The organism is Vibrio penaeicida, assembly GCF_002933855.1.
Classification (GTDB): Bacteria; Pseudomonadota; Gammaproteobacteria; order Enterobacterales; family Vibrionaceae; genus Vibrio; species Vibrio penaeicida_A.
In genome coordinates, this window is the sequence record NZ_BFAQ01000015.1 from 115,343 (window position 1) to 173,013 (window position 57,671).

General features: G+C 44.4%; 56 protein-coding genes and 1 pseudogene (2 of these 57 running past the window's edge). 27 read left to right on the plus strand and 30 right to left on the minus strand.

Going from position 1 to position 57,671, the window contains the following annotated elements:
- Together leuD and VPNCDNU1_RS08750 are read left to right on the plus strand one after the other, a co-directional pair.
- Positions 1-352, plus strand: the 3' portion of a protein-coding gene (gene leuD / locus VPNCDNU1_RS08745) for a 3-isopropylmalate dehydratase small subunit (RefSeq protein WP_104399994.1). Its footprint begins 251 nt before the window's first position; 352 of the gene's 603 nt are visible here — the last part of the coding sequence; its start codon lies off the left edge, out of view; the stop codon is at positions 350-352.
- 114 nt (positions 353-466) lie between these two features.
- Positions 467-1,252, plus strand: a complete 786-nt coding sequence (locus tag VPNCDNU1_RS08750; protein WP_104399995.1) for a DUF547 domain-containing protein — start codon at positions 467-469, stop codon at positions 1,250-1,252.
- 50 nt (positions 1,253-1,302) lie between these two features.
- On the opposite strand, the gene VPNCDNU1_RS08755 is transcribed toward VPNCDNU1_RS08750, so the two are convergent.
- Both VPNCDNU1_RS08755 and djlA read right to left on the minus strand, forming a co-directional pair.
- Positions 1,303-1,839: a DUF924 family protein gene (locus VPNCDNU1_RS08755; protein ID WP_104399996.1), complete on the minus strand. Its 537-nt coding sequence runs from the start codon at positions 1,837-1,839 to the stop codon at positions 1,303-1,305.
- Positions 1,840-2,015: 176 nt separating this feature from the next.
- A complete protein-coding gene (gene djlA, locus VPNCDNU1_RS08760; RefSeq protein WP_104399997.1) occupies positions 2,016-2,882 on the minus strand; it encodes a co-chaperone DjlA in 867 nt (288 codons plus the stop codon).
- 150 nt (positions 2,883-3,032) lie between these two features.
- On the opposite strand from djlA, the gene lptD reads away from it, so the two are divergent.
- The 6 genes from lptD (at position 3,033) to VPNCDNU1_RS08790 (ending at position 9,755) form a co-directional block, all read left to right on the plus strand.
- On the plus strand, positions 3,033-5,324 hold the full coding sequence (gene lptD, locus VPNCDNU1_RS08765; protein WP_104399998.1) for an LPS assembly protein LptD: 2,292 nt from the start codon (positions 3,033-3,035) through the stop codon (positions 5,322-5,324).
- 46 nt (positions 5,325-5,370) lie between these two features.
- A complete protein-coding gene (surA, locus tag VPNCDNU1_RS08770; RefSeq protein WP_104399999.1) occupies positions 5,371-6,681 on the plus strand; it encodes a peptidylprolyl isomerase SurA in 1,311 nt (436 codons plus the stop codon).
- Positions 6,671-7,660, plus strand: a complete 990-nt coding sequence (gene pdxA / locus VPNCDNU1_RS08775; RefSeq protein WP_104400000.1) for a 4-hydroxythreonine-4-phosphate dehydrogenase PdxA — start codon at positions 6,671-6,673, stop codon at positions 7,658-7,660. The genes surA and pdxA overlap by 11 nt, the downstream gene beginning before the upstream one ends.
- A complete protein-coding gene (gene rsmA, locus VPNCDNU1_RS08780) occupies positions 7,657-8,466 on the plus strand; it encodes a 16S rRNA (adenine(1518)-N(6)/adenine(1519)-N(6))-dimethyltransferase RsmA (RefSeq protein ID WP_104400001.1) in 810 nt (269 codons plus the stop codon). Before pdxA ends, rsmA begins: the two co-directional genes overlap by 4 nt.
- A 94-nt stretch (positions 8,467-8,560) precedes the next feature.
- Positions 8,561-8,941 carry a Co2+/Mg2+ efflux protein ApaG gene (apaG, locus tag VPNCDNU1_RS08785; protein ID WP_104400002.1) on the plus strand — a complete coding sequence of 127 codons (381 nt, stop codon included), beginning with the start codon at positions 8,561-8,563 and terminating at the stop codon, positions 8,939-8,941.
- Positions 8,942-8,951: 10 nt separating this feature from the next.
- The gene (locus VPNCDNU1_RS08790; protein WP_104400003.1) at positions 8,952-9,755 is read left to right on the plus strand and encodes a symmetrical bis(5'-nucleosyl)-tetraphosphatase; all 804 of its coding nucleotides are present in this window, start codon (positions 8,952-8,954) and stop codon (positions 9,753-9,755) included.
- Between the two features lie 99 nt (positions 9,756-9,854).
- Here the strand turns inward: VPNCDNU1_RS08790 and folA are convergent.
- The 6 genes and pseudogenes from folA to rplU all read right to left on the minus strand — a co-directional run.
- Positions 9,855-10,343: pseudogene (gene folA, locus VPNCDNU1_RS08795) on the minus strand (type 3 dihydrofolate reductase); the annotation flags it as partial.
- A gap of 15 nt (positions 10,344-10,358) precedes the next feature.
- Positions 10,359-10,823, minus strand: a complete 465-nt coding sequence (locus VPNCDNU1_RS08800; RefSeq protein ID WP_104400005.1) for a threonine/serine exporter family protein — start codon at positions 10,821-10,823, stop codon at positions 10,359-10,361.
- Positions 10,820-11,587 carry a threonine/serine exporter family protein gene (locus tag VPNCDNU1_RS08805; RefSeq protein WP_104400073.1) on the minus strand — a complete coding sequence of 256 codons (768 nt, stop codon included), beginning with the start codon at positions 11,585-11,587 and terminating at the stop codon, positions 10,820-10,822. The genes VPNCDNU1_RS08800 and VPNCDNU1_RS08805 overlap by 4 nt, the downstream gene beginning before the upstream one ends.
- A gap of 103 nt (positions 11,588-11,690) precedes the next feature.
- On the minus strand, positions 11,691-12,857 hold the full coding sequence (gene cgtA, locus VPNCDNU1_RS08810) for an Obg family GTPase CgtA (RefSeq protein ID WP_104400006.1): 1,167 nt from the start codon (positions 12,855-12,857) through the stop codon (positions 11,691-11,693).
- A 250-nt stretch (positions 12,858-13,107) separates the two neighbouring features.
- A complete protein-coding gene (gene rpmA, locus VPNCDNU1_RS08815) occupies positions 13,108-13,365 on the minus strand; it encodes a 50S ribosomal protein L27 (RefSeq protein ID WP_101113344.1) in 258 nt (85 codons plus the stop codon).
- A 22-nt stretch (positions 13,366-13,387) separates the two neighbouring features.
- On the minus strand, positions 13,388-13,699 hold the full coding sequence (gene rplU / locus VPNCDNU1_RS08820) for a 50S ribosomal protein L21 (RefSeq protein WP_101113345.1): 312 nt from the start codon (positions 13,697-13,699) through the stop codon (positions 13,388-13,390).
- 267 nt (positions 13,700-13,966) lie between these two features.
- Here rplU and ispB point away from each other — a divergent pair, with 267 nt between their 5' ends.
- Positions 13,967-14,938, plus strand: a complete 972-nt coding sequence (gene ispB, locus VPNCDNU1_RS08825; RefSeq protein ID WP_104400007.1) for an octaprenyl diphosphate synthase — start codon at positions 13,967-13,969, stop codon at positions 14,936-14,938.
- Positions 14,939-15,149: 211 nt separating this feature from the next.
- Here the strand turns inward: ispB and mdh are convergent, their stop codons facing one another.
- Positions 15,150-16,085: a malate dehydrogenase gene (gene mdh, locus VPNCDNU1_RS08830; protein ID WP_101113347.1), complete on the minus strand. Its 936-nt coding sequence runs from the start codon at positions 16,083-16,085 to the stop codon at positions 15,150-15,152.
- A 397-nt stretch (positions 16,086-16,482) separates the two neighbouring features.
- On the opposite strand from mdh, the gene argR reads away from it, so the two are divergent.
- The 4 genes from argR to VPNCDNU1_RS08850 all read left to right on the plus strand — a co-directional run bounded on the left by argR (position 16,483) and on the right by VPNCDNU1_RS08850 (position 21,574).
- Positions 16,483-16,953, plus strand: a complete 471-nt coding sequence (argR, locus tag VPNCDNU1_RS08835; protein WP_104400074.1) for a transcriptional regulator ArgR — start codon at positions 16,483-16,485, stop codon at positions 16,951-16,953.
- A gap of 316 nt (positions 16,954-17,269) precedes the next feature.
- Entirely contained in the window at positions 17,270-18,238 is a 969-nt protein-coding gene (locus VPNCDNU1_RS08840; RefSeq protein ID WP_104400008.1) for a TAXI family TRAP transporter solute-binding subunit, read from the plus strand.
- Between the two features lie 261 nt (positions 18,239-18,499).
- On the plus strand, positions 18,500-21,079 hold the full coding sequence (locus VPNCDNU1_RS08845) for a TRAP transporter permease (RefSeq protein ID WP_104400009.1): 2,580 nt from the start codon (positions 18,500-18,502) through the stop codon (positions 21,077-21,079).
- A gap of 54 nt (positions 21,080-21,133) precedes the next feature.
- On the plus strand, positions 21,134-21,574 hold the full coding sequence (locus VPNCDNU1_RS08850) for a universal stress protein (RefSeq protein ID WP_104400010.1): 441 nt from the start codon (positions 21,134-21,136) through the stop codon (positions 21,572-21,574).
- 72 nt (positions 21,575-21,646) lie between these two features.
- On the opposite strand, the gene VPNCDNU1_RS08855 is transcribed toward VPNCDNU1_RS08850, so the two are convergent.
- The 3 genes from VPNCDNU1_RS08855 to rapA all read right to left on the minus strand — a co-directional run bounded on the left by VPNCDNU1_RS08855 (position 21,647) and on the right by rapA (position 26,363).
- The gene (locus VPNCDNU1_RS08855) at positions 21,647-22,600 is read right to left on the minus strand and encodes a D-2-hydroxyacid dehydrogenase (protein WP_104400011.1); all 954 of its coding nucleotides are present in this window, start codon (positions 22,598-22,600) and stop codon (positions 21,647-21,649) included.
- A gap of 24 nt (positions 22,601-22,624) precedes the next feature.
- Entirely contained in the window at positions 22,625-23,362 is a 738-nt protein-coding gene (rluA, locus tag VPNCDNU1_RS08860) for a bifunctional tRNA pseudouridine(32) synthase/23S rRNA pseudouridine(746) synthase RluA (protein ID WP_104400012.1), read from the minus strand.
- Between the two features lie 91 nt (positions 23,363-23,453).
- A complete protein-coding gene (gene rapA / locus VPNCDNU1_RS08865; protein WP_104400013.1) occupies positions 23,454-26,363 on the minus strand; it encodes an RNA polymerase-associated protein RapA in 2,910 nt (969 codons plus the stop codon).
- A 401-nt stretch (positions 26,364-26,764) separates the two neighbouring features.
- Between rapA and VPNCDNU1_RS08870 the strand changes: the two genes are divergently transcribed.
- From VPNCDNU1_RS08870 to VPNCDNU1_RS08885, 4 genes are all read left to right on the plus strand, one after another.
- Positions 26,765-28,138 (plus strand): PhoH family protein, encoded by a 1,374-nt coding sequence (locus VPNCDNU1_RS08870; protein ID WP_104400014.1) that lies wholly within the window; start codon positions 26,765-26,767, stop codon positions 28,136-28,138.
- Between the two features lie 219 nt (positions 28,139-28,357).
- Positions 28,358-28,540 (plus strand): hypothetical protein, encoded by a 183-nt coding sequence (locus VPNCDNU1_RS08875; protein ID WP_104400015.1) that lies wholly within the window; start codon positions 28,358-28,360, stop codon positions 28,538-28,540.
- Between the two features lie 182 nt (positions 28,541-28,722).
- Complete coding sequence (locus VPNCDNU1_RS08880; protein ID WP_104400016.1) at positions 28,723-29,529, plus strand: response regulator transcription factor; 807 nt, start codon at positions 28,723-28,725, stop codon at positions 29,527-29,529.
- Positions 29,526-30,971 carry a sensor histidine kinase gene (locus VPNCDNU1_RS08885; protein ID WP_104400017.1) on the plus strand — a complete coding sequence of 482 codons (1,446 nt, stop codon included), beginning with the start codon at positions 29,526-29,528 and terminating at the stop codon, positions 30,969-30,971. Before VPNCDNU1_RS08880 ends, VPNCDNU1_RS08885 begins: the two co-directional genes overlap by 4 nt.
- 72 nt (positions 30,972-31,043) lie before the next feature.
- Here the strand turns inward: VPNCDNU1_RS08885 and VPNCDNU1_RS08890 are convergent, their stop codons facing one another.
- The 15 genes from VPNCDNU1_RS08890 to VPNCDNU1_RS08960 all read right to left on the minus strand — a co-directional run bounded on the left by VPNCDNU1_RS08890 (position 31,044) and on the right by VPNCDNU1_RS08960 (position 44,601).
- Entirely contained in the window at positions 31,044-31,808 is a 765-nt protein-coding gene (locus VPNCDNU1_RS08890; protein WP_104400018.1) for an enoyl-CoA hydratase, read from the minus strand.
- A 13-nt stretch (positions 31,809-31,821) separates the two neighbouring features.
- Positions 31,822-33,162, minus strand: coding sequence for a hypothetical protein (locus VPNCDNU1_RS08895; protein WP_104400019.1), 1,341 nt, complete (start codon positions 33,160-33,162; stop codon positions 31,822-31,824).
- Positions 33,159-34,814, minus strand: coding sequence for an AMP-binding protein (locus tag VPNCDNU1_RS08900; RefSeq protein ID WP_104400020.1), 1,656 nt, complete (start codon positions 34,812-34,814; stop codon positions 33,159-33,161). Before VPNCDNU1_RS08900 ends, VPNCDNU1_RS08895 begins: the two co-directional genes overlap by 4 nt.
- 516 nt (positions 34,815-35,330) lie before the next feature.
- Positions 35,331-36,689, minus strand: coding sequence for a magnesium transporter (mgtE, locus tag VPNCDNU1_RS08905; RefSeq protein ID WP_104400021.1), 1,359 nt, complete (start codon positions 36,687-36,689; stop codon positions 35,331-35,333).
- Between the two features lie 134 nt (positions 36,690-36,823).
- On the minus strand, positions 36,824-37,096 hold the full coding sequence (locus VPNCDNU1_RS08910) for an HPr family phosphocarrier protein (protein WP_101113361.1): 273 nt from the start codon (positions 37,094-37,096) through the stop codon (positions 36,824-36,826).
- A 29-nt stretch (positions 37,097-37,125) separates the two neighbouring features.
- Positions 37,126-38,019, minus strand: coding sequence for an RNase adapter RapZ (gene rapZ / locus VPNCDNU1_RS08915; protein WP_104400022.1), 894 nt, complete (start codon positions 38,017-38,019; stop codon positions 37,126-37,128).
- A 2-nt stretch (positions 38,020-38,021) separates the two neighbouring features.
- Complete coding sequence (ptsN, locus tag VPNCDNU1_RS08920; RefSeq protein WP_101113363.1) at positions 38,022-38,465, minus strand: PTS IIA-like nitrogen regulatory protein PtsN; 444 nt, start codon at positions 38,463-38,465, stop codon at positions 38,022-38,024.
- Position 38,466: 1 nt separating this feature from the next.
- Complete coding sequence (gene hpf / locus VPNCDNU1_RS08925; RefSeq protein ID WP_101113364.1) at positions 38,467-38,754, minus strand: ribosome hibernation promoting factor; 288 nt, start codon at positions 38,752-38,754, stop codon at positions 38,467-38,469.
- A gap of 23 nt (positions 38,755-38,777) precedes the next feature.
- Positions 38,778-40,250, minus strand: a complete 1,473-nt coding sequence (locus VPNCDNU1_RS08930) for an RNA polymerase factor sigma-54 (RefSeq protein ID WP_104400023.1) — start codon at positions 40,248-40,250, stop codon at positions 38,778-38,780.
- A gap of 61 nt (positions 40,251-40,311) precedes the next feature.
- Complete coding sequence (lptB, locus tag VPNCDNU1_RS08935) at positions 40,312-41,037, minus strand: LPS export ABC transporter ATP-binding protein (protein ID WP_101113366.1); 726 nt, start codon at positions 41,035-41,037, stop codon at positions 40,312-40,314.
- A gap of 5 nt (positions 41,038-41,042) precedes the next feature.
- A complete protein-coding gene (lptA, locus tag VPNCDNU1_RS08940) occupies positions 41,043-41,540 on the minus strand; it encodes a lipopolysaccharide transport periplasmic protein LptA (RefSeq protein ID WP_104400024.1) in 498 nt (165 codons plus the stop codon).
- Positions 41,521-42,084: an LPS export ABC transporter periplasmic protein LptC gene (lptC, locus tag VPNCDNU1_RS08945; protein ID WP_104400025.1), complete on the minus strand. Its 564-nt coding sequence runs from the start codon at positions 42,082-42,084 to the stop codon at positions 41,521-41,523. Before lptC ends, lptA begins: the two co-directional genes overlap by 20 nt.
- Positions 42,081-42,629, minus strand: a complete 549-nt coding sequence (gene kdsC / locus VPNCDNU1_RS08950) for a 3-deoxy-manno-octulosonate-8-phosphatase KdsC (RefSeq protein ID WP_104400026.1) — start codon at positions 42,627-42,629, stop codon at positions 42,081-42,083. The genes lptC and kdsC overlap by 4 nt, the downstream gene beginning before the upstream one ends.
- Before the next feature lie 8 nt (positions 42,630-42,637).
- A complete protein-coding gene (gene kdsD / locus VPNCDNU1_RS08955; RefSeq protein ID WP_104400027.1) occupies positions 42,638-43,609 on the minus strand; it encodes an arabinose-5-phosphate isomerase KdsD in 972 nt (323 codons plus the stop codon).
- A gap of 26 nt (positions 43,610-43,635) precedes the next feature.
- Positions 43,636-44,601, minus strand: coding sequence for a calcium/sodium antiporter (locus VPNCDNU1_RS08960; RefSeq protein ID WP_104400028.1), 966 nt, complete (start codon positions 44,599-44,601; stop codon positions 43,636-43,638).
- A gap of 256 nt (positions 44,602-44,857) precedes the next feature.
- Here VPNCDNU1_RS08960 and mlaF point away from each other — a divergent pair, with 256 nt between their 5' ends.
- The 8 genes from mlaF to VPNCDNU1_RS09000 all read left to right on the plus strand — a co-directional run bounded on the left by mlaF (position 44,858) and on the right by VPNCDNU1_RS09000 (position 50,376).
- A complete protein-coding gene (gene mlaF, locus VPNCDNU1_RS08965; protein ID WP_104400029.1) occupies positions 44,858-45,673 on the plus strand; it encodes a phospholipid ABC transporter ATP-binding protein MlaF in 816 nt (271 codons plus the stop codon).
- A complete protein-coding gene (gene mlaE, locus VPNCDNU1_RS08970) occupies positions 45,670-46,458 on the plus strand; it encodes a lipid asymmetry maintenance ABC transporter permease subunit MlaE (protein ID WP_104400030.1) in 789 nt (262 codons plus the stop codon). The genes mlaF and mlaE overlap by 4 nt, the downstream gene beginning before the upstream one ends.
- A 2-nt stretch (positions 46,459-46,460) precedes the next feature.
- The gene (gene mlaD, locus VPNCDNU1_RS08975) at positions 46,461-46,952 is read left to right on the plus strand and encodes an outer membrane lipid asymmetry maintenance protein MlaD (protein ID WP_104400031.1); all 492 of its coding nucleotides are present in this window, start codon (positions 46,461-46,463) and stop codon (positions 46,950-46,952) included.
- Positions 46,952-47,611 carry a phospholipid-binding protein MlaC gene (gene mlaC, locus VPNCDNU1_RS08980; RefSeq protein WP_104400032.1) on the plus strand — a complete coding sequence of 220 codons (660 nt, stop codon included), beginning with the start codon at positions 46,952-46,954 and terminating at the stop codon, positions 47,609-47,611. Before mlaD ends, mlaC begins: the two co-directional genes overlap by 1 nt.
- A complete protein-coding gene (locus VPNCDNU1_RS08985; RefSeq protein WP_104400033.1) occupies positions 47,611-47,970 on the plus strand; it encodes an STAS domain-containing protein in 360 nt (119 codons plus the stop codon). Before mlaC ends, VPNCDNU1_RS08985 begins: the two co-directional genes overlap by 1 nt.
- Before the next feature lie 12 nt (positions 47,971-47,982).
- Entirely contained in the window at positions 47,983-48,237 is a 255-nt protein-coding gene (ibaG, locus tag VPNCDNU1_RS08990; RefSeq protein WP_101113377.1) for a BolA family iron metabolism protein IbaG, read from the plus strand.
- Between the two features lie 9 nt (positions 48,238-48,246).
- Complete coding sequence (murA, locus tag VPNCDNU1_RS08995) at positions 48,247-49,509, plus strand: UDP-N-acetylglucosamine 1-carboxyvinyltransferase (RefSeq protein ID WP_104400034.1); 1,263 nt, start codon at positions 48,247-48,249, stop codon at positions 49,507-49,509.
- Between the two features lie 135 nt (positions 49,510-49,644).
- Positions 49,645-50,376, plus strand: coding sequence for a 1-acylglycerol-3-phosphate O-acyltransferase (locus VPNCDNU1_RS09000; protein ID WP_104400035.1), 732 nt, complete (start codon positions 49,645-49,647; stop codon positions 50,374-50,376).
- A gap of 134 nt (positions 50,377-50,510) precedes the next feature.
- On the opposite strand, the gene VPNCDNU1_RS09005 is transcribed toward VPNCDNU1_RS09000, so the two are convergent.
- From VPNCDNU1_RS09005 to pepA, 3 genes are all read right to left on the minus strand, one after another.
- On the minus strand, positions 50,511-53,384 hold the full coding sequence (locus VPNCDNU1_RS09005; protein ID WP_104400036.1) for a valine--tRNA ligase: 2,874 nt from the start codon (positions 53,382-53,384) through the stop codon (positions 50,511-50,513).
- Positions 53,385-53,490: 106 nt separating this feature from the next.
- On the minus strand, positions 53,491-53,940 hold the full coding sequence (locus VPNCDNU1_RS09010; protein ID WP_104400037.1) for a DNA polymerase III subunit chi: 450 nt from the start codon (positions 53,938-53,940) through the stop codon (positions 53,491-53,493).
- A gap of 132 nt (positions 53,941-54,072) precedes the next feature.
- On the minus strand, positions 54,073-55,584 hold the full coding sequence (pepA, locus tag VPNCDNU1_RS09015) for a leucyl aminopeptidase (RefSeq protein ID WP_101113382.1): 1,512 nt from the start codon (positions 55,582-55,584) through the stop codon (positions 54,073-54,075).
- Positions 55,585-55,775: 191 nt separating this feature from the next.
- Here pepA and lptF point away from each other — a divergent pair, with 191 nt between their 5' ends.
- Both lptF and lptG read left to right on the plus strand, forming a co-directional pair.
- A complete protein-coding gene (gene lptF, locus VPNCDNU1_RS09020; RefSeq protein WP_104400038.1) occupies positions 55,776-56,873 on the plus strand; it encodes an LPS export ABC transporter permease LptF in 1,098 nt (365 codons plus the stop codon).
- A 3-nt stretch (positions 56,874-56,876) separates the two neighbouring features.
- Positions 56,877-57,671, plus strand: partial view of an LPS export ABC transporter permease LptG gene (gene lptG / locus VPNCDNU1_RS09025; RefSeq protein WP_104400039.1) — the 5' portion only. 276 nt of this gene lie beyond the right edge of the window; only the first 795 of its 1,071 coding nucleotides appear in the window; it begins with the start codon at positions 56,877-56,879; its stop codon lies beyond the right edge, outside the window.

Below are 57,671 nucleotides of genomic sequence, written 5' to 3' on the forward strand. Positions count from 1 at the left end.
TCGTGAGCACGCGCCTTGGGCGTTGGCAGACTACGGAATTAGAGCAATGATTGCGCCGAGCTTTGCCGATATCTTTTACGGCAACTCAATCAACAACCAGATGGTTCCAGTTCGCCTCACAGAACAAGAAGTGGATGAAATCTTCCAGTTTGTGGACAACAACGAAGGTGCGCAAGTGGAAGTGGATCTTGAAGCTATGAAGGTTCGAGCTAATGGTAATGAATACGGCTTTGAGATTGATGAATTTCGCCGTCATTGCCTTCTGAATGGTTTAGATAACATTGGATTAACGCTTCAACACGAAGAAAAAATCTCTGAGTTTGAGTCAAAAATACCAAACTTTTTAGCTTAAGTAAGCTCATCAATGAAAGCCCCTAATGGGGCTTTTTTTATTTACACGAAAGAATTTCTGATTGCCCTTGGTCTTCTATACTAACTAAATTAACTTAAGAAACCTGAAGCCATCATGAGAACTCTATTTACTGTATTTATTCTTCTTTTTTCGAGCCTAACGTTTGCGGCACCAAAATCTGACCTTTGGGCATACTGGAATCAAAGTAATGAAACCAATAATGCGACCATTTCACATCAAGCTTGGGATTCTATACTTAACAAGTACTTAGCGGTTTCTGGTCAGCATCATTTATTTGATTACGCTAATATTTCTTCTTCTGATAAGAAAGCGTTGAAAGGTTATATAAAAAATCTAGCGAATCTTGACCCGCGTGATTACTCAAAAGCCCAGCAATACGCTTACTGGGTAAATTTGTATAACGCGATCACGGTAGATTTGATCGTCGATAACTATCCAATTAAATCGATCACCAAATTAGGGGGTCTATTCACTTTTGGTCCGTGGGGAGACAACGTCGTTAATATTGCAGGAAAAGATCTGACACTGAACGACGTTGAGCACCGAATTCTAAGACCTATATGGAATGATCCGCGTACCCACTATGCTGTGAATTGCGCAAGCCTTGGCTGCCCTAACCTTCAACTGTCGGCGTTTACAGCTGAAAATACAGAAACGCTACTAGAGCAAGCTGCTTCAAGTTTTGTGAACAATAACAAAGGTGTGGTGATAAACGGAAATGATGCCCAACTGTCTTCCATCTACGAGTGGTTTGTTGCTGACTTTGGCGGAAATGAAGCTGGCGTTATTGCTCACTTGAAACAATATCGCCCTGACTTGGAATTAACGACAGACAGCAATATCAAGTACGACTACGATTGGGATCTTAACAAGCAATAACTTGAGACTATGGAAATGCGAACCCAGCTTCGTACTCAGAAAGAGGGCATTCAGAAACTCGACCCCGGTTGAGTTAGAAATTCAATCTCTTCCTCCGTTGATACCCGATTCAATATCTCATTACGATGAGGGTATCGACCGAATCGCTCAATAATCACTTTGTGCTTGTATTCATATTCCAATGTATTTTCAACACCATTTTCCTTGAATAGCTCGACAGCTTTCTCGTGAATTTTTAACGATTCACTGTGCATGAAAGGCATATACAAGAAAGTTCTCTCCGTTTGAGAAAGTAACTTGTCTAGATCTTGTTGAATGGTCTCTTGAGCGAGCGCCAAAGCAAGTGAATCACAAGCAAAAGCGTTGGGTGTACCTCTGTGAATATTACGAGAAAACTGATCAAGTACAATGACTTCTGCTAGCCTTCCTTGAGCACTACTTCGCCATTCACTTAACTCACTCTGAGCTGCCATTGCATGCACTGACCCAAAGCGTTCACAGATCAAAGAATCCAGTTCTTCTCCACCCGTAAACCAATCTTTAGGGCTAAGTTCTTCAAACCAAAAATCGAGTACATCCTGATACATATCTTCTCCTTAATATCACTTAAAGCAAACGCTCACATCGCCATTTTGTGAGTGAGCTGAATAGAAGAGCTAGCTATTGTTAACTATCAAACCTTGGCTATCAAAATCTTAGCCCTTGACGCTCCCTCTGCTTTTAAACCTTGGTTATCTAAACACCCAACTATTTAGATAGTTAGCTATTTAAACCCTTTCTCTTTCTTTATAAGATCGTAAGCCGACTGGATTTCCTGAGCCTTCTCTTTTGCCACCTGCATCATTTCCGGTGGCAAACCTTTCGCAACCAATTTGTCTGGATGATGTTCATTCATTAATTTTCGATAAGCTCGTTTCACCGCTTTCGAATCCGCACTTTCTGCTATTCCAAGTACTTTGTATGCATCGGGTAACTGGCTTGCCGACGATGCTTGCCATTGACCGGATGAACCATTGTGCTGGTGACCAGAGTGTCCTCCGCCAAAGCCGCCTTGCTGAAATCGAAAAGCCGCTTCTTGCATTTGTAGCCTTTGCTCAAGTTGTTCAGATGAGAAGCCAAGCCCTTTAGCAATGATGTGTAATACACTGCGTTCACTTGGGTGCAAATCTCCGTCAGCAAAAGCAGCAGAAATTTGCAGTTCCAAAAAGAACTGTAGCAGATCAAAGCGTCCACCTGTTGCGACTCGAACACTGGCAAGTGTTTCTTCTAATGGAAAATCTGATGATTTACCGGAGCGAAAGGCTTCTTGTGCAGCTGTTCGCTGTTCACCGTGTAAGCTCATACGTTCCATCATGGCAGAAGCCAGTTGGATTTCTTCTTTGGTCACTTGTCCTTTTGCTTTCGCAACATGTCCCATAACGGCAAAAGCACTTTTGAAGAACTCTGCCTGTTTCTCTGCCTGAGAAGGTCCCCCAAAGCCTTTAGGTCCGCCCGATGCTCGAAAACCATTTGATTGGCGGTTTCTGGCTTTATCAAACTGATGCCCCAAAAAAAGCCCAAGAAGCGCCCCCGGAATATTGCCAAACAGGAATCCGAAGAAAAAACCTAGGATTTTGCCGAAAATCTGCATTATTGTGCTCTCAATCTATGAATTTTTACTAAGTAAAGCGGTCTTATAGTGTCGGTTAATATAAATTCCTTTATGATAAAGGACGATATTTGTATTCGGTATCCGACAATATTACCGAATGGATTAGGTTTCACAGGATAGCTCAACTCGATGTCTTTTTCTTCCCGCACATTTTTGGCAGCATCAATAACAGCTGCACTTTCAGTGCCTTCGACTCAAGCCGATACTCTCAAAGATAACAGTGTGCAGGAAATGCCCACTATTGACCAATGTTACGTTCCTGAAGTGGGCGCAACCGACGTCAGCGAGCAACCCGTTTTCGTTGAAGCCGATAGTGTGACTGCACAAGCCGAAAAAAGTGCTGTCTATGAAGGTGATGTAGTGATTACACAGGGTCATCGCCAGATGCAGGCCGATTCTGTCACCCACAACCCAACAGAAAATACATTAAAAGCTGAAGGCAACGTCCGTTTTAGTGATGGTCAAATTAAATCTCAGTCTGATTTAGTCACGTCTAACATTGATGACGAATTGGTCACAATGGAGAACACGCAATACAATTTCTTGTGTGAAGCGGGGAGAGGAGAAGCGACAAGAGTGTTAAAAACAGGGCAAGCTATATACGAAATGGAAGACGGCACTTTGACTGCCTGCCCTGAAGGAGATAGCTCATGGCGTGTGAAAGCTTCCTCTATAGAGTTAGATCAAGACGAAGAACAAGCATACTTTTACAACACACGTTTTGAAATATTAGATGTCCCTGTTTTCTACATGCCTTATATGAGCATGCCTGTGGGGGATAAGAGAAAATCAGGTTTGTTGTTTCCGCGAGTATCTCTGGATACCAATGATGGTTTAAGTGTAAACATACCTGTTTATTGGAACATTGCACCAAATTATGATCTTCTGACCCGATTTAACTACATGGAAAGACGGGGGCTTCAACTTGATGCTAACTTTCGTTATCTAACAACTTATGGTTCCGGTAACTTGAGAACTGAGTATATAGCTAGCGATAAGAAAAACGAAGAATTAGGTTCTCGTTGGGGGTTAAATTACTCTCATAGTGGAATTGTTCTATACAATTGGAAACTAGACATCGACTATTCACTGGTTAGTGACGTAAATTATTTTAGAGACTTCAAATCAGGTATTGGTAATCGCGAAGATGGTCAGTTGATTCAAACTGGTAGTGCGGCATACCGTACTAAAGATTGGGATTTGACTTTAGCAGTCAAAGATTTTCAAATTTTGGATGAGAATGCCACTCAACCTTACCAAATGCTTCCCCAGCTAAAATTTAATTACTATTCACCTGACTTTTATAGTGGAGTCAACTTTGATCTTACAAGTCACCTAAGCCGCTTTGTTACTGAAGATAGTGCAAAACCGTCGGCAACTAGAGTTCATGTAGAGCCTGGAGTCGTTATCCCATTCTCCAGACCTTGGGGTTCTCTTACGGGTGAAGCTCGGATGCTGGCCACTTACTACCAACAGGAAATTGACAGTTCAAGTGATCCTGTATTAAAGGAACAGATATCAAGAACGTTACCTGAATTTAGGCTCCACGGCATTCTAAACCTTGAAAGAGACGCGGGCAACTATATACAAACGCTAGAGCCTCAGGTTCAGTATTTGTACATACCAGAAGTCGAACAAGACGGTATAGGTCTCTATGATACCACTCTCCTTCAAACTGATTACTACGGATTATTCCGAAGCAGAAAGCACAGTGGTGTAGACCGTATACAAAAAGCGAACCAGTTCAGTTATGGAGCAACAACACGCTTTTATGACAGCGATTATAAAGAACGATTGAATGTTTCATTCGGACAGATCTACTTTTTAGAACCGATATCATCTGGTGAAAATGCATCTAATTATTCCGCTTGGGCGGTTGAAACAGATTTTAATTTTAACGACTACTTGTTCTACCACGGTGGCGTTCAATATGACATCGAATCCAGTGCGATTCAGTTAGCTAATAGTGCTCTTGAATATCGCTTTAACGGTGGGTATGTTCAATCAAACTATCGCTATGTGACGAAAGAGTATATTGAAAGTGCTGTAGATGGATTAGATGTATCCAATATCACAAAAACAGGTATATCTCAGGCTGGCTTACTGGCAGCTTATCAAATAACCCCCAAATGGCACTTAAACGCGCAGTATTTCTACGACGCAACGGTGAAACAAAACCTTGAGTGGCTTGCAAACCTCAGCTATCGCTCGGATTGCTGGTACATCAGCTTTTCCTACAGCAATCAGTTGAGAGGATGGAATGGTAATTTTGTAACAGATCCCAATGCTACCCCAGTATATGACGACAACTTTGCGGTAAACTTTGGCATATTCGGCTTCGGTACTTCTGTGGGAGCTCCATCATTAAGCTCCACTGGCAACGCGCTAGGCTATGGACGCCCATTTTACCTAAACAACTAATTGAATTATTTCAGGAACACCCTTCCTGATGTACATGGAAACATAAATGAAAATCTGGAATAAAACGCTACTAAGCCTCACTGTTTCTTTTGGTTCACTAGGAGCGCTTGGTTCATTTGAAGCTTTCGCCCAACCGGTAGAGCTTGATAAAGTCGAAGTGATCGTTAACGAAGGTGTCATATTAAAAAGTGACATTGACTCGGCAATGAAAACAATCCGAGCTAATGCACGATCTGCCAATCAATCATTACCAGCAGAAGACATACTAAAAGAACAAGTCTTAGAAAAATTGATTTTAGACACCATACAAACGCAGCAAGCGGAAAAATTGGGTGTCCGAATCGATGATAATCGCCTTGAAAGTGCGATTAAAGAAATTGCATCGAACCAAGGAAAAACCATTCCTCAATTACGTAAGGTATTGGCGAGTGAAGGTTTGAGCTACGCTGAGTTTCGTGAACAGGTACGTAATGAAATTGCGGCATCTGAAGCACGAAATGCTCAGGTGCGTCGCCGAATTAATATTCTTCCTGCCGAAGTTGAAGGTTTGGCTGAAATTTTAGCCAAAGAGAGCAATGCAACGGTTCAATACAAAGTGAACCATATTCAACTGCGATTTAATGATTCTCAAACAAAACAAGAAGTCGAAGATCAAGCCAACTTACTTGTTTCGAAAATCAATGATGGTGAAAACTTCAAAACCATGGCGTATACCTTCTCAAAAGGTCCAAAAGCTCTTCAAGGTGGTGACTGGGGATGGCTAAGAAAAGAAGAAATGCCAACCATCTTTGCAGACCAAATAACCACACAGGGTAACGGTGCGGTTATTGGTCCTTTCCGAAGTGGTGTAGGTTTCCACATTATTAAGCTTGAAGATGTAAAAGGCTTGGAAACCGTTGCAGTGACGGAGGTCAATGCTCGTCACATTCTGATCAAAACATCCGTCATATTGAGTGATGATGGCGCAAAACGCGAACTGAATGAATTCAGACGCCAGATTGAAGCTGGAGAAAGAACCTTTGGCGATCTTGCCCAGCAATACAGTGCTGACCCTGGTTCAGCGGTGAGCAATGGTGAGCTAGGGTTTCAAACACCCGATCTCTACGTTCCAGAATTCAAGCACCAAATTGAATCACTTCCTGTCGGTCAATTGAGTCAGCCATTTGAAACTGTGCATGGCTGGCACATTGTTGAAGTATTAGAAAGACGCCAAGTGGATAGAACAGATTCAGCAATGACAAATAAAGCGTACCGAATTCTATTCAACCGCAAGTTCAATGAAGAAGTGGGAGCATGGATGCAGGAAATTCGTGCCGGTGCTTATGTAGAAATTCTGGGAGATGAAAATGACAGTTAGACGAATTGCTGTCACTGCTGGTGAACCCGCGGGAATTGGTCCTGATCTCGTACTTGCGCTTTCCGCACACAATTGGGATCACCAAATCATTGTCGTTGCCGATAAAGAAATGTTAAACCAGCGTGCTAAGCAGCTCAATATTGATGTTGAGCTCATTGGTTACAATGCCAATAGCGTAGCAAGCCCCCAAAAAAGCGGGACGCTCATTGTTGATCATTTGCCTACCGCTAAAGAAGTTGTGGCTGGTGAGCTCAACGAAGCCAATGGTAACTATGTACTCAAAACATTAGAAAGAGCCGCTCAAGGCTGTATGAATGATGAGTTTGATGCTATTGTCACCGGCCCTGTACACAAGGGCGTCATTAATCGTTCCGGCGTCCCGTTTAGCGGGCATACAGAGTTCTTTGCAGAAAAATCGAATACGCCACTGGTTGTAATGATGCTGGCAACGGAAGGTCTGCGAGTTGCTCTGGTAACAACGCATATTCCTTTGGCTTATGTATCTCAGGCTGTCACTGAAGATCGTCTAGAAAAAATTATTGAGATTTTACACAAGGATCTGGTCGAGAAGTTCGCCATCAAGGAACCTAAAATTTACGTATGTGGGTTGAATCCACATGCTGGTGAAGATGGCTGTTTGGGTATGGAAGAGATTGAAACGATCACTCCTACCCTTACCAAGATCCGTCAGGAAAAAGGGGTCGACTTAGTTGGCCCCCTGCCTGCTGACACGATCTTCAATCAAAAGTATTTGCAAGAAGCTGACGCTGTACTCGGGATGTATCACGACCAAGTATTACCTGTATTAAAGTACAAAGGATTCGGTCGTTCTGTTAATATCACGCTCGGTTTACCGTTCATTAGAACATCAGTAGATCATGGTACAGCACTTGATTTGGCAGGGACTGGTCAGGCGGATACAGGAAGTTTCCAAACAGCGCTCACGCACGCCATCGAATTAGTAGAGAAAAAACAATGAGAAACGATGTCCATTTAGGACACAAAGCGCGTAAACGTTTTGGTCAAAACTTTTTAAACGATCCTTATATCATTGATGGAATCGTTTCGTCGATCAACCCAAGACCCGGTCAGAACTTAGTTGAAATTGGTCCCGGACTTGGTGCCATCACTGAACCTGTGGGTAAAGAAGTCGACAAATTTACGGTTATTGAGCTAGACCGAGATTTGGCCGAGCGCCTGCGCAATCACCCAGAACTAGGCGAGAAACTGACAATTCACGAAGGCGATGCCATGCGTTTCGATTTTACGCAGCTGGTTAAGCCTAATAACAAACTGCGTATTTTTGGTAACCTGCCTTACAATATTTCTACGCCGTTAATGTTCCACTTATTTGAGTTTCATAAAGACGTCCAAGACATGCACTTTATGCTGCAAAAAGAAGTGGTTAATCGCTTAGCAGCTGCACCAGGTAGCAAAGCTTACGGTCGGCTGACTGTGATGGCTCAATACTATTGCAAAGTGGTTCCGGTACTGGAAGTTCCACCTACTGCATTTGTTCCGCCACCTAAAGTGGATTCTGCCGTCGTACGTTTAGTGCCTTACGAAGAAATCCCATACCCTGCCACCAGCCTGAAGTGGCTAGATAGAGTGTGTCGCGAAGGCTTTAACCAACGCCGTAAGACCATTCGAAACTGTTATAAAGGCCTATTAACGGCTGAGCAGTTAGAAAGTCTGGGCATAAACCCGAGTATGCGCCCCGAAAATATCACATTAGAGCAGTTTGTCGACATGGCAAACTGGCTAGATTCTAACCACTCTAACTAGAATCTATACTTCGAAAGCTGATAAATGCCTTAAGTCTGTTATAGTTAAGTCATATACCGGATTTAAGGCTTTTTTGCATCCAAGGAGCGCTTATATGGAAGTATCCCATCCTTGTGTCAAATGTCAGGTACACACGAAATACGTGCCTGAACAATCCCAACCCGATCAAAATCGATACGTTTTTGCCTATATCATTACCATCAAAAACCTCAGCCAGCAGTCTGTACAGCTTATGAGTAGAAAGTGGCTTATTACGGACGGCAACCAGAAGCAATTGGTGGTAGAAGGTGATGGTGTCGTCGGAGAGCAGCCCGTTATTGATGCTGGCGACGAATACACTTATACAAGTGGTACCGCAATTGAGACGCCAATAGGTGTCATGCAAGGTCACTACCTGATGCACGACCAATCTGGCGGTGAGTTCAAAGCCGATATCGACCCATTCCGTCTCGCAGTACCCAATATCCTCAATTAAGGAAAATTCATTGGCAAATTATATTGTTGGTGACATCCAAGGGTGTTTTGAAGAACTGATCCTATTATTGGAATCGGCTCAATTTAACCGAAAAAAAGACATATTATGGTTTGCAGGTGATCTTGTGGCTCGAGGTCCTAGCTCTCTTGAAACACTCAGGTTTGCCAAAGATCTAGGTAAAGCTACAAGAGTGGTTCTGGGTAATCACGACTTGCATTTGCTAGCGGTGTATCACGGTATTAGCCCTCTTAAAAAGAAAGACAAGACCGCCCCAATTATTGAAGCTGATGATTGTGACGAGCTGATGGCATGGCTTCGTGAGCAACCGCTTATTGCTGAACATGATGAGTTTGTTATGTGTCATGCAGGCATTTCCCCACAATGGGACTTACAAACGGCGCGTAAAGAAGCACGCAAAGTCGAGTCTGTTCTACAAAGCGACAAATGGGTTTGGTTACTGGAAAATATGTATGATAACCAGCCAGACCAATGGAATCCTAAGCTGAAAGGCATTGAACGTTATCGATACGCTATTAATGCGTTTACAAGAATGCGTTTTGTGCACCCCGATGGAAGATTAGATATGGCGTGTAAGCTTCCTCCATCCGATATTTCCGATGAACGTTTAATGCCTTGGTTTGACCTTCCTAACAAGAAAGATGTCGAAAAAACCATCCTATTTGGGCATTGGGCTGCTCTGGAAGGTGTTATTCAAGAAGAGGTGATCGGTTTAGATACGGGATGTGTCTGGGGTGGCGAGTTGACGATGATTCGCTGGGAAGATAAAAAACTGTTCACTCAAAAAGCGGTATAGGTAACCCTATCCTTTTTAAGGAAGAAGTAAATCTTCTTCCTTTTCTTCAAAACTGAGCTCTAGAAGAAATCGACTGTCTGTGAGCTCTGTTTCAATAACCTAATTATTCCTTTCAAGAATAACAAACTCTAGGTTGTACGCATTTTTATCATTTTTACTGAAATATTCTTGATGCGTTTGCTTCCAACCTGCTCCCCAATCAGGGAACTGAATATCGCCGTCTATATCAGCATCTATATGTGTTACATAAAGCGTGTCTGCAATAGGTAAGCACTCTGCGTATATTGAACCACCACCGATGATCATCAGCTCTTCAACACCCTCTACCAGTGACTTTGCTTGCTCAATACTGGTGACTGTCTCTACGCCTTCAATCGCTAAATTCGGATCGCGACTCACCACAATATTTCGACGACCAGGTAGAGGTCGCCCAATAGATTTGTAAGTTTTTCGCCCCATAACGACAGGTTTTCCCATCGTACAACGCTTAAACCAAGCAAAATCTGCAGGTAGATGCCATGGCATATCGTTGTCTTTACCAATTATGCGGTTACGAGCCATTGCGGCAATCATACTAATCTTCATTTGGGTCCTTTGAAGCAACTAAACAATGGGTTTTCGGCGGTAGAATAACAAACCCGGCATTGCTAAGCCAATGGCTAACCCAGCAATGATAAACATCGCTTTCAAGAAATTTTCTACTAAGTCACCGAATAGAACTTCGCTATACCCTAAGCTGTTCAACTCAACCAACGCAATCATGGCTTTAAAAGCGTAAACCCCAGGCACCATAGGAATTAAAGCTGCTACCGTAAATACTTTTGGATGAGCTAGGAACCGATGTGACCATCGCACACCAATAAACCCAACTATCGTTGCAGCAAGAAATGAAGCCCACTCAATAGGAATTCCGTATTCCATCAATAAAAATCGGCTACCATGCCCTAAAGCACCACCAATCGCACAAAACCTTAGCGCGTTAACAGGGACATTGAATACCAACGCAAAACCAACAGCGGGAATAGCGGCGAAGAACATATCATTAATTAACGCTAAAATTAGACTCATCCGACCCAACCCCAAACACCAACAATGTTCATGGCTCCGATAATTCCCATAGCGGTTGCCAACGTCAACAAACTTGCCATAACAAATCGGGCAATCCCCATGTTGACATACCCTTTGAGCATGTCTGCGACAGCATTGATCAAGGGCACACCCGGTACCAACATCAATACAGAAGACGCCATGGCAATAAATGGTTCGTTACCTATTTGAAAAGTGACCGCTTGTGCTGAAATTAACGTGGTAACAAAAGCCGTGACAGAGAAATTGAGAAATGGATTAAAATGTCGATGGCCAATTTCTTGCCTAACGATCATGCCGACAGAAGATGCCAAGAAAGTCATGAAGAAAACGTTCCAATCTCCTCCTGCTAGCCGACTGAATGATGCGCAAGATAAACCTATCATGAACACGACTAACCAGCGGTTGTAACGCTCTGGGTTAATCTCTGCGAGCTTATTTTTCGCCAGCTCACAATCCAGTAATCCTTTTTCCATCAAGATGCAGATACGCTGAACTTGAGTAACCACTTTCATGTTAATTCCCCGATCGGGGCTGCGTCTTGCTGTGGTGATACAGTTACCGGATTTTAACGTAGTGACCACCAATGAACTCGCAGATAAAGACACTTCCACTTCATCCATTTGGCTTGCAAGCCCTATTCTTCGAGTGATATCGCCGACTAACGTGCTTTCTGCACCATGAGCCAACAACATTTGCGCCGCTTGAGCGATAAGCCGAGTGACTTCTCGCTGATTGTTATCCATAACCATGCCTCTCAATTGACGAGCAGAAAATTATACAATTGCTATACAAATAAAAAATGCCGCAACCAAAGTTTGCGGCATTTTTAAAATGAATACGTACGGGTTAGTCTCGAACGTAGATAACGTGACCGTCATCTTCTTCGTCGTCCCAATCGTCATCCTCATCTTCTGTGATAACGTTTTTACCACTCATTGCGTCTTTGTGGTAATCGTCCCACATGAAGTCGACTTTATCTTCGACCTCTTCCACTTCTTCTTCACGAGGAAGGCTTTCCATGAAGTCTGCCAGCTTATAACAAAGCTCTTTCGTACCTTGCTTATTAACAGCTGAAACTTTGAAGTAAGGATCTTCCCAGCCAAGTGCATCCAAGATCTCTTGAATTATCTCGTCGGCATCTTCTTCTGGCATCAAGTCCGTTTTATTGAAGACCAACCAACGCGGCTTTTGCGCTACCTTTTCACTGTATTGCTCAAGTTCATCGATAATGGTTAATGCATTCTGAATCGGGTCACTTTGGTCAACAGGCATAATATCGATCATGTGAAGCAATACTCGACAGCGCTCTAAGTGTTTAAGGAAACGGATCCCCAAACCAGCGCCATCTGCAGCTCCTTCTATCAATCCAGGAATGTCCGCTACAACGAAACTTTTTTCGGGAACCACACTAACAACACCCAAGCTTGGTATAAGCGTGGTAAAAGGATAATCCGCTACTTTCGGTTTAGCTGCTGATACAGCACGGATAAACGTAGATTTACCAGCATTGGGTAATCCCAACATACCAACATCAGCAAGTAAGAGTAGCTCTAGACGCAATTCACGAACTTCGCCTTTTGTACCCATGGTTTTCTGACGTGGAGCTCGGTTAACAGACGATTTAAAGCGTGTGTTACCTAATCCGTGCCAGCCGCCTTTCGCGACCATGATTTTTTTGCCGTGCTCTGCTACTTCACCCACAACTTCATTCGTGTGGATATCGACTGCACGAGTACCTACTGGCACTTTCAGGATGATATCTTTACCGCGTTTACCAGTACAGTTACCACCACGACCATTTTCGCCACGATCAGCGTTGTAAAAGCGTTGGAATCGATAGTCGATAAGGGTATTCAGGTTTTCATCCGCTTGGACATAAACATCACCGCCATCACCACCGTCACCACCATCAGGACCACCTTTAGCGACAAACTTCTCACGCCAAAAGCTAACAACGCCATTACCGCCGTCGCCAGCATCTACTTTAATTACCGCTTCATCAACGAATTTCATTTTTTACTCCGCATTTTGTGCGTTGCAATACCACCTGAGTAAAGTGGTATAAATTCTAGCAGATCCAGATGTAAGATCGATCACCTGAGATCCAGGATCGGTCTGCATTCAGGAACAAAAAGAAAGATCATCTAAAAAAAGAATTCGATATTTATCATTTAGATAATGACGGGATCTTGCTTTTGGCTCTGTCATAAATAAAAAACCCCGCCGAATCGGCAGGGCTTTTGAATTCAGCTAAAAACTAAATTTATTCAGATTCGATGCTAACGAATTTACGGTTTTTAGGACCTTTAACTTCAAATTTCACTTTACCTTCAGTAAGAGCGAAAAGAGTGTGGTCTTTACCGATACCAACGTTAGTACCAGCGTGGAACTTAGTACCACGTTGACGAACAATGATGTTACCTGCAAGAACAGATTCACCACCGAAACGCTTAACACCAAGACGTTTGCTTTCTGAATCGCGGCCGTTACGAGTAGAACCGCCAGCTTTTTTGTGTGCCATTGTTAAACTCTCCTAATATCTATTAAGCGTTGATGCCAGTGATTTTCACTTCAGTGAACCACTGACGATGGCCTTGTTGCTTACGAGAGTGCTTACGACGACGGAACTTAACGATTTTAACTTTATCGCCACGACCGTGCTTAACCACTTCAGCAGTTACCTTGCCGCCCTCTACAAGAGGAGCACCAACAGCGATTTCTTCGCCGTTAGCTACAAGAAGAACCTTGTCGAACTCAACAGTTGCGCCAGTTTCAACGTCTAATTTTTCTAAACGAAGAGTTTGACCTTCGCTTACACGGTGTTGTTTACCACCAGATTGGAAAACAGCGTACATATTTTACTCCGCTTTTTCCGCACAGCCTATGCTATGTGAGCAATTTGGGTGTGCGCTAAACTAATCATCAATAGGGCGCAGATTCTACAGAAAGGCTATCCCCATGACAAGCCATATTTTTAAAAAATTGGCGAAAAGCTAATCGCCAAAGAAAAGTGTGCCAATCATGCCGTTAGATAATGTATTTCGCAACGATTTTTAGTGTAATATTCAGCAATTAATAAAAATCATTAAGCCTTACAGGGTATAACCTCAGCCGGAAGAACAATGGATTTTAAAGCTATCCAAGCGCTCACAGCCGATGATATGGCAAAAGTGAACGAAACCATCCTTGCTCAACTTAACTCTGATGTGAGTTTAATTAACCAACTAGGATTTTATATTGTAAGTGGTGGCGGTAAACGTATTCGTCCGCTACTTGCTGTATTGTCTGCTCGTGCATTGGGCTATGAAGGTAATAGTCACACCACCGCTGCAGCCTTTATTGAATTCATTCACACTGCCACTTTATTACACGACGACGTCGTTGATGAATCAGATATGCGTCGAGGCAAGGCCACCGCTAATGCGGCTTTTGGAAATGCAGCCAGTGTACTTGTGGGTGACTTTATTTATACGCGCTCTTTTCAGATGATGACGAAGCTAGGATCTATGGAGATCCTCGAGCTAATGAGCGATGCTGTCAACATTATTGCTGAAGGAGAAGTACAGCAATTGATGAATTGCAATGACCCAGATACAACTGAAGAAAGCTATATGCAGGTCATCTATTCAAAAACAGCACGTTTGTTTGAAGCTGCCACTCAAATTGGAGCGATTTTGACCGACGCTTCTCCAGAAGTCGAAAAGGCAATGCAGAACTATGGAAAATACTTAGGTACAGCTTTCCAGCTTATTGACGACGTTATGGATTACACATCCGACGGCGAAGATATGGGTAAAAACGTTGGGGATGACCTTGCAGAAGGTAAACCAACTTTACCTCTTTTATATGCCATGCAAAATGGTACTGAAGCGCAGAGAGCGATGATTCGTGAAGCTATTGAAGAATCGAATGGCATGGAGCGCTTTGATGACATCATGCAAGCGATGCGTGAAACAGCTTCTTTGGAATACACGTCGGGTCTTGCTCATCAAGAAGCGGATAAAGCCATTGCAGAGCTCAACGTACTGCCAGAGTCAGAATATAAGCAAGCGCTTGTAACTTTGGCTCACATGGCGGTTAAGCGCAGTAAGTAGCTGAAGGTTTAGCCATATAATAGAGGGAGTCATATTCTTCCTCTATTTACTCGCTTCTTTATATCCCTACTCGTCTATATACATAGCCTCTATATATGAGGCTTAGTATACTCTGTGTCTCTAGCTTGTCGTTGACAAGCAAAAAGTAGTACCACAAGATCAAAAAAACCGACCACACGGTCGGTTTTTTATTTCTCGATATTGGGAGAACTTACTTAGCGAAGTCCACACCGATGCTGATGTCGCCTTTAAGCGTATCTAGCATGCCATCAAGTGCAGCTTGCTCGTAAGCGCTGATTTCACCGTAGCTCAAGACTTCTTCTACGCCATTCTTACCCAATTTAATTGGTTGCGCGAAGTACTCTGCGTGCTCACTGCCGCCATCAACGTATGCACACTCAACTACGCCTTCTTCACCTTGAAGTGCTTTCACAAGTGATAGACCGAATCGACATGCTGCTTGTCCCATAGACAAGGTTGCGCTACCGCCACCAGCTTTCGCTTCAACAACTTCAGTACCAGCATTTTGAATGCGCTTTGTTAGAGCATCGATTTCTTCATCGGTAAACTCTACACCTTCCACTTGTGAAAGAAGAGGAAGAATAGTCACACCAGAGTGACCACCAATAACAGGTACACGAACATCGCCTGGATCTTTATCTTTTAATTCAGCTACGAAAGTTTCAGAACGGATCACATCCAATGTGGTCACACCGAACAGTCTGCGCTTGTCATAAACGCCTGCTTTCTTAAGTACTTCAGCAGCGATTGGTACAGTAGTATTTACAGGGTTTGTAATGATACCAACACAGGCTGTTGGACATACTACAGCAATCTTTTCAGCTAGTGATTTAACAATACCTGCGTTAACGTTAAACAGATCAGCACGATCCATACCCGGCTTACGTGCAACACCTGCAGAAATCAGTACAACATCTGCACCTTCTAGTGCTGGAGTCGGGTCTTCGCCTGCATAACCTTTAATTGAAACCGGAGTTGGGATGTGGCTCAAATCTGCCGCTACACCCGGAGTAACAGGTGCGATGTCGTAAAGAGCAAGATCAGATCCAGCTGGTAGACGGTTCTTTAGTAGAAGTGCGAGTGCTTGGCCAATGCCTCCTGCGGCACCAATTACGGCTACTTTCATGGTTATTCTCCTTGGGTAATTTAGCAATACTTCACGTTAAGGTATGAAACCTTTGTAAGTTGGTTTTTCTAACCTAAATTGTAGATAAGAAACTATAGTAACTACGTTCTTATTACAATTAATTAACGACATCTTTGCGACTTCGCGCAAATCGACCTTTTCGTGCTACAAAATGAAGTAAGAGAATGCTCTTAAAACCCAGAGCATACAACAAGTTTGATCAAAATATTTGTGGCATAAATCTCACCTAAAAGCGCCGGAAATTAGAACTTTTCATCTAAGAGTAAAAGAATGAATACAAGTGACTTTAGTAGCAGAAATTGGGCAGAAGTTGGTGAAGGTGCATTATCTATGCAAAAATAACAAAAATAGTTTTAACTATATGAAATTGAGAATCATGCGAAATACAGAAAAACAAGACAACCTTGTACGTGCTTTTAAAGCACTATTAAAAGAAGAACGCTTTGGTTCGCAGGGGGAAATCGTCGATGCTCTGAGATCTGAAGGTTTTGAAAACATAAACCAGTCGAAAGTATCTCGAATGCTAACTAAGTTTGGTGCTGTTCGTACAAGAAACGCTAAAATGGAGATGGTGTACTGTCTTCCTGCAGAACTTGGCGTTCCTACCGTATCGAGCTCTCTACGCGAGCTAGTATTGGACATAGACCACAACAACGCGCTGGTTGTAATCCATACAGGTCCTGGAGCTGCACAGCTTATTGCTCGGTTATTAGATTCTCTAGGTAAATCAGAAGGCATCTTAGGTGTTGTCGCGGGTGATGACACTATCTTTATTACACCGACTCTCCCCGTTCCTACCAAGGAACTGTATGACTCCGTTTGTGATTTATTTGATTACCATGGCTAATTCACACCAGTGCAAATGACAAATAACTCATTTCATTACTATTGTGATCTATCGCACATTTAAAGCAATCTGCGACTAAACTAATCACGAATATCTAACCCCATGAAAAACAAAGATTTTATGGGGTTGGGCATTTCCCTTATTCCTTTTCAACTCTAGACTTATCATCTATAGAAATTAACATTCTTGTAATTTCCAACCGGATTTTTGCTATTATTCAGCCACTTTTTCATCTAATGGACTGAAAAAGATGCCGTTTCCAATAGGAAGCTATTCCACATTCGTGGCGAATAATGAAAATAAGGAAGGGAAATTCATGGCATTTAAACACCTTGTAAAAATCAGTGTGATTGCAGCAGCAGTAGCTGGCGCTGGTTCTGTTCATGCTCAAGAATTCATTACCATTGGCACAGGCTCTGTAACTGGCGTTTATTACCCAACTGGTGGTGCAATTTGTAAGCTTGTGAACAAGGGTCGCAAAGAACACAACATTCGTTGTTCAGTAGAGTCTACTGGTGGTTCTATTTACAACGTAAATACCATCCGTGCTGGTGAACTGGACTTTGGCGTTGTTCAATCTGACTGGCAGTACCATGGCTACAATGGTACAAGTAAATTCTCTGAGCAAGGTCCGTACAAAAAGCTACGTGCTATGTTCTCTTTGCACACTGAACCGTTCAACATTATTGCTCGCGCAGATGCAGGTATCGATAACGTTGCAGACCTTAAAGGTAAGCGCGTAAACATTGGTAACCCTGGCTCTGGTGACCGAGCAACAATGGGTGTGGTTATGGATGCATTCGGCTGGACAAACGATAGCTTCAAGCTAGCATCAGAACTGAAAGGTTCTGAGCGTTCTCAGGCACTTTGTGATAACAAGATTGATGCGTTCATCTATATGGTTGGTCATCCAAATGGATCAATCAAAGAAGCAACAACGTCTTGTGATGCAAAACTGGTTTCCGCAACAGGTAGCAACATCGATGAAATCGTTGCTGGTAACCCATACTACGCATACAGCAATGTACCTGCTGGTATGTACCGTGGAACAGAGTCTGACGTGAAGAGTTTTGGTGTTGCAGCTACTATGGTGACAACTTCAGATGTATCTGATGACGTCGCTTACAACGTAGCAAAAGCAGTATTCGAAAACTTCAATACGTTTAAACGCCTACACCCTGCGTTCGCGAACCTGAAGAAAGAAGACATGGTAAAAGCCGGTCTTTCTATCCCTCTTCACCCGGGTGCTGCGAAATACTACAGAGAAGTAGGTCTACTAAAATAAACTAAGTAGAAATACTTTGATAAAAAAGGAGGCACTCACGCCTCCTTTTATTGGCATATCAAACAATCGTTATTCCTGTTATGCCAACTTCAATTTGACAGACATACTGTTTCAAAACACAAGTCATTGTCTTCATCAGTCTCAATAGCTAGACTGGTGAAACTTGTTAACATTTTGTTAAGAATTTTTCGTTACATTAATTGAACGACCTGCTGCTGGACTTGCAGCATATAACACCAAAATATAATAAGGATAACGTACATGACGCAGACAACAACACCGTCTCAAGATGTGCAAGATATGGTGGCACAAACCGATACTGGAGCGCGAAGCCCTACTGGGATTCCAGGTCGGATTTTATGGTTTGTCCCTCTTTGTTGGTCTCTTTTCCAACTGTGGTACGCATCACCCCTGCCATTTATTTTCAATTTTGGCGTTCTGAATGACACAGAAGCCCGAGCAATCCATTTAACGTTTGCAGTATTTTTAGCCTTTACTGCATACCCAGCTCTAAAAACTTCGCCTCGCGATCATATTCCATTAGTGGACTGGGCGATGGCATTAGCCGGTAGTTTTGCCGCTGCTTATATTTACATCTTTTATACTGAGCTCGCTGGTCGTTCTGGCGCGCCAACCACATTTGATATCGTTGCTGCCGTGACGGGTATGGTGCTGTTGTTAGAAGCCACTCGCCGAGCACTTGGTCCACCTCTAATGGTGGTTGCCGCGGTATTCCTGACTTACACCTTTGCTGGCCCATACATGCCAGATGTTATTGCGCATAAAGGTGCGAGCTTGAATAAGGCGATGTCTCACCTATGGCTAACAACAGAAGGTGTGTTTGGTGTGGCTCTAGGGGTTTCAACCTCTTTTGTATTCTTGTTTGTACTGTTTGGTGCCATGCTTGAACGCGCTGGTGCAGGTGCATACTTCATCAAAGTCGCATTTTCGCTGCTTGGTCATATGCGTGGTGGTCCAGCGAAAGCCGCCGTTGTTGCATCTGGATTATCCGGTCTCGTTTCTGGCTCTTCGATTGCCAACGTGGTAACGACGGGTACTTTCACCATTCCGCTAATGAAGCGAGTCGGCTTCCCAGGGACTAAAGCCGGTGCTGTAGAAGTTGCTGCTTCAACCAATGGTCAGCTAACACCGCCGATTATGGGTGCTGCAGCATTCTTGATGGTGGAATACGTGGGTATTTCCTACGTAGAGGTTATCAAAGCCGCGCTGCTTCCTGCTCTTATTTCTTACATTGCTTTGATTTACATCGTTCACTTAGAAGCATGTAAAGCAGGTATGACAGGGCTTCCGCGCCGCCGAGTTCCAACACTAGTGCAGAGCCTATTATCTTTCACTGGTACCATCCTGGGTCTGTGTGTGATCAGTGCCTTGGTTTACTACGGTGTAGGTTGGACGAAAGATGTCTTCGGTGATGCTGCCACTCCGATCGTGACGGTTGCTCTGCTTATCGCTTACTTAGCGTTAATTCGTATTTCAGCGAAGCACTCTAAAGAAGGTGCTATTTCTATCGATTCGGAATTAACTGAAGTACCTGAACCGGGTCCTACCATTAAATCTGGATTGCACTTCTTACTGCCGATCGTTGTTTTGGTTTGGTGTTTAACCGTTGAACGTTTCTCTCCGGGTCTTTCTGCATTCTGGGCAACCGTATTCATGATCTTTATCTTGATTACTCAGCGCCCACTCATGGCTATTTTGTCTAAATCAGGCAACGTTAATGAGCAAGTAAAAGAAGGATTTGTAGACTTAGCTGAAGCACTTGTTTCTGGTGCTCGCAACATGATCGGTATTGGTGTGGCAACTGCTGCTGCAGGTACAGTTGTGGGTGTTGTTACGCTAACGGGTATTGGTCTAGTAATGACCGACTTTGTTGAGTTCATCTCTGGCGGAAGTATCATCTTGATGTTGCTATTCACAGCCATAATCAGTCTGATTCTCGGCATGGGCTTACCGACAACGGCAAACTACATCGTTGTATCAACACTAATGGCTCCCGTTATTGTGACCTTGGGTGCAGCTCACGGGCTGATCATTCCACTGATTGCCGTTCACTTATTTGTGTTCTACTTCGGCATACTTGCGGATGATACGCCTCCGGTTGGTCTTGCTGCTTTTGCCGCTGCGGCGATCGCAAAATCAGACCCAATCAAAACGGGTATTCAAGGTTTCACCTACGATATCCGAACCGCCATATTACCGTTCATGTTCATCTTTAACACTCAGTTGCTGATGATGGGCATTGATTCTTGGTGGCACCTATTCCTAACCGTTATCTCTTCTATCATTGCGATGCTGATATTCTCTGCAGCAACACAAGGTTGGTGGTTTACGAGAAACAAATGGTGGGAAACGGTTCTTCTACTTGTACTAACGTTCTCATTCTTCCGTCCTGGATTTTGGTGGGACATGCTTTACCCAGCAAAAGACTATTATGAAGGTTACGAGATCACGCAAGTCGCTGAAGGCCTGAATATCGGGCAAACGTTAGAACTGCGTGTAGGCGGCGAAGACATTGATGGCGATTACAGCGAAAAGACCGTTCGTTTACCATTTGAAGATTCTGCCGTAACGGGTGAAGAGCGTGTTGCATCGATGGGGCTAATGCTCAATGAAATTGAAGGTCGCATGATCGTTGATATGGTTGAGTTTGGCAGCCCAGCAGAAGCATCTGGCGTCGATTTCGATTGGGAGATCAAATCGGTTGTCTTGGAAGCAGATAGACCAATGAAAGAATGGGTATTTGTCCCGGCTCTCATGATCTTATTTGCTATGGCTTGGAACCAAAGGCGTCGAGCGAACAAAGACGCCATTCCAGCTTAACGTATTCTAAAATCGACAGCGTTGATTTCAACGCTGTCTTACAAGAGATAAGCTATGTATAAAAATATTTTGGTTCCCGTCGACCTGAACGACGAAGGCTTTGCTGATAAAGCAATAGAGCTCGCAGTATGGCACGCGAAGAATTCGCAAGCCAAAGTACACTTGCTGACGGTATTGCCTGGGATTCACAACTCTATGGTCGCGACTTACTTTCCGAAAGATGCCGCTAGCCAAATGAAAAAAGACGTGAAAGCTCAGCTGCAAGAAGTGGCGGATAACAGCTTAACCAGTGCCAAAATCGATAACGAAGCGCACGTTGCTGAAGGCAAGCCTTACGCGGCCATTTTGAAACACGCGGATTCTTTGAACGCGGACTTGATCATCATGCCAAGCCACAAACGTTCAAAGCTCAACAAAGCCGTACTGGGCTCCGTTGCTGCAAAAGTAGTGCAAAACGCCAAAATTAGCGTACTTGTTGTAAAGCCTCAAGGTTAATGCATCGATATCTAAGAGTTCGGTAATTTCAAAACAGAACACAAAATTAAAGCACGTTTCGACGTGCTTTTCTTATGCCACTCGATTGTTCAAATTACCCGCCGCATACGACTCGATGTTTTCTATCAAAATCTCACACAGACGTGTAATCGCGCTATCGCTTCCCCACGCGACATGAGGCGTTAACAACAAGTTGGGAAGGTGCATATTGGCAATCAACGGGTTGGATTCGTCGGCTGGCTCTTCGGTAAATACATCCATTCCAGCTCCCGAAATTTGCTGGGACTTTAAGGCGTCAATAAGCGAAGATTCATCCACCAGCCCGCCACGACCAGTATTGATTAAAATGGCATTAGGCTTCATAGCTGTTAGCTCAGAGTGACCGATAAGATTGGTTGTTTCCTCAGATAATGGGCAATGCAGTGATACCACATCAGCTATCTCCAGCGCTTTATCAAAGGGCACATACCCTTCACGACAAACAGTTGCCCCTTTACGCTCGGAGTAGATCACCTGCATGCCAATGGCTTGTCCGAGTGCGCCTGTAGCTTTGCCCAATGCGCCAGACCCAACGATAGCAAGCGTTGAACCTGCAACATCACCAATGGGATGAGTAAAGAAACAAAATTGCTTTTTCTTTTGCCACTCCCCATTTGCAATATCTTGATGGTAACCCATTACATTGCGGCGGAGTGCAAACAGCATCGCTATTACATGCTCAGGAACGGACTGGGTCGCATAGCCTTGAATGTTGCAGACTGAAATCTCATTCTCAGCACAGTATCTTAAATCGACGTTATTGGTTCCCGTAGCGGCAATCGCAATCAGCTTGAGTTTGGATGCCAGTGCCAGCACTTCCTCATTCAAAATGGCTTTGTTGGAAATCACAATATCTGCGTCTTTGATTCGCTCTGCGGTTTGGGAAGGAGTGCTAAGTGGGTATTCTTCCCACTGATGATCAAAAGTAGGCTCTGGAACAGGAATTTGGGCAGGAATGGTGTCTCTGTCTAGAAAGACAATTTTCATTGAAGGCTCCTTTCCTGCCTTCAATTAAGGTCTAGGCAGGGATTTATAATCAGGCAATATTTTATCAAGCTGAAATTGTTGCAAAATTTCCGCTTCCGCTTCGGGATAGAAATCACAAGGCACAAACATCGCCTGTAATTCTTGAGAGTTAGGGTGATAAAAAGTCAGCTCTGTTGAGTGAAGTTCAAGCCGAGCGGAATGTGCCATTGCCTCTGGTGTGGCATAAAACTCATCCCCTACAATTGGATAACCTAACGCTTGCATATGGACACGAAGCTGATGAGAGCGCCCTGTTATTGGAATCAAGCGAACAATAGAGGTACGCGCTTCCTTTTTCACGACTTGATATCGCGTTAAAGAGGGTTTGCCGTGTTCAAAGCACACTTTTTGTCTTGGTCGATTTGGCCAGTCACAAATCAGCGGTAAATCCACCTCACCTTCTTCAGATTCTGGATGTCCCCAGACACGAGCGTAGTATATTTTGTGCGTCAGGCGATATTGAAATTGCTTCTTTAAGGAGCGCTCCGCTTCTTTGTGTTTGGCAAACAACATCAACCCTGATGTTGACATGTCTAAGCGATGAACCACCTCTAGATCAGCATACTCCTCACGTAAGCGGCTCCACATACAGTCGGCATGCTCTGGCGCTCTTCCGGGCACCGACAACAACCCAGATGGCTTATTCGCAATCAGGATATCATCGTCTTCGTACGTAATGTCTGTCCAAGGAGTAGTGGGAGGGGTGTATTCAAGCATCGCCATAAAACGTTTTTCTTTCGTTAAGGTATTAGGGTCTGTTGACCCTAAGTGAAGGGGAAATGAGCCTCGCCCATTCCCCCTTATATTTTTTCTATCAGTTATGACTTACGACAATCAATCGCAGCGAATCCAACTGAATTTGAGCACTTTGGATATAACCCGTCAGTTCTTTGATTTGTTGCTCAATTGCTTCGAGCTCTTCATCTCGGATATTTGGGTTCACAGCTTTAAGTGCTTGCAAACGTTCCAACTCACCATTGAGGTTAGATTGCATGTCACTCAAGGCTGAATCACGCACTTTCGATAAGTGACCTTGGATATGACCTTCACCCGCTTCAATAAGCTTATGAACATCCCCTTGAACCGAGCTCACTAATTTACTGGCGAGATGACGATTCACCGGGCTTAGTTGGCGGTTAAAGCCTTCAAACTCGACTTGCTCAGACAAATCGTTGCCTTTGCCATCCAACATCATGCGAATAGGCGTTTGCGGTAAGAATTGCGACAAACCACTGCGCTTAGGGGCTTGTGCATCCACAAGATAAACAAGCTCAAGCAAAATGGTCCCAACTGGCAACGCTTTGTTCTTCAACAGCGATACCGCAGATGTTCCCACGCCTTCGCTAAGCAGCAAATCGATACCGCCTTGGATCATTGGGTGCTCCCAGCTCATGAAGTGCATGTCTTCACGAGAAAGCGCGGTATCACGATCGAAGGTAATCGTTGCACCTTCATAAGGTAAACCTGGGTAGCTTGGCACCATCATGTGTTCTGATGGGGTAACCACCAGCGCATTTTCGCCTTTGTCGTCTTGGTTCAAACCAATAGTGTCGAACAAACTCAATGCAAACGTAACTAAGTTGGTATCACCATCGGTTGACTCTATTTGCTCAACAATTTTCTGAGCTTTTTCACCACCGTTAGAGTGGATTTCCAGCAATCGGTCACGACCTTGCTCAAGTTTGGCTTTCAGCTCTTGATTCATGTGACGCGATTGATCAATCACTTCGTCTAACGTTTCTGTATTTCCTGATGCCAACATCTCAATCAGTTGTTCAGAATATTGGTCGTACACAGCTCTGCCCGTTGGACAGGTTTCACCGAACGCACTCAATCCTTCTTCGAACCAGCGAGCAATAATGCCCTGAGACGTACCTTTTAGATAAGGAACGTAGATATCGATATCGCGCTGCTGACCAATACGATCCAAACGTCCAATTCGCTGCTCCAGCAAATCTGGGTTGAATGGCAAATCAAACATCACAAGTTGGCTAGCAAATTGGAAGTTACGACCTTCGGAACCAATTTCAGAACAGATCAAAACCTGTGCGCCGCCTTCATCTTGAGCAAAATACGCCGCCGCCTTATCACGCTCAAGTATCGACATTCCCTCATGGAACACGGTTGCTCGAATACCTTCACGCTCTCTCAGTGCTTGCTCTAATTGCAATGCCGTGTTCGCACGAGACGCAATTACTAACACCTTCTCACTGCGTTTCTCTTTCACTTTTTCAATGAGCCAGTTTACGCGAGAGTCAAACTGCCACCACGTTGCACTATCCCCTTCAAACTCTTGGAAGATCTCTTCAGGGTAAAGCATTTTCATGGCGCGAGCTTCAGGCTTCATTTGCCCACCGAGCATACCCGCCACACGCATTGCGGTGGTGTATTGGCTTGGAATGTCCATTGGCAATAGGTGAACATTACGCTCAGGGAAACCTTTGATAGCTGCCCTTGTGTTTCGGAATAGCACTCGACCTGTACCGTGGCGGTCCATCAGGTTATCAATTAACTCCTGACGCGCTTTGGCTTTTTCCTGCTCTTCGCAACTGCCTTCGATAATGCGGAACAAGGGTTCAACATCCTGCTCTGAAAGCAATTCGGTAATTTGGTTTTTCGCTGAGTTTTCCAGCTTCTCGCCGGAGAACAAAGTGGCCACAGCATCAGCAACAGGCGCGTACTGTTTTTCTTCTTCAACAAACGCACGGTAGTCATAAAAACGGTCTGGGTCTAAAAGACGAAGACGTGCGAAATGGCTTTCGTGCCCTAGTTGCTCCGGTGTGGCTGTTAGAAGAAGAACACCAGCCGTACGTTCGGCTAACCCTTCGACTACTTGGTATTCTCGGCTTGGCGCTTCTTGGCTCCACTCTAGGTGGTGCGCTTCATCCACCACCAGCAAATCCCAATCAGCATCCAGCGCTTGTTCAAAACGCTTCTTGCTCTTACGTAAGAAATCAAGCGAACACAAAACGTATTGCTGTGTTTCAAATGGGTTATCGGCTTCGGCATAGGCTTCAATGCAACGTTCTTCATCGAAAACAGAGAAGTGCAAATTAAAGCGACGCATCATTTCAACTAACCATTGATGCTGAAGTGTTTCAGGCACCACAATTAAGATACGTTCCGCTCGGCCAGATAACACCTGCTGGTGAATGATCATGCCCGCTTCAATGGTTTTACCCAATCCCACTTCATCCGCCAGTAATACGCGAGGCGCATGACGACGCCCTACTTCGTGAGCGATATAAAGCTGGTGAGGAATGAGACCAGCGCGCATGCCACACAAGCCACGCATCGGGCTTTTGTGCTGCTGATACTGGTTGGTTAGCGCTCGGTAACGTAAAACAAAGTTGTCCATACGGTCGATTTGACCCGCGAACAGCTTGTCTTGAGGTTTGTTAAATCGAATTTGATTACTCAGCATGATTTCACGCAAAATCACACCGGATTCTTCCGTATCTGAGCGCGTACCAAGGTAGGAGAGAACGCCATTGTCATCGACGACTTGTTCGACTTTTAATTGCCAGCCTTCTTGAGCATCAATCACATCACCAACATTGAATGTGACTCGGGTAACGGGGGCATCAGAACGCGCATATACACGGTTCTCTTCCGATGCTGCAAATAGCAATGTAACGGTTCTCGCATCCAGTGCGACCACCGTTCCTAAACCCAAGTCACTTTCTGTATCACTAATCCAGCGTTGGCCTAAAGCAAATGTCATGTGATTGACTACCTCATCGAGTATTTCAGTTTCTATCAGGGTAAATAATTATGGCTTCACCCTGTTCAAAAGGGCGCTCATCTTACTTGAACACGTGATTCACGTCACGTTCAACGCGAGTAATTTACCTCTTTTTTTTACCCATTTCGCAATTGCAATCAAAGTGTAAAAAAGTTGTGACAAATCTAAAATACAAACTCACGAACTGTTGCTTATACTTATTAGTGAGCTCACACCGAAATAGGACAAGGTGTTGAGTTTGGTATCTAAACGGGTCTGAAGTAAGTCACTCTCTTAGCGGTACCTTTTCGGGGTTTTGGTACCCCTCGCCTTCAGCAGTGACCTATGCCTCAGAAAAATGCTTGGCTAAGCACTCTGCTGCGGCAGAAAAGGAGACGCTTATGGGCGATACCGACCGGAAAATTTTTGTACTGGATACAAATATCCTTCTGCATGAACCTTTCGCAATCTATTCCTTTCAAGAACATGATGTGGTCATTCCAATGACCGTCCTCGAAGAACTCGACCGAATCAAAGACAGTAAGCGCGATGTCGCGAGGGACGCACGCGTCGCGATTCGAGCGATGGAAAACTTGTTCCACGATGCCACACCAGACCAGATATCCGAAGGCATCCCTCTTTCAAAAGAAAACGCAGGAGGCACATTAGCCATTCTTGCTGATTTTGAATTACAAGAAACCGTGCGTGCGTTTGCCGACAAAGCAGGCGACAACAGAATTTTAAACGGGGTGATTTACCTACAGAACAAGCGTTCACCCCGAGAGGTGGTACTCGTCACCAAAGACATCAACATGCGACTGCGCGCCAAAGGGGCGGGAGTACGTTTTGTTGAAGATTACCGAACAGACCAATTGATTGATGATGTCCAATTCTTGACCAAAGGATTTCACACTTATGCTGGAGATTTTTGGACAAACATAGAAAAGGTGGAAAGCCGCAGTGTCGGGGGACGCACCTACCATGACATCAGTAAAGAGTCGCTGGAGCCAACCTTTATTAACCAATACATCGTTGACCAAGATACCGACTTTGCTGCCCGTGTTGATTCCATGGAAAATCAAACAGTCACACTCAAACATTTAAGCCGAGAGCGCTTAATGAACCGACAAGCTTGGGATGTCAGCCCTAAAAACATCTACCAAGGAATGGCGTTAGATGCCCTTCTCGACCCAGATATCGATTTGGTCATTTTAACCGGAGCGGCGGGCAGTGGTAAAACCATGTTAGCCATGGCAGCAGCTTTGGAAATGTCGATTGAACAAAATCAATTCGATAAGATCATTGTTACGAGGAACACACCAGACATTGGCGAATCCATCGGCTTCCTACCGGGGACGGAAGAAGAGAAAATGATGCCTTGGCTCGCCGCCGTAACCGATACACTGGAAGCGCTACATAAAAACGATCACTGCACTGAAGGCTCGCTCAAATACATTTGCGATAAAGCCAATATTCAATTCAAGTCGATTAATTTTATGCGCGGTCGCTCCATCCAAAATGCCTTTGTACTTCTGGATGAGTGCCAAAACCTCACTGCCTCTCAGATCAAAACCATCATTACCCGATGTGGAGAAGGCACTAAAATTGTGTGCTCGGGCAACCTTGCCCAAATCGATTCTGCCTACTTAACGCCCGTCACTTCCGGCTTAACTTATATGGTAGAGCGATTCAAAAACTTTGAAGGAAGTGCCAACGTTCACCTCAACGGCGTAGTGCGAAGTCGCTTGGCTGAGTTTGCCGAAGAAAATTTGTAATATCTATTTGCTAACACGTTAGATTGTTACTAACTCACTAGGTTAAACATAAAGAATGCCTCTCTCCTTCTTGGTGAGGGGCATTTTTCTTTCTGCTTTCTGCTTTCTGCTTTCTGCTTTCTACGCTGGGGGCTGATCTCTTTCGCTGACAAACGCTTACACTCTGATAATTCACTGAATGGTACAGTTTTACTCCCTAAAAAATATTGCGAGAAAGCCATGGCCAGATTGTTTCTTCGTTTAGAAAGTGCCCGTGACCACCAAATCCTTATCGAAGAATTTGAACCTGAAGATACGTATATGGGGTACTTGAAACTATCTGATGTAATACGTCAGCTTCAAGCCGCAAATAAATCGAACCCTTTTGAGCGTTGGACATGGCGATTCGATTATTTGAGTTAGATTTACATCCCACTTTCACTGCCTACTTTTTGGGTGTTGTGTAAGAACCTAATGTCGAAATTCATCATTTTTGAGACCAGTTCCACTTTTCCCTTTCAAAAAGCGATTTCCTGACTCCTCACTGAAAGAGATACAAGAATCTAGTGGTCTACTTCTTGAATCGACTAGAGAGGGAAGTCAGGATGTCATATACGATTCTAGTGGTCGAAGACGACCAAGATATGGCGAATCTAATTAGCCTTAATCTAAAAGTTCAAGGCTACAAAACCATATTAACGTCACATATCAGCGAAGGTTACCAGATAGCCTGCCAAGGGTTAGCTGATGCCGTGATCTTAGACCGGAAGCTGTGTGATGGCGACGGCACTGAAATGTGTAAGCTGCTACGCCAACAACACATCGGGATTCCGGTACTGATGCTAACAGCGCTCACCAGCGAGCATGACATGGTTGATGGATTGGAAGCCGGCGCTGACGACTACCTAACGAAACCATTCAGTGTGATTGAACTTCAGGCAAGAGTTCGAGCGTTATTGAGAAGAACAGAACACACGCGATGGACAGAAACCAATGACAGCCAGCCTGATATTGCCCCCCCACAAACCACGCCAGATTGGCACCTAGCCAACCAATCAACACATCAACTGGCTCCAGAGCAAGTTGATACTTCATTACCATCTTCGTTGATTTTTGATGATCTTGTGATTTCAAAAAAACTGCATGAAGTACGTTTGGCTGGAGAAAACATTAACCTCACTCCTACCGAGTTTTCCCTTTTATATTGCTTGGCGAGTAAACCTGGGCGGGTTTTCACAAAAGACGAACTGCTTATTCGAGTGTGGGACACCGACTACGATGGCTATCACCATACCGTGTGTAGCACCATTAATAGGCTGCGCAACAAAATCGAAATACCAAAGAATAACGCACGATTTATTCGCACAGTTTGGGGTGTCGGCTACAAATTCCAGCATGAGGTGAGACAATGACTCGCTCTTTCAAAAAGCGCCTGTTTTTGCTCTCTCTTATTTGGTCTTTGGTAAGTATCCCGCTTCTGACTTATCACTTTCATATTACATGGCAAGGCAGCGAGCAACGCGCTCGTCAGTTCTTACATAAAGATTTAGCCAATCACATGCGCGACGATAACCCGCTCATGGAAGGTAATGATTACTCACCCAAAGCACTAAAAAGCATTTTCCACACATTAATGATGCTAGGTCCGGATTTTGAAATTTATTTTTTAGACAAAAATGGAAAAATAACCACCACAGCTCTAGACAGTGAGGTTGAAATCGCAACACACGTGAATTTAACCCCAATCCATCAGTTCTTAGCCAATGATACTCTCCCTATTTTAGGCGACGACCCGCGTGATATGGGGCGTCAGAAAGTGTTTTCAGTATCCGCTATCGAAAGCCCAAATGGGGTAGAAGGTTATTTGTATGTCGTCATTGGGCGGCAATCGTCAGACATTGCGAGAGTTAACCGCTATATGATGCAGTACTCCCCTATTTTGATCGGCGGTATTGCGTTGATTTTGTTGTTTACTGTTCTCATATATCGGCTAATTCAGAAAGACCTGCTTAACCCTAGCCAACAACTCATTCGCCAGATAGAGCATTCAGCAAAAGAACATTTTCGAGTCGAACCCAATTTATCTGTCCCAGTTACTGAGCTGCTTCCGTTGTCACGCCAGTTTGGGTATCTACTCGACCACATTCAATGGCAATTTTTGCGGCTTAGGCAACACGAACATTCACGTCGCGAATACTTAATGCGTTTAAGCCACGACTTAAAGACGCCCCTCGCTAACATACAAGGCTACCTTGAAACTTGGCTTCTTAATGGTAAACAAAATGCCGAATTAGTTTCCACAGCACATAGCAATGCATTGAGGTTGCACGATCAGCTTCAAGAACAATTTGATGCGGCAAAAAAAGAATTGATAGAACCTGAAATTCAAAATGAGATCATCGACATTGTCGAATTCATAAATGAATTGAAAGCACGCTTTGAAATCGGCCTCGAAAAGAAGTCTCTTGATATATTTTGTACCATTTCAGTCAACGCCCAAGTGAATGCAGATAGGAAATTGTTGGTAAGGTTGATGGATAACCTTATGGAAAATGCCATTCGTCACAGCCCTGAAAAGGCAACTATTCAGCTTTTTGTAAAACCTCATTGCGGAGTAAGCTCTCAGGTTAACGTGAAAGATATCAGTATCGTCATCATCAATACGGTCAATCCCGCCATTCGTGGAGGAGAACTAGGTATGGGGTTAAAAACTGTCAATGCGATTCTGACGTTACATCAATCGAAATTAGAGATATCAGAACAACCGGGGTTATTTATCGCCAAGTTTAAGCTTTCAGTGCAGCCCTACTCCAATGCTCCATTATTGGCAAACGCATCAAATGAGCAGAGTTGAACCATCCATTTTAAATATCACCCTCGCTTTCTTTCAAAAACGAGGGTGATATCCACGATGGGAAAGATCTCGCTAGTGCCCTTTAAAACTCGGTGCTCGCTTTTCTAAAAAAGCACGCATGCCTTCTTTTTGATCGTGGGTGGAGAATAACGAGTGGAAAACTCTGCGTTCAAACAACAACCCTTCTTTCAACGAAACCTGTTCTGCTCGGTCGATGGCTTCTTTACCAACAAGAACAGAGGGCTTACTGTAGCTGGCGATCACTTTAGCAACCGCAAGGGTTTCCTCCAGTAATGCTTCATCGGGCATGACTCTGGCAACGAGACCAGCTCGTTCCGCTTCAGCGGCATCCATCATTCTTCCCGTTAATATAAGATCCATCGCTTTAGCACGACCCACCAAACGCGTGAGCCTTTGCGTACCACCAATCCCGGGGATAACCCCCAGTTTGATTTCAGGCTGACCAAATAATGCGGATTCAGAGGCATAAATGAGATCACACATCATCGCTAACTCACACCCTCCCCCTAATGCATACCCTGAAACCGCCGCTATTTTAGGCGTCCGAAGTGCACAGAATGCATCCCATCCAGAGAAATAATCTGTGCTCAACATATCGGTATAACTTTTGTCCGACATCTCAGCAATGTCGGCACCCGCGGCAAAAGCACGCTCGGAACCTGTAATCACAAAACACCCTATGTCTGGATTTTGATCATACTCTGTCAGTGTTTGCGTAATTGCAGACATAACTTCGCTGTTAAGTGCATTGAGTTTGTCGGGGCGGTTGAGCCGAATTAAAACCACTCGACCTATTTGCTCAGTTTGGATAATCATAATTCTGTCCTCGTTATGAATCCCAGATGGCGCCATAGGCTGGAATGCCTCGACTCTCTAAGCCAAACACCACTTGTTGGGTTAGTTTTTGATTAGCAATGCATATCACTGCTTCCGCATCAAATTTCTTGTAGGCGGCGTACGCCAGTTTCACCATATCGGGTTTGCCTTTTTCTGTGGTATCCCAGATATCGGCATCCGGTTGAACCGATAGAATTTCATCCACTAGCTCATCACCGTATGTTTCTCGTGGTGTTCGGGTAGACCAAACTAAATGCATCGGTACTTCTTTCGCAAGTAGATGAGGCAGGCAAGGACCTATTCCACTTCCCGTTGCTATATACACAACGCGTTTAAACAGCACTTCGATATTCGCAACACCAGCAGTTGGAATACCCTTAACCCATACGTGGCTAGGTCTGTCTTCGATGAGCTTTCCAGTCCAGTCACCTGCACGCGATACGGTTAATCGATATCCCGACTCTCCTGGGCTTGGTACATTGGCAAAGTGGTGCCATTCCAGTAATGGGTTACGACTTATTGCCATTGATGAGCCTGCAAACGGTGTAACACCATAATCAAATTTCAGTAGCGCTACGTGATTAGAGGGCGTTTCAATTTTCACAGGAACACGGCGAAGGCGAAGCCAAGGAAGAAGGATGCTGATGCTCACCGCAACCAATGCCCAAAAAGAATAGGAATCCAACAAGATGCTGCTGATATTCTGGCTCGGGTTTAAATCGGCGGCCAATGTGAACGTTTGCCCCCAAAACAGAATCAAAACACTCCAACCACCAAATCGATGAGTTCTTTCGAACGCATTGTGATACTTCTTGCGAATGTTCGGTAATGCCATAAAAACGATCAGCATCAGCAATGCTAATATCGCATAGGTAATTCCGAGGGTTAGGGATGAAATGGAAGCCAGTTGGTGCTGATAACTGAACGCTAACGCACCCGTAAAAATAGCAAACCAAGACGTTGCAGCCATGGCGCTTCCACTGTGCAACCCTCCGTGGTGGTAGATTTTGCCTAAATGCCAACGAATCGACAAAGGCAGAGATGTGGGCGCTCGTGTCGCTAACCAAAAAAGTAAATTAATCACGTATTGCTGGCGAACTAATACGGCAACCGTCAGATTCAAAACAACCATGTTTGAAAGCGTTTGGAGTGCAATCCCGTCGGTTTTAAACCATTCTCCAACCGTTACGCCATATGCCAATGTAGCAATATTGGCCATGAATACGAGAATCACCAACCGATAATAATGCTCCATCGCTGGATACGACCAAATTCGACGAAGTAAAGATCGCTGCTCTGGTAAAACAACAGCACTTTGATCTATTGAACTCATTGTGTTTCCTCCGTAATGGCTAGCTGGCTTTTCTCGTAATGTGCCATCAGAGCACGTTTATCAATTTTTCCTCGTGAGGTTTTAGGTAAGCTATCGAGCGCAATTACGGTACTGGGTACGCAGTAGTAAGGCAGATGCTTCTTCACTTGATTTTGTGCTTCAGATTCACAGACTTGAGCAGGGGTAACAAATGCGATGAGTGTTTTGCAATCCACTTTCATTGTCACAGCTTGGTGGCAGTTTTCCGTCTTTTCCAAAACCCGAGAAACCGAATCCAATTCAACACGGAAACCAAGGATTTTCACTTGATCGTCAGTACGACCTAGGTGGAGGAGCTCGCCGCTTTTTGTCCATTTTCCAAGGTCTCGTGTTCGAAACATTTTGTGCTTACCACCTAGAAATGGGTCAGGTCGATATCGGTCGGCATTCAGTACTTCATTCCCGATGTAACCAGCCGTCACACATAATCCACCCGCCCACATCTCACCAACATCGCCAATCGCGCAGGGCTTGAGGTTGTCGTCCAATACGTACACGGTATTGTTGGGCGTCGGCTTGCCTATCGTGAGTTCTTCACATTGATCCGAATAATGCTGCGCAGTGTTGATAATGGTGGTTTCGGTTGGACCACAAGCATTGTAAAAGCGGCAAAAGGCTCCCCATTGGTCTGCTAAGGGTTGAGGGCAAGGTTCACCTGCAACAGCCGCAACTTTAATAGATTGACAATGCTTGGCTTCTAAACTCGCGAGAATAGACGGGGTCGCAATCACCGCATCCGCTTGGCTGACCGTGGCTTCAATATCGCGATTGCGAATCATCAATGTTGCACCGTGGCAAAGAGTGACAAAAACCTCCCAAGCGCACATATCAAAAGCTATGCTCAGAATTTGACCGACCTTCATTCCGGGCTCTATACCCAAATTTCCAGGTGATGTCATCACGATATTCGCAACATTCTGATGCGTCACTTGCACACCATTCGGTGCGCCTGTAGTACCTGAAGTAAATAAAATAAAGCACCGCGATTCTGGCTCTACATCTGGTAATTCCAAACCTTCGCTGTCGTATAGCTCTGGTAGTAGTTCATCTAAGAAATACAGATCTTGATGGCTGAGTTCTGGCAAATGCTGTTCTAAGTGTGAAAGGCTCAGTACTGTTTTTACGTCCGCGGTTTCACAAACATGTTTAAGTACTTTTTTGGGGGCTACACCCGCATGCTGAGGGACATAACAGGCGCCTAGTTTTAGGGTTGCCAAAATGCCAATTAGCATTGGGATTGATCGTGTGAGAAAAATACCCACTGCATCACCTTGCTTAATACCCCGCTTTTGTAGGAAAAAGGCAAGCTGGTTTGCTTTTAGGTTTAATTCTCCGTATGTAATTTTTTCTTCTTCATGAATTGCTGCTATTTGATTCGGCATAAAGATCGCCTGAGCTTCGATAGCAGTGTGAAGGCAAGAGTATTCAGGAATGGCGTAAGGACCTTGTCCAAACTGCTCAAACAAAATCTGATCACTCAATGGCAATTCAGAAATGGCGCCTCGTCGAAATTGAAAGCGTCGCGTCTGTTGTAGAGTGTTGTTCTGTTGAAGAGTGCTGTAATGCTGTGAACTGTTGAGGCTATGCTCTGACTGTAATTTAGGGAGTTTCATGAATTTCTCCTTGTTATTGGTTTGCTAAAACCTAACAAGAGAAGTTCACAAATTTCTCACAAAGAGGTACTGAGTTTGTCACAAGTTTCTTAACCAGCTTTGTGAAAAACACCTGAAACTTTTCTGACATTCATTAGGGTCTGTTGACCTTTCGAGATGATTTTTGCAGCGATTTGTGGGTTCTTTATACAAGGCAGCGCTTATTCGGTGTAGTCGCTCTACATCAATAAGCGGTAACACAGTAGAAAGAAACCACAAACGCTGCTCAAAGGGTTCGGCTAAAAGCGTTTTACTCTTTGTTGAGAGGTATTTGCTTAGAATGACTAGGCGAAAAACCTCTCGCCGCGATTAAAACGCTTTTATCTCGAACAAAATTTAACCGCGAAAGGTCAACAGACCCTAATAAAAACAAAAATCGCGCTTGCTGAAACAGCAAGCGCGATGATTTTTGAAGACCGTTCTCAAACAACCTCCATCTGTAGGTAGTTTGAAAATACATAATTTGAGTATAAATAGTTAAACGATAAACAAGGTCGCAAGCCCTAAGAAGACCATAAGCCCTACAACATCAGTTACCGTGGTTAATGCCATTCCTCCAGCTAAAGCCGGGTCAATATTTCTCTTTTTCAAAAATATAGGAATACTCACACCGGCTATTCCTGCTACCAATAGGTTCGTCATCATTGCAGCAGAAATCACACCGCCAAGCAGCCAATCATCTTTCCAAACAACAACAATTCCACCAATGATCAAAGCCCAAAGCAAGCCATTTAGAAAGCCGATTGCCGCTTCTTTGAGTAGCAATTCGCGCTTATTGGTATCACCAATGTGTCCTAGCGCCAAACCACGGATCACCAACGCAACCGTTTGATTACCGGCGACTCCCCCCATGGAAGGGACAATGGTCATCAATACGGCTATTGCTGCCATTTCCTGTAGAGTGGCTTCAAAAAGGTTAGAAACTGAAGCTGCCGTTAACGCGGCTAACACGTTCGCCCCAAGCCAAATGCTCCGCTTACGAGCCGATTTAACAACAGGTGCGAAGGTATCCTCCTCATCGTCCAAACCCGCTAGGCTCATCATGGAGTGCTCGGCGTCTTCACGGATTACGTCAACAACATCATCAATGGTAATTCGACCGACCAAATGATTGTCTTCATCAACCACTGGGGCGGAAACCCAATTTCTCCGCTCAAACAAACTCGCAACATCGCTATCGCTGGCATTGACGGAAATCGCTTCGTCTGCGTCTTCCATGATTTCACTGATTTGCACGTCTGGCTGAGAAGTCAGTAAGGTTGTTAGGTGCAAATACCCTGTTAACTTGCTGGTTTCGTCAATCACATACAGTGCATCTGTCGCTTCAGGTAACTCACCTTTGATGCGCAAATAGCGTAAAACAACATCGACTTCGACATCACTACGAATAGTGATAACGTCGGTACTCATTAAACTACCGGCGGTGTCTTCATCATACGCCAACGCAGTTTCGATTCGATGCCGATCCGCAGTATCCATCTGGGATAGAACTTCACGGGAGAGATCATCAGGAAGACTTCGAAGTACATAGGCTACATCATCCGTTTCAAGCCCTTCCGTTGCTTCAGCCAGCCTTTCTGGTGCCATTTTGGACACTAGGCTATCTTTCACATCTTCAGAAAGCTCATCAAGGATTTCACCGTAATCTTCAGGATCCGTGAGTTGCCAAAGCACATCACGACTTTTACGAGGAGAAGCTTGCAGGAGGTGGGCGATGTCTTCCGGCTCCATGTCTTGGAGCATACGGCGAACATGGACAAATCGACCGCTATCTAACGCATCGCTTACTTCTTGTAGGGTTTGATGAGTTTGGTCAATTTCTAACTGCTCAGCCATTCTCGTCCCCTATTTTTACATTCGTTTACAATATGTTGAGTATACCCAAACTACCTGAAGATGCTAGGTTCAGCGAGAAGGAGATGACGAACAATATGTGAAAGAGGCGAGAAATATGTGAAAGAGGCGAAAAATCACTCTTCTTCGTCGAAACGATGCTCAATCAGGTCACAAACAGCGCTTAAAGCTTGTTCGGCATCTTCACCAACAGCAGAAATGGTAACACTTTGTCCCTGAGAAGATTCCAACATAAGTAGCCCCATAACGCTTTCAGCAACCACGGTTTTTTCACCGTTACTGACACTGATATCGGCATTGAAGCTTTGGGCGAGTTCAACAAGTTTGATGGCTGCACGAGCGTGCAAACCGAGGCGATTTTGAATAAAAACAGTTCTACAGCATTCCATTGCCAATTTTTACTCTCTTAGTCCAATAATTATTTGTGGTGCTTTTCCAAGCTTGTATGACGAATCTGTACTTGATGACCTTGCTTCGTAAAATGCTCACCAAGTTGTTGCGTTATATACACCGAGCGATGTTTACCGCCTGTACACCCGATCGCCACAGTTAGATAACTGCGATTGTTTTTTTGCAGTAGTGGCAGCCAATGCTCGATAAAGGTTTGTATCTGCTCTTTTAGCTCTAACACTGAATTGTGATTTTCTAAAAAGGCTTTTATGGGAGCATCTAACCCAGTTTGCGGACGCAATTCAGGTTCCCAATGCGGGTTAGGCAAAAAACGGACATCAAATACGTAATCCGCATCGTTGGGTAGTCCATATTTGAATCCAAAAGATTCAAACACCATCACAAGCTCTTTGCTTTCCCTACCTTCAACTCGCTGGCGTACCGTTTCGCTCAAATCGTGCAGTGATTGATTACTGCTGTCTAACACCAGATCGGCATATTCTTTGAGATTCAACAATAGCCCTTTCTCTAACCGAATAGCTTGTTCAAGTGAAAGCTTTTCTTTCGGTCTCATCGACAATGGATGGATTCGGCGAGTTTCGCTGTAACGTTTTAGTAGGGTGTTTTCATCGGCATCTAAAAACAGAACATTCACATCAAGTTCGGATTTAAGTTTGGTCAACGTCGTCGTAACCAAAGCAGGATCTTGAGGAAGGTTTCTAATGTCGATACTTACGGCTACGTTTTGTTGGCCGCCTTGAATGGACTGTACAAAGTTTTCTAACAGTGAAACAGGCAAATTATCAACACAGTAATAACCGAGATCTTCTAAAACCCGAAGCGCTACACTCTTTCCGGCCCCGGATTGACCACTGATGACAATCAAGCGTTTTTTGTCTGATGGCTGAGAAGAGTTCGTCATGACTATTGCGTTATGATGTCGTAAAGCTCTTGATCGGACTGAGCATTACGAAGAGATTTGAGGGTGGACTTATCGTTTAAGCGTTCAGCCATTGCGGATAAGGTTTTCAGGTGAGTTTTACATTGAGCATCGGGCACCAACAATGCAAAAAGTAAATCCACTGGACGGTTATCTATGGCATCGAATTCAATCGGCGCCTGACATTGCAGTAGAACTGCGACAGCTTGGTCACTGTCCATCATACGACCATGTGGAATAGCAATACCATTTCCGATTCCGGTACTGCCCATTTTTTCTCTGTTGAGCATGCATTCGAACAGCTCTGTAGAGTTTTGCCCCGTGTGTGTGGCGGCAACTTCACTGATAATTTCCAGTGCTCGTTTTTTGCTTGTACATTGGACTGCACTTTTTGTGCAGTCCAATGCAAGTACTTCGCTTAATTGCATGTTAGTGGCTACTTAGCTTTTCTTTGTGCTTATTGAGTTGTCGAACTAATTTATCGACTAAAGAGTCAATGGCAGCATACATGCTTTCGTTTGTCGAAGTCGCATGAATGTCTCCCTGGTTGACATGAAGTGTAGCTTCTGCGATTTGATTCAACTTTTCAACACGCAGTACTACTTGAACTTGATTGATGTGATCGAAGAATCGCTCTAGCTTTTGGAACTTGGATTGAACGTAGTCTTGCATTGAATCGGTAAGATCAACGTGGTGCCCTTGGATATTGATTTGCATAGACTTTCCTTCTTACTGTAGGCCTAGAGTAGGCGTTTACGCTGACTGGATGGCGCAATGCCGAGGGACTCTCTGTATTTTGCGATCGTTCGCCTCGCAACTTGTATCCCTTGGTCAGCTAACAAAGCGGCAATCTTGCTGTCACTGAGAGGCTTAGCGATATTTTCCGCAGCCACCAGCTTTTTAATTAATGCGCGAATTGCCGTTGACGAACACTCTCCACCGTTATCGGTACTGACGTGACTAGAAAAGAAATATTTCAGTTCAAAAATACCACGCGGAGTGTGCATATACTTTTGAGTGGTGACCCTTGAAATGGTCGATTCATGCATATCCACCGCCAGTGCTATATCGTTTAGCACCATCGGTTTCATCGCTTCCTCACCATATTCGAAGAAATCATGCTGATGCTCAACAATGCAACGTGCAACTTTGAGCAATGTCTCGTTTCTACTTTCTAAGCTCTTAATCAGCCATTTTGCTTCTTGTAAATTGGTTTTTATGAACTGACTGTCTGAACTGTTTCCCTTACCTAACGCAGCGTATTGTTGGTTCACTTTGAGCTTTGGTACACTGTCTGGATTAATGGACACTCGCCATTGACCATGTTCTTTAAATACAGAGACATCGGGAATAACGTATTCCGTTTCATCCGGTGTTACACTGCTGCCAGGGCGAGGATCTAACTGTTGAATCAATGACAATACATCGCGTAAGTCCGACTCTTTTAGCTTCGTTTCCTTGATGATTAACTTGTAATCACGATTGCCCAAATGATCGATGTGATTTTCAAGTAATGATTTAGCCTGAGATAACCAAGGCGTATCTTCAGGAAACGTCGCCAATTGCAATAAAAGGCATTCTTGTAGATTTCGGGATGCAACACCAAGTGGATCAAACTGCTGGATGCGTTTGAGAACGGCTTCGACCTCATCCAACTCGACTTCTTCGTTCCCCATACTTTCCAAAATATCTTGGGTATCGATGGTGAGATAACCATAATTATCAACCGCATCAATGATGGCCATTGCAATGGTTCTATCGGTGTCGGTGAATGGGGTTAGGTCGAGTTGCCAAGTCAGGTAGTCTTGAAGACTTTGGGTGGTCTCACCCTGATAGACAGGAAGGTCATCGTCTAGTGCAATACCTGTGTTGCCCGTATTTGCGCTGTAAACGTCTTCCCATGTTGTGTCGATTTCTAAATCGTTGCTGATTTCGGACTTTTCAATCAAATCCGAACTGTCACTTAATTCTGGTTCTACAGTAATTTCTTCGTTGGACTCTTTCTCATTAGTGCTAGCTTCTTTGGCAGCTTCTTCATTGGCGGAGTTTTCTTCATTGCCTTCATCCACATCTAAAAGTGGGTTTGACTCCAAGGCTTCTTGAATCTCCTGCTGCAAGTCCAACGTTGACAGTTGCAACAAACGAATCGCTTGTTGTAACTGAGGCGTCATCGCCAGTTGCTGACCTAGCTTTAATTGTAATGAGGGTTTCATGTAGTCCTTTTCTTATCTTTCTAATTCGGGAAGGATGTGCCAATTGGTATCCTCTATTTAATCATAGACGGAATTGCTCACCCAGATAAACCCGTTTTACCTGTTCATTATTGAGAACCTGTTCCGGTGTTCCTTCCGCGATCAAATGCCCTTGGCTCACAATATACGCACGCTCACACACATCAAGGGTTTCACGAACATTGTGATCGGTAATCAACACACCCAACCCCCTGTCTCGCAGGTGCTCAATGATCTTTTTGATATCAATGACTGAAATGGGGTCTACCCCTGCAAACGGCTCATCCAGCAAAATAAATTTTGGATTTGCTGCCAACGCTCGGGCAATCTCTACTCGGCGTCTTTCACCACCAGAAAGTGCCATACCATTGCTTTTGCGGATATGCTGAATGTGGAATTCATCCAGTAAGTCTTCAAGCCTGTCTTGGCGCTGCTCACGCGAGAGTTCCTTACGAGTCTCCAGCACGGCCATAATATTGTCTTCCACCGACAATTTTCGGAAGATAGACGCTTCTTGAGGCAAGTACCCAATACCAAGTCTCGAGCGCGAGTGCATAGGCAATATACTGATATCTTGATCATCGATAGAGATACGACCTTCATCACGACCGACCAATCCAACGATCATATAAAACGATGTCGTTTTACCAGCACCATTTGGTCCCAATAACCCTACTATTTGACCTGATTTTACCTCTAAGCTGACATCAGTGACTACTTTTCGTTTTTTATAGCTCTTCGCCAGATTTTCCGCTTTTAAGATTGCCATCTAAATTACTGTTTCTTCGTCTGAGTGGGTTGTAGGACAGTCGATACACGCTTACCTTTTTTACCATCGGCAATCAGTTTTTGAGGCGTAATCAAGTATTTAATAAGTGGACCTTTAATCACACTATCATCTTGAGACAGCACAGCATTCTCAGTCATCGTCAACAAGTCTTTACGGACTTGATAGAGCAAAATGTTGGCTTCACCATGTAACGTTTTGCCATCATCTGTCAGCTGAGTAAAGACTGCAGTCTTACCAAATGCCTCTATTTGCTCGATACTCTCATCTTCGGAATTTCGAATCACAATCACTTTGTCTGCTGTGATATTGATGCTGCCTTGTTTCAGAACCACATCACCAACAAAGGTGACTTTGTTGCTGATCATGTCCAGCGCTTGGCTGTCAGAGTCTATATAGATAGGCTGCTCTGAATCTGTGCTTAATGCCCAGACAGGAGCAGATAAAACTAAGCAAGAAATTAAGCTAAGGAGTCTTCGTCTCATATTTACTTTGCACTTGTTTTAATAGGGTTGCGGTGTTGTCGCCAAAATTGCCCACCATCGCATTCCCATTTGAAATAAATGTCGGACCAACGAGCGCTACGGGCTCGTCGGTATTAAAATCTTTACTGATCAACTCAATGATGAGCTTTTCTGTTGTTATAGTATCAAGTCCCGCTTCTGGGTTGAGATTCTTTGCGAGCACGTTACCCGTCAAGGTGAGTACGTTGTCATCATCCAAAATACCTTTGTCTGCAGTTACTCTCCACTCTTTCGCGTGGCCTTCACGAAAAACACTCAGTTCTAGCTGCTCAAAAATGGTATCGCCGCTTTTTGCAAAGTGATCCAAATGGCTAGAGCGGATATCAAAATTTCTTATACCACCTTCGGTGTAACTGGTGTTGAGCAAGTCTTTCCCAGAAAATGCAGGGAGCTCGATATCTGGCTTCACCTGAAGTAATTCTGGTTCACTTTTACCGTATAGATAATACACACACCAGCAAGATATAAAAATAAGAACAAGGTATATAGGACGAGGAAGCGTCATATACTCAAACCTTTGTGACTATCTAAATCGCCACGTGCTTCCAATACAAGATCGCATACTTCGCGCACAGCACCGTGGCCACCTTTAATGTTCGTCACGTAATTGGCTCTTTTCACCAACAGTGGATGACCGTCTGCCACACACACTTTTAACCCAACCTGTTCCATAACCGGCCAGTCAATCAGATCATCGCCGATGTACCCAGTCTGTTCTGGTGCGATATTTAGTTTTTCACAAATATCAGCATAAGCTTTTAACTTGTTATCCTGCCCTTGATAGATCAGGGAAATGCCTAAGGCGGTCATCCGGTTCTCGACTATCTTAGATTGCCTACCTGTAATAATCGCAATTTCAACACCAGCACTCATCAGAGCTTTGATGCCGTAACCGTCTCTTGTATGGAACGTTTTCAGCTCCTCTCCCTGATTCCCCATATACACCAGACCATCAGAAAACACGCCATCCACATCGCAAATCAGTAATTTTAGGTTCTTTGCTATGTTAAATACATCGTGGTTAACATCGCCATAAATCGTTGAAATCATCTGACTCACTACATAACTCCGGCTTTCAAAAGGTGATGGATATTGAGGGCACCAACAAGCGTATTATTCTCAGACAACAATAAACTGGTTATGCTCCGTGCTTGCATCATATTCACCGCTTCTACCGCTAACATGTCCGGTGAAGCCATCATAGGGTTCTCTGTCATAACAGAACCTATAGATGCGGTATGAATATCGACTTTTTTATCAAGAAGACGACGTAGATCACCGTCTGTAAAGATACCAAGGACCTGATCGCTTGAATCCACAACCGCCGTCATCCCCAAACCTTTTTGAGATATCTCTAATAACGCATCTTTTACTGACGCTTCTGGTGACACCTTGGGAAGCGCATCGCCAATTTGCATGATATCGGCGAGCTTCAAGAGAAGTTTACGCCCTAAGGCACCGCCGGGGTGAGATAGCGCAAAATCATCAGCGGTAAAGCCTCTAGCTTGGAGGAGTGACACCGCTAATGCATCCCCCATCACCAATGTTGCTGTCGTACTTGTTGTAGGGGCGAGCCCTAAACTGCAGGCTTCCTCTGGAACATGAATGCACAAGTGGATATCAGCCTGTGTTGCCATATTCGAAGACGGCTTGCCTGTCATTCCGATAATACCGATACCTCTGCGCTTTAAAACGGGGTAAAGCGCTAAGATTTCTGAGGACTCACCAGAATTCGAGATTGCCAGCACGATGTCGCCATTTTCCACCATGCCTAAGTCGCCATGACTCGCCTCTCCAGGATGAACAAAAAAAGCAGAAGTACCAGTACTTGCCAACGTCGCCGCTATCTTTTTTCCAATATGACCGGACTTACCCATACCCATGACCACAATTTTGCCTTTGGCTGCAAGGATTGCCTCACAAGCTTGGACAAAAGAAGCATCAAAATACTTCTCAAGCTGAGACAGCCCTTGGATTTCAATTTCCAAGACTTTTCTCGCGGCACTACAGAAATCGAATGTATTCGACATGGATAGGCTCCTGAAGAAGAAATAGACTAAGCAGCTACATTATAAAAAAGATAACCTTGGTAAACCGCAAAAATAGTGAACAGAATGCCCCCTTCAATGCGGTTGACGCTTCGTGATTTACCCAGTGCCATTACGACGAGTAATAACGAAACGGCAAGCATGACCCAAAAGTCACGTCCCATTGCATGCTCATTAAGAATAGATGGATTTAAAATTCCCGGAATACCCATTACGGCAAGGATATTGAAAACGTTGGAACCGATGATATTCCCTACAGCCATGTCATCTTCGCCCTTCATTACACCTGCTAAAGAGGCGGCTAATTCAGGCAAACTTGTACCAATCGCAATAATGGTCAACCCAATAACTAAATCACTCATACCAAAGTATTTTGCAATGATAACAGCGTTATCCACCAAGATATCCGCTGATAGTGGTAGTAGAATAAGACCGATAACCGCCCACATCACCGCTTTAGAATTTGGCATACCCTCAGGGATTTCAGATTCTTGATCTTCAACGAATGCATCGCCATTTTGTTTTTCTTTTTGGCTAATTCGTAGCATTGCAAGAATGAAAGCAGCAAAAAGAACAAACAACAAAATACCTTCGTAGAAACCAAGGAAGTTATCGAACATCAATGCGCCCGCCACTACGGTGACGACGATCATAAGAGGAAGTTCGCGTCGAACAACAACAGAACTGATAGATAAAGGCTTAATAAGCGCGGTAATACCCAAAATAAGAGCGATGTTAGCGATGTTTGAACCCAAGACATTTCCTACCGCTGTGTCCGTCTTTCCGTCTAGAGCAGCGGTAGCAGAAACCATCATCTCTGGTGCTGAGGAGCCCATTGCTAAAATGGTCATACCGATTACCAATGGCGAGATACCAAAATTTCGGGCAAGAGCCGCAGCTCCTAAGACCAATTTATCTGCGCTCCAGACGAGCAAAGTTAAGCCTACGACAAGCAACGCAACGGCTTCAAGCATGATGTTCCCTTTAAATTAACTGAGTAGAAAGACAAGTAGCCGCTAATTTTGACGGTTCGTGACTCAAAATGGAAGCCATTATAGTAAAAAGAAACAAGGATTCGCGACAGACTAACGGTATTAAGAAAGGATGTTCGGTTTGAGTTTTGGGTTAAATTAAGGTCATATTCGGTAGCTTTACTTTGAATTCAACGCGTTTAGTGCTTATCATTGCCAATTCACCTCAGCTCAACTAGCAGCATATTAGAAGAACTTTATGTCGACAGCGGATTTAGTCACCATTCAAAACCTGACTTTCTATCGTGGAACAAGAAAAATCTTTGATGATGTCACCCTATCTGTTCCCAAAGGAAAAATTACTGCCATCATGGGGCCTTCTGGTATCGGAAAAACCACCTTACTCCGCCTGATCGGGGGACAAATTCACCCTGATAATGGCGATGTCATCTTTGATGGCGATAATATTCCTCGCCTTTCTCGACATGCACTGTACGAAGCGCGTAAGAAAATGAGCATGCTTTTTCAATCTGGCGCACTCTTTACTGATATCAATGTCTTCGAAAATGTTGCGTATCCTCTAAGAGAACATACTGAACTTAGTGAAGAGCTCATTCGTAGTATCGTTTTACTCAAACTTGAAGCCGTAGGGTTACGAGGTGCCGCAGAATTAATGCCCAGCGAACTTTCCGGTGGTATGGCTCGCAGAGCGGCTTTAGCAAGAGCTATCGCCCTAGACCCCGAGCTCATTATGTATGACGAACCATTTGTCGGACAAGATCCAATCACCATGGGCGTGTTGGTGAAGCTCATTCAGAATTTAAACCAAGCGCTGAACCTCACTTCAATTGTCGTGTCTCACGATGTACCGGAGGTCATGAGTATTGCAGATCATGCTTACATTCTTGCCAACGGCAAAATCATTGCGAGCGGAACACCTGAGGAATTGATGGCGAATCCAGATCAAAATGTACAGCAATTCCTGACAGGAATGGCAGACGGTCCCGTCCCATTCCAATTTCCAGCAGAAGACCTGACTCAAGATCTTTTCAATATATCGGGAAGTGCTCAATGAACACCTTGCTGAATTTCATCACCAGTATTGGGCACAGCACGCTGTCTATTTGCCGAGCTTGGGGACGGGCGACACTCATGCTTTTTGGCGCTCTGATTGCCAAACCTCAACCAATCAAACACTTTCCGTTGCTGATAAAGCAACTCTACAGTGTTGGCGTGCAGTCTATGGTCATCATCGTGCTATCTGGGTTGTTCATCGGCATGGTCATCAGCCTGCAAGGGTATGTTGTTCTTGTCGACTTTGGTGCCGAAGGGGCATTAGGTCAGATGGTGGCTCTTTCACTTCTACGCGAGTTAGGTCCAGTGGTGACTGCGCTGTTATTTGCAGGGCGAGCAGGCTCTGCTTTAACGGCTGAAATCGGTTTAATGAAAGCCACCGAGCAATTATCCAGTATGGAAATGATGGCTGTTGACCCACTGAGAAGAGTCATCGCCCCTCGTTTTTGGGCTGGCGTCATTTCAATGCCGCTTCTTGCAATGATTTTCATGGCTGTCGGTATTTGGGGCGGTCAACTTGTCGGTGTTGACTGGAAAGGCATCGACCACGGAAGCTTTTGGGCTTCGATGCAGTCCTCAGTAGAACTAGGGCAAGATATTGGTAACAGTTTAATTAAAAGTGCCGTCTTTGCTTTAACGGTTACATGGATAGCACTTTTTAACGGATACGATGCGATTCCCACATCTGAAGGGATCAGTCGTGCTACAACTAAAACAGTGGTGCACTCATCACTGGCTGTTCTGGGCCTCGATTTCGTCCTTACAGCACTTATGTTTGGGAACTAAAGATGCAACAAACTCGTAAACTGGAATTATTAGTAGGAAGCTTTGTCATCGCGAGTGTGATTGCCATTCTTGTTATGATTCTAAAAGTCGCCGATGTAAAAAATTTTGGCTCAGGGGAAACCTATCAGCTGAAGGCCCAGTTCGATAACATCGGCAGTTTAAAACTCCGCTCACCAGTTAAAATTGGTGGTGTTGTTGTTGGACGTGTATCGGACATCACTTTAGATATTGAAAGCTACTTACCCGTCATTACGCTCACTATTGATAAGCAATATGGCGAATTCCCAGAAACATCTAGCGCACAAATCCTCACTTCAGGCTTAATTGGTGAGCAATATATCGGGTTGGTACCCGGTTTTATTGATGAAGACATCGACATGTTGCAGGATGGCGACTATATAGAGGATACGAAGTCAGCACTGGTACTCGAAGATCTCATTGGACAGGTCTTGTATCGCGTCGGTGGTGACTCAGAAAATTCGGAGGAACCGTAATGAAATGGTTTAAAAAATGGGCACTAGCAACAACGCTAAGCGCTCTTTCGTTTGTCAGCATTGTACAGACTAGTACGGCACAAACTATTGATGCCACCAAGCCATACGACATGATGCGACAAGTCGCGGACAAGACGTTCTCTCGCCTGAAAAACGAGCAAAATCAAATCAAATCCGACCCTGACACGCTAAAAGTCGTGGTTGAAGAAGAGCTAATGCCTTTTGTCAACAATCGCTACGCGGCTTTGAAACTGCTTGGACCGAACTTAAAGAAATCCAAGAAAGAAGACGTTAAAGTTTTTGTTGAAGCTTTTCGTGCGTACCTTGTGACGTCTTATGCCCAAGTGCTGACACAGTACACCGATCAATCGATAGAATTTGCCCCAGCACGACCACTCGATCCTAAAAGCCGCATCATCTCTATTCGAGTAGAAATCATCGATAACCCAAACCCAAACATTAAGCTCGATTTTAAATTGAGAAAAGATAAAAAGAGCGGAGAATGGGCGGCGTTTGATATGGTCGCTGAAGGGGTAAGCCTGCTCTCCAGCAAGCAGTCAGAATGGAACAGCAAGATTCGAAAAGATGGGCTCTTAGAGGTCAGCAAAGATTTGCAAGAATTGGCAGCGAGACCAATTCAATTCAAGGACAAAAAATAATGAGTCATCCTCAGTGGCTGCAAGTCGCCCCGACTCAGAGCCAACTTTCTGGGGACTTGGATCGTGAAAGTGTCCCTAGTTTGTGGCAATTTTTGAAGAAACGAAAAACTGACACGACTCAACTAAATATTGACATGAGTGAAGTGAAACGCGTCGATTCCGCTGGTATGGTGATGCTGATTCACTTAATAGAGCATGCAAAAAAGCAAAACTGTCATATAATGCTCAGTTTCGTGCCTGACCAGCTGCGCACTTTGTGTCAACTGAGTAATGTCGAAGCAATGCTATTCCCCGAAACTGAAACCGCACAAAAGTCTCAGCTTGAATCATCGGGTGAACGCAATCACATTGAAGTTTAAATAGGATCTACCGTGGACAGCGTTGAAGTAAAAAACATTTTAGATCAAGCTCTTAATCTAGAAGAGTTACACGTAAAAGGGGAAGGCAGCCACTACGAAGTGATCGCTGTAGACCCAAGTTTTGATGGAATGAACCGTGTAAAAAAACAGCAGCTCATCTACGCTCCGCTGATGGAATACATTCAAAGAAACGATATTCATGCAGTTTCGATTAAGGCTTACACGCCGGAAGAATGGGAACGCGATAAGAAACTGATGTCTCTTTAAGGTTGATTGATGGAAAAGTTTCGAGTTAAACGTTCGGGTCCTCTAACTGGTGAGGTCTCAATCTCTGGTGCTAAAAACGCCGCCCTACCGATTTTATTTGCTTCCATTCTTGCAGAAGAACCTGTTGAAGTAACCAATGTACCTAAGTTGCGTGACATTGATACTACAATGGAATTACTGAAGCGTTTAGGCGCTCAAGTAGAGCGTAATGGTTCTGTGCATGTGGATGGTCGCTCTATTGACCAATACTGTGCGCCTTATGATTTAGTAAAAACCATGCGCGCTTCTATTTGGGCATTAGGTCCTCTGGTTGCTCGATTTGGTCAAGGTCAGGTTTCGCTTCCTGGCGGCTGCGCGATTGGTGCACGACCTGTTGATCTTCATATTTATGGCCTTGAACAACTTGGTGCCACTATTACCCTTGAAGAAGGGTATGTAAAAGCCGAGGTCGATGGACGCCTTAAAGGTGCTCACGTCGTGATGGATAAAGTCAGTGTCGGCGCAACCATTACCGTTATGTGTGCAGCCACTCTAGCAGAAGGTAAAACCGTTTTAGATAACGCAGCGCGTGAACCTGAAATTGTTGATACTGCAGCATTCTTAAACACACTTGGTGCTAAAATCTCGGGGGCTGGTACAGACACCATTACTATCGAAGGCGTTGAACGTTTGGGCGGTGGTAAACATTCCGTCGTACCTGATCGCATTGAGACAGGTACTTTCCTTGTCGCAGCAGCAGTGTCTGGCGGTAAGATCCTATGTAAAAACACCAGCGCATCATTACTTGAAGCTGCTCTTGCGAAGCTAGAAGAGGCTGGTGCTTTGGTGGAAACGGGTGAAGATTGGATCAGCTTAGATATGACAGGTCGCGACTTGAAAGCGGTATCCATTCGTACAGCGCCTCACCCTGGCTTCCCAACCGATATGCAGGCTCAATTTACGCTGTTAAACATGATGGCAAAAGGAAGTGGGGTCATTACTGAAACCATTTTTGAAAATCGGTTCATGCACGTACCAGAACTGATGCGTATGGGAGCAAAAGCTGAGATCGAAGGCAACACGGTAATTTGTGGCGATACCGATGGGTTGAGTGGAGCTCAAGTTATGGCAACCGACCTGCGTGCTTCTGCAAGCCTCGTGATTGCCGGATGTATTGCTGAGGGCGAAACCGTTGTTGATCGCATCTACCACATCGATCGTGGTTACGAAAAAATCGAAAACAAATTGTCTGCACTTGGTGCTAACATTGAGCGATTCAGAGAGTCTGGTTAAACTCTAGCTTTGAATCTAAAAGCCGGAAACTGTCTATCTCAGGTTTCGGCTTTTTTGTTGCGTATTACCCCGCTTCCGTTTATTTTCCGATCGTATCGTTCAAACGTAAGCTGAATAACTATCAAAGAGAATTTTATGATCGCTTTATTGCGTCTCATCGCAGTGGCAATATTCGCCATTCTGATGTTTGTATTTGGGTGTGGCTATTGCCTATTGAGCCCAAGAAACCCAAAACACGTCTTTACTTTTGGCCGTTACTTCGGGCGCATGTCCAGAGTATTCGGCATTAAATTGGATCTCAGGATCCCAGAAGATGCCTATAAGCGTGGTCAGCATATTTACATTGCCAATCACCAAAATAACTGGGATATTTTTACTGTTTCTTCTGCCGTGACACCAAATGTGGTCACCGTTGGAAAGAAAAGCCTTGCCTATATGCCATTGTTTGGCCAACTTTATTGGATCACTGGCAACATCCTAATTGATCGCGCCAATCGCAGCAAAGCCATGGGTACGATTGAACAAGTCGTAGCAAAAATCAAAGGTCGTGACATATCGGTATGGATGTTCCCTGAAGGTACACGCTCTCGTGGCAGAGGTTTACTTCCGTTCAAAACAGGCGCTTTTCATGCCGCCGTTGGGGCTCAAGTGCCAATCATTCCAATTGTATGCAGTACTACAGAAGGTAAATTTAAGCTTAATCGCTGGAACAATGGTCATGTCATTGTTGAAATGCTGCCGCCAATCAGTATTGACGGTTATGGCAAAGAGAATGTCCGTGAATTGGCGAATTTATGCCGTGAACAGATGAAGCAAAAGCTTGAAGAGTTAGACGCAGAAGTAGAGCAACTAAATAGCCAAAAATAATCGATTAAGTCGAGTTGTTCTTTTAGATACTGAAGCTGCAAACGGCTATTCGAATGAAAAAAATCCGGTTATCAAAGATAACCGGATTTTTTAATTTCCATTCCCTTTACCTAAGCAGGAAAAGGGGTTTCACTTTAAAGCGCAGCAATCGTTGCTTTTTGCTCTTCAAGCTTCACCAAAGTGTCTTGGTAGCCTTCAAGTTTTTCCCGCTCTTTCGCAATAACCGCTTCTGGCGCTTTAGCAACAAAACCTTCGTTACCTAGCTTGCCTTCGATGCGCTTGATTTCGCCGTGCGTTTTTTTCACTTCTTTATCAAGACGAGCAAGTTCTGCGTCTTTGTCAATAAGACCTGCCATTGGGATCATCAACTCAGACTTGCCAACCAGTTTAGTCGCACATGCTGGAGTTTCAGCACCGTCTGCAAGTACAGTCAGGCTCTCTAGCTTCGCAAGAGAGTTCAGAACTACCTTGTTCGCTTCGATACGCTCAGCGTCTTTCTCGTTTGCAACTTTGATCATTACTTCTAGACCTTTGCTAGGTGCAATGTCGTATTCCGCACGTAGGTTACGAATAGCGGTGATAAACGTCTTCACCCACTCAATATCTTCGACGATCTCCGCATTGAAATTATCTTCGTTAAACTGAGGAAGCGCTTGAGTCATGATAGTCTCGCCCTCAACACCCTCTACTAGCGGCTTAACGCTCTGCCAGATAGATTCTGTGATGTAAGGAAGCACTGGATGAGCAAGACGTAACGTCTTCTCTAGAACGGTGATCAGCGTGTAACGAGTCGCTTGTTGTTGAGCTTCAGTCCCTTTCCAAAGCACAGGCTTAGTTAGCTCTAAGTACCAGTCACAGAATTGGTTCCAGATGAATTCGTAAAGCGTGTTAGCAGCCATGTCTAGACGATAGTTGTCTAAATGAGCATTAAACTCTTTCGCAGCCACTTCAAACTGAGATTCAATCCACTTGTCTGCTAGAGAGAATTCCATGTTTACACGATCTTCAACAGACAGTGGCATGCCACAGTCGTGCTCTTCTGTATTCATCAGTACATAACGGCTTGCGTTCCATAGCTTGTTACAGAAGTTACGGTAACCTTCTAGACGCTTCATATCCCAGTTGATGTCACGACCTGTTGAAGCCATAGCAGCAAGAGTGAAACGCAGAGCATCGGTGCCGTATGGTTCGATACCGTTTTCGAATGTTTTACGTGTGTTCTTTTCAATCTTAGCGGCTAGTTTTGGCTGCATCATGTTGCCGCAACGCTTCTCAACCAAAGACTCTAAGTCGATGCCGTCAATCATATCGATAGGATCAAGTACATTACCTTTCGACTTAGACATCTTATCGCCGTTCTCATCACGGATAAGACCCGTCATGTAAACCGTTTTGAACGGTACCTGCGGTTTGCCATCTTCGTCTTTCACGAAGTGCATGGTCATCATGATCATACGAGCAACCCAGAAGAAGATAATATCGAAACCAGATACCAGTACTTCAGATGGGTGGAACGTTTTCAAAGCCTCAGTATCTTCCGGCCAGCCTTGTGTACCGAACGTCCAAAGTGCAGAAGAGAACCATGTATCGAGTACGTCGTCATCTTGCTTAAGCACAACAACAGGCGCTAGGTTGTTCTTTTCACGAACTTCTTCTTCAGTGCGACCTACGTAAACTTTACCGTCGTTGTCGTACCATGCTGGGATGCGATGTCCCCACCAAAGTTGACGAGAGATACACCAATCTTGTACGTCACGCATCCACGCAAAGTACATGTTTTCGTATTGCTTAGGCACGAATTGAATCTGACCATCTTCAACCGCTTTTACTGCTGGTTCCGCAAGAGGGGCAGTACGTACATACCACTGGTCGGTTAACATTGGTTCGATAACTACGCCACCACGGTCACCGTAAGGGACCGTTAGGTCGTGATCTTTGATTTCATCTAGAAGACCAAGTTCTTCGAATTCAGCAACAATAGCTTTACGAGCAGTAAAACGCTCCATGCCTTGGTACTTAGCTGGGATTTCTGTCGAGTACACATCACTTTCTTCGCCGTTAGTAGTGAACACTTCAGCAGCATCACGGATATCAGCGTTGAACGTTAGGATGTTGATCATTGGCAGGTTGTTTCGCTTACCCACTTCGTAATCGTTAAAATCGTGAGCAGGCGTAATTTTCACACAACCTGTGCCTTTTTCCATGTCAGCGTGTTCATCACCTACGATAGGGATAAGACGATTTACAACAGGAAGCAGGATTTCTTTGCCGATAAGATCTTTGTAGCGTGGATCTTCTGGGTTAACCGCAACCCCTGTATCGCCAAGCATAGTTTCTGGACGAGTAGTCGCAACGACGATGTAGTCTTTGCCGTCAGCAGTTTTAGCACCGTTCGCTAGCGGGTAACGGAAGTGCCACATGAAACCTTTTTTGTCTTTGTTTTCAACTTCAAGATCAGAAATTGCAGTGTGCAATTTAGGATCCCAGTTTACTAGACGCTTGCCACGGTAGATTAAGTCCTCTTCGTATAGACGAACAAACACTTCTTGAGTCGCAGCAGACAAACCGTCATCCATTGTGAAGCGTTCACGATCCCAATCTACAGATGCACCAAGGCGACGAAGTTGCTGAGTGATCGTGCCACCCGATTCATTTTTCCATTCCCAGATTTTGTCGATGAAAGCATCACGTCCGTAGTCGTGTTTTGTTTTGCCTTCTTCAGCAGCGATCTTACGCTCTACAACCATCTGAGTTGCGATACCCGCGTGGTCAGTACCAACCTGCCAAAGGGTGTTTTTCCCCTTCATACGCTCTGCACGAATCAAAGTATCCATGATGGTATCTTGGAATGCGTGGCCCATATGCAGGCTACCCGTGACATTCGGCGGTGGGATCATAATGCTGTATGAATCTTTGGTCGTGTCACCGTGTGGCTTAAAGTAGCCTTTCTCTTCCCAAGCTTGATACAAAGCTTGTTCAATAGATGTTGGGTTATATGTCTTTTCCATAGTGCTCTTAAATGGATACGTTTACGGGTTAATCTTGGTCAAACTTTATAATTGAGAACTCTCAGTACAGTAAGTACTTGCGAAATCTCTTAACTATAAGGTTTGACTAAGGGTTTTGAATCTCGATAGTTTCCAGCTGATAACCAGCTTGACGGTAAATTTTATACCTTTCTCGAGCTTGTTGCTTAGCTTTTTCTTCGCAGGGAACGAAGTCTACCACTTGACCAAAGGTTGGGGCAAAAGTTGTCTTGTCATTCGCCATATTTATAACGAGCTGTCGGTTCCACGCAGGCTTTACATTTGAGTAACCAATTTCGATCCCCGTCCCTGATTTGGGCCCCTCGCCCACCAAGTTATGCGCAACAAACGTTTCAGGCTCCGCCTGAAAAAGCAGTTCTGCAACCGCTTCTGCACTCTTTTTGTTTTCAGCATTGACGTACACTTTCGCACCCAGTTTGGCAAAATGATGAGCAAGAAATACAACATACTTGTGAAACCCCAACTCTTCAGACTGAGGGCTACTTTCTTTGATCAAATAAAATGTTGCTGTTGCCATTTGCTATCACAACTCATTTAAAACGCGGTATGTGGTTCAAAAGGAACCTTCTGTTAAAAAGCTAAACGCAGTTAAAAAGCTAAATACAATTAAAAAGAAAGGGCCTTTCGGCCCTTTCTAAAATTTGAAGATTTACTCTTCAGTATCCTGGCCGCTTCGGTTCAGAAGGAATTGGACCAGCATTGAGACGGGACGACCAGTCGAGCCTTTGTCTTTACCGCCAGATCGCCAAGCCGTACCTGCTATATCAAGGTGCGCCCAGTTGTATTTCTTAGTGAAGCGAGACAAGAAACAACCCGCAGTAATCGTACCGGCTGATTTGCCACCAATATTTGCCATATCAGCAAACGGGCTAGCAATTTGTTCTTGGTACTCTTCACCCATAGGCAAACGCCATGCACGATCACCAGCTTGCTCAGAAGCATTGATCAATTCATGAGAAAGTGGGTTATGGTTCGAAATTACGCCGCTAATGTGATGGCCCAATGCGACAACACATGCGCCCGTCAACGTCGCTACATCAACCACACATTCTGGTTCAAAACGCTCTACATACGTTAGTGCATCACAAAGAACCAAACGCCCTTCCGCATCGGTGTTCAATACTTCAACCGTTTGACCTGACATCGTCGTTAAGATGTCGCCAGGACGGTAAGCATTGCTACCAGGCATGTTCTCACAACCAGCTAGGATACCAACAACATTAATTGGAAGGTTTAACTTTGCGAGAGCCTTCATCGTACCGAATACAGATGCAGCACCACACATGTCGTACTTCATTTCATCCATGCCTGCGCCCGGCTTCAATGAAATACCACCTGAATCAAACGTCAGCCCCTTACCGACCAATACAATTGGCTTGGTGTCAGGATCTGGTGCGCCTTTGTATTCCATAATGGACATAAGAGATTCGTTGTGAGAACCACGACCAACAGCTAGGTAAGAAGTCATACCCAGCTTTTCCATCTCTTCTTCACCAATGATCTTGGTCGTTACCGTTTCATGCTCATCAGCTAAACGGCGAGCTTGAGATGCAAGATACGCAGGATTCGCTACGTTTGGCGGCATGTTGCCCAGATCTTTCGACGCTTTCACGCCTGACGCGACGGCTAAACCATGGCTGATCGCTTTTTCGCCTAAATTCAATTCGCGACGAGTTGGTACGTTGAATACGAGCTTACGCAAAGGGCGACGAGTTTCTGGTTTCGTGCTTTTGAATTGATCAAACGTGTACAAGCCATCTTTCGTTGACTCAACGGCTTGACGAACTTTCCAGTAAGTATCTCTACCTTTAACGTGCAATTCTGTTAGGAAGCAAACTGCCTCCATTGAGCCTGTCTCATTAAGTGTGCTGATGGTTTTCTGAATAATTTCTTTGTATTGGCGCTCACCAAGCTCACGCTCTTTACCACAGCCTACGAGTAGAACGCGCTCAGACAAAACTCCAGGTACTTGATGCAGAAGTAGCATCTGCCCTGGTTTTCCTTCCAAGTCACCGCGTCGTAATAGTGAACTGATGTAGCCATCACTAATTTTATCGAGCTGCTCCGCTACTGGAGAAAGACGGCGAGGCTCAAAAACACCAACAACGATACATGCGCTGCGCTGTTTCTCAGGGCTGCCACTTTTTACACTGAACTCCATGCGTACTCCTACATCCTGAAGACAAACTGAACTAAATGTTAGATAATGGTCGCTTAGCTTAAAATATTCACGTTGGAACGCTAAGCCCATTATGTTGACTAACAATTAGCCAAAGATTTAAAAATAAAAGATTCAACGAGAAATTATAGTGATTCAATTAAAAAAACAAGTTTTCTATAGGTGATTTCAGCGTGATTATTGTTAGATATTTGATCCGCGAGACAATCAAGACTCAATTTGCGGTATTTTTAGTCCTGTTTTTGATCTTTCTTAGCCAAGAATTCATTCGAGTACTGTCTAACGCCTCTGATGGCGATGTGCCCGCTCGTTTGATCTTAACGCTGGTCGGTTTGAACATGCCCACTATGGGAATGTTAATGCTACCTTTAAGTTTATATCTTGGGATCTTACTGACTTTCGGGCGGTTGTACGCCGAAAGTGAGATTACCGTAATGAACGCGACCGGAATCGGGAATAAATTCTTGATTCAAGCGGCACTGAGCTTAGCGGTAATCACAGGAGCTTTAGCTGCATTTAACTCTTTGTGGTTATCCTCTTGGAGTCAGCAACAAATTACCCAAATATTCTCGGAAATCGAATCAGATAACAGTATCGACCTGCTGCAAAAAGGGCAATTTCAAGCCTCTCCTGACGGATCTGCCGTCGTCTTTGTCGATGATATTGAAAATAAAGAGTTAAAAAACGTCTTTATAGCTCAGCTAATACCGAGAGACTCTATCCGCCCAAGTGTCATGTTTGCAGACACAGGAAAGATGCAAGAGCTATCTGATGGTCGCCAAGTTCTTACACTTTATGATGGTAAAAGATACGAAGGCATTCCGACTCGCCTCGATTATATGATAACCGATTACAAAGAGTATGAAGCCTTAATAGGACAAAGAGCGGCTACGCAACGTTCATTAAGCTTAATGGCCACGCCAACGCTTGATCTTATCAACTCAGACGACAAACGATCTCAAGCCGAACTTCAATGGCGAATTTCTCTTATCGTTTGTATTCCCCTGCTTACAATGATTGTTATTCCGCTTTCCGCGGTAAACCCTCGCCAAGGTCGTTTTGCGAAAATGGCACCAGCGGTACTCATTTACCTTACTTACTTCCTGCTGCTGAGTTCCGGAAAATCAGCCATTGAAGAAGGCAGTTTACCGGCGTCAATTGGGCTGTGGTCAATCAATGGTGTAACACTTCTTTTGGGTATATTACTCAATAGTATGGACAGTACTTTCGTGCGACAGTTAAAAGAAAATTTCAGAAGAAAGGTGGCGTAAAGCGTGTTTAAGATCCTCGATTGGTACATTGGCCGAACTATCATCTCGACCACCGCTTTAACTCTGACGACTTTGGTCGGTTTATCCGCCATCATCAAATATGTTGAACAGCTTAGGGCTGTCGGCGAAGGCAGCTACGATGCATTACTCGCTTTCTATTATGTAATGTTGGCTCTACCTCGTGATGTGGAATTGTTTTTTCCGATGGCCGTATTACTGGGTGCTCTGATTGGTCTTGGAATGTTAGCGGCAAGTTCCGAATTAGTAGTCATGCAGGCATCTGGTTACTCTAAGCTAGATATCGGTTTCTCGGTACTTAAAACAGCCATTCCTATCATGGTCATTGTAATGATGCTTGGTGAATGGGGCGCCCCTGCCACCCAAAAAATGGCGAGAGAATTACGGACATTCGCGGTATCAGGGGGTAACATCGTGTCTGTACGAAGTGGTGTATGGGCAAAAGATGGCGGTAACTTCATCTATGTAGGGCGAGTAAATGGGGAGCAATTGCAAGGTGTTAACGTTTGGTTCTTTGATGAAGATAAGAAATTAGCTCACACCATGTTTGCAAAGGAAGCCAACTACGCCTCAGATCGTACTTGGGAGGTAAAAGATGTCATAAAAACCAGCTTTGATAATGACGTTGAAATATCAAAAGAAAAAATTGCACTGCAAAGTTGGACAACCACATTAACCCCAGACAAGCTAGCCGTTGTAACCGTTCAACCTGAAGAACTGCCCCTAACGGAACTTTGGAGCTACGTAACCTACCTAAAAGATTCAGAGCAGGATGCAAGC

Bases quoted from the DNA above. Each gene is read 5' to 3' on its own strand.
- VPNCDNU1_RS08750 (WP_104399995.1), top strand. From the start codon at position 467: ATGAGAACTCTATTTACTGTATTTATTCTTCTTTTTTCGAGCCTAACG.
- VPNCDNU1_RS08755 (WP_104399996.1), bottom strand. From the start codon at position 1,839: ATGTATCAGGATGTACTCGATTTTTGGTTTGAAGAACTTAGCCCTAAA.
- djlA (WP_104399997.1), bottom strand. From the start codon at position 2,882: ATGCAGATTTTCGGCAAAATCCTAGGTTTTTTCTTCGGATTCCTGTTT.
- lptD (WP_104399998.1), top strand. From the start codon at position 3,033: ATGTCTTTTTCTTCCCGCACATTTTTGGCAGCATCAATAACAGCTGCA.
- surA (WP_104399999.1), top strand. From the start codon at position 5,371: ATGAAAATCTGGAATAAAACGCTACTAAGCCTCACTGTTTCTTTTGGT.
- pdxA (WP_104400000.1), top strand. From the start codon at position 6,671: ATGACAGTTAGACGAATTGCTGTCACTGCTGGTGAACCCGCGGGAATT.
- rsmA (WP_104400001.1), top strand. From the start codon at position 7,657: ATGAGAAACGATGTCCATTTAGGACACAAAGCGCGTAAACGTTTTGGT.
- apaG (WP_104400002.1), top strand. From the start codon at position 8,561: ATGGAAGTATCCCATCCTTGTGTCAAATGTCAGGTACACACGAAATAC.
- VPNCDNU1_RS08800 (WP_104400005.1), bottom strand. From the start codon at position 10,823: ATGAGTCTAATTTTAGCGTTAATTAATGATATGTTCTTCGCCGCTATT.
- VPNCDNU1_RS08805 (WP_104400073.1), bottom strand. From the start codon at position 11,587: ATGGATAACAATCAGCGAGAAGTCACTCGGCTTATCGCTCAAGCGGCG.
- cgtA (WP_104400006.1), bottom strand. From the start codon at position 12,857: ATGAAATTCGTTGATGAAGCGGTAATTAAAGTAGATGCTGGCGACGGC.
- rpmA (WP_101113344.1), bottom strand. From the start codon at position 13,365: ATGGCACACAAAAAAGCTGGCGGTTCTACTCGTAACGGCCGCGATTCA.
- rplU (WP_101113345.1), bottom strand. From the start codon at position 13,699: ATGTACGCTGTTTTCCAATCTGGTGGTAAACAACACCGTGTAAGCGAA.
- ispB (WP_104400007.1), top strand. From the start codon at position 13,967: ATGGATTTTAAAGCTATCCAAGCGCTCACAGCCGATGATATGGCAAAA.
- mdh (WP_101113347.1), bottom strand. From the start codon at position 16,085: ATGAAAGTAGCCGTAATTGGTGCCGCAGGAGGCATTGGCCAAGCACTC.
- argR (WP_104400074.1), top strand. From the start codon at position 16,483: ATGCGAAATACAGAAAAACAAGACAACCTTGTACGTGCTTTTAAAGCA.
- VPNCDNU1_RS08840 (WP_104400008.1), top strand. From the start codon at position 17,270: ATGGCATTTAAACACCTTGTAAAAATCAGTGTGATTGCAGCAGCAGTA.
- VPNCDNU1_RS08845 (WP_104400009.1), top strand. From the start codon at position 18,500: ATGACGCAGACAACAACACCGTCTCAAGATGTGCAAGATATGGTGGCA.
- VPNCDNU1_RS08850 (WP_104400010.1), top strand. From the start codon at position 21,134: ATGTATAAAAATATTTTGGTTCCCGTCGACCTGAACGACGAAGGCTTT.
- VPNCDNU1_RS08855 (WP_104400011.1), bottom strand. From the start codon at position 22,600: ATGAAAATTGTCTTTCTAGACAGAGACACCATTCCTGCCCAAATTCCT.
- rluA (WP_104400012.1), bottom strand. From the start codon at position 23,362: ATGGCGATGCTTGAATACACCCCTCCCACTACTCCTTGGACAGACATT.
- rapA (WP_104400013.1), bottom strand. From the start codon at position 26,363: ATGACATTTGCTTTAGGCCAACGCTGGATTAGTGATACAGAAAGTGAC.
- VPNCDNU1_RS08870 (WP_104400014.1), top strand. From the start codon at position 26,765: ATGGGCGATACCGACCGGAAAATTTTTGTACTGGATACAAATATCCTT.
- VPNCDNU1_RS08875 (WP_104400015.1), top strand. From the start codon at position 28,358: ATGGCCAGATTGTTTCTTCGTTTAGAAAGTGCCCGTGACCACCAAATC.
- VPNCDNU1_RS08880 (WP_104400016.1), top strand. From the start codon at position 28,723: ATGTCATATACGATTCTAGTGGTCGAAGACGACCAAGATATGGCGAAT.
- VPNCDNU1_RS08885 (WP_104400017.1), top strand. From the start codon at position 29,526: ATGACTCGCTCTTTCAAAAAGCGCCTGTTTTTGCTCTCTCTTATTTGG.
- VPNCDNU1_RS08890 (WP_104400018.1), bottom strand. From the start codon at position 31,808: ATGATTATCCAAACTGAGCAAATAGGTCGAGTGGTTTTAATTCGGCTC.
- VPNCDNU1_RS08895 (WP_104400019.1), bottom strand. From the start codon at position 33,162: ATGAGTTCAATAGATCAAAGTGCTGTTGTTTTACCAGAGCAGCGATCT.
- VPNCDNU1_RS08900 (WP_104400020.1), bottom strand. From the start codon at position 34,814: ATGAAACTCCCTAAATTACAGTCAGAGCATAGCCTCAACAGTTCACAG.
- mgtE (WP_104400021.1), bottom strand. From the start codon at position 36,689: ATGGCTGAGCAGTTAGAAATTGACCAAACTCATCAAACCCTACAAGAA.
- VPNCDNU1_RS08910 (WP_101113361.1), bottom strand. From the start codon at position 37,096: ATGGAATGCTGTAGAACTGTTTTTATTCAAAATCGCCTCGGTTTGCAC.
- rapZ (WP_104400022.1), bottom strand. From the start codon at position 38,019: ATGACGAACTCTTCTCAGCCATCAGACAAAAAACGCTTGATTGTCATC.
- ptsN (WP_101113363.1), bottom strand. From the start codon at position 38,465: ATGCAATTAAGCGAAGTACTTGCATTGGACTGCACAAAAAGTGCAGTC.
- hpf (WP_101113364.1), bottom strand. From the start codon at position 38,754: ATGCAAATCAATATCCAAGGGCACCACGTTGATCTTACCGATTCAATG.
- VPNCDNU1_RS08930 (WP_104400023.1), bottom strand. From the start codon at position 40,250: ATGAAACCCTCATTACAATTAAAGCTAGGTCAGCAACTGGCGATGACG.
- lptB (WP_101113366.1), bottom strand. From the start codon at position 41,037: ATGGCAATCTTAAAAGCGGAAAATCTGGCGAAGAGCTATAAAAAACGA.
- lptA (WP_104400024.1), bottom strand. From the start codon at position 41,540: ATGAGACGAAGACTCCTTAGCTTAATTTCTTGCTTAGTTTTATCTGCT.
- lptC (WP_104400025.1), bottom strand. From the start codon at position 42,084: ATGACGCTTCCTCGTCCTATATACCTTGTTCTTATTTTTATATCTTGC.
- kdsC (WP_104400026.1), bottom strand. From the start codon at position 42,629: ATGATTTCAACGATTTATGGCGATGTTAACCACGATGTATTTAACATA.
- kdsD (WP_104400027.1), bottom strand. From the start codon at position 43,609: ATGTCGAATACATTCGATTTCTGTAGTGCCGCGAGAAAAGTCTTGGAA.
- VPNCDNU1_RS08960 (WP_104400028.1), bottom strand. From the start codon at position 44,601: ATGCTTGAAGCCGTTGCGTTGCTTGTCGTAGGCTTAACTTTGCTCGTC.
- mlaF (WP_104400029.1), top strand. From the start codon at position 44,858: ATGTCGACAGCGGATTTAGTCACCATTCAAAACCTGACTTTCTATCGT.
- mlaE (WP_104400030.1), top strand. From the start codon at position 45,670: ATGAACACCTTGCTGAATTTCATCACCAGTATTGGGCACAGCACGCTG.
- mlaD (WP_104400031.1), top strand. From the start codon at position 46,461: ATGCAACAAACTCGTAAACTGGAATTATTAGTAGGAAGCTTTGTCATC.
- mlaC (WP_104400032.1), top strand. From the start codon at position 46,952: ATGAAATGGTTTAAAAAATGGGCACTAGCAACAACGCTAAGCGCTCTT.
- VPNCDNU1_RS08985 (WP_104400033.1), top strand. From the start codon at position 47,611: ATGAGTCATCCTCAGTGGCTGCAAGTCGCCCCGACTCAGAGCCAACTT.
- murA (WP_104400034.1), top strand. From the start codon at position 48,247: ATGGAAAAGTTTCGAGTTAAACGTTCGGGTCCTCTAACTGGTGAGGTC.
- VPNCDNU1_RS09000 (WP_104400035.1), top strand. From the start codon at position 49,645: ATGATCGCTTTATTGCGTCTCATCGCAGTGGCAATATTCGCCATTCTG.
- VPNCDNU1_RS09005 (WP_104400036.1), bottom strand. From the start codon at position 53,384: ATGGAAAAGACATATAACCCAACATCTATTGAACAAGCTTTGTATCAA.
- VPNCDNU1_RS09010 (WP_104400037.1), bottom strand. From the start codon at position 53,940: ATGGCAACAGCAACATTTTATTTGATCAAAGAAAGTAGCCCTCAGTCT.
- pepA (WP_101113382.1), bottom strand. From the start codon at position 55,584: ATGGAGTTCAGTGTAAAAAGTGGCAGCCCTGAGAAACAGCGCAGCGCA.